The sequence below is a fragment of the Deinococcus hopiensis KR-140 genome (assembly GCF_900176165.1).
GTDB classification, from domain to species: domain Bacteria; phylum Deinococcota; class Deinococci; order Deinococcales; family Deinococcaceae; genus Deinococcus; species Deinococcus hopiensis.
The window spans coordinates 115,344-173,014 of the sequence record NZ_FWWU01000001.1; the positions used below are offsets into that span (position 1 = coordinate 115,344).

General features: G+C 59.9%; 54 protein-coding genes (2 of these 54 cut by a window edge). 39 read left to right on the plus strand and 15 right to left on the minus strand.

Translation table 11 applies throughout. The features are described from left to right. The 4 genes from B9A95_RS00525 to B9A95_RS00540 form a co-directional block, all read left to right on the plus strand. Window positions 1-66: the final stretch of a hypothetical protein gene (locus tag B9A95_RS00525; RefSeq protein ID WP_139806320.1), read on the plus strand. Its footprint begins 882 nt before the window's first position; 66 of the gene's 948 nt are visible here — the last part of the coding sequence; its start codon lies beyond the left edge, outside the window; its stop codon occupies window positions 64-66. Beyond that, the gene (locus B9A95_RS00530) at window positions 63-1,472 is read left to right on the plus strand and encodes a hypothetical protein (protein WP_084045020.1); all 1,410 of its coding nucleotides are present in this window, start codon (window positions 63-65) and stop codon (window positions 1,470-1,472) included. Before B9A95_RS00525 ends, B9A95_RS00530 begins: the two co-directional genes overlap by 4 nt. Further along, the gene (locus B9A95_RS00535; protein ID WP_084045021.1) at window positions 1,469-1,903 is read left to right on the plus strand and encodes a hypothetical protein; all 435 of its coding nucleotides are present in this window, start codon (window positions 1,469-1,471) and stop codon (window positions 1,901-1,903) included. Before B9A95_RS00530 ends, B9A95_RS00535 begins: the two co-directional genes overlap by 4 nt. A gap of 151 nt (window positions 1,904-2,054) precedes the next feature. Beyond that, the gene (locus B9A95_RS00540; protein WP_084045022.1) at window positions 2,055-2,639 is read left to right on the plus strand and encodes a hypothetical protein; all 585 of its coding nucleotides are present in this window, start codon (window positions 2,055-2,057) and stop codon (window positions 2,637-2,639) included. 557 nt (window positions 2,640-3,196) lie between these two features. On the opposite strand, the gene B9A95_RS00545 is transcribed toward B9A95_RS00540, so the two are convergent. Next, on the minus strand, window positions 3,197-3,481 hold the full coding sequence (locus tag B9A95_RS00545; protein ID WP_084045023.1) for a hypothetical protein: 285 nt from the start codon (window positions 3,479-3,481) through the stop codon (window positions 3,197-3,199). Between the two features lie 587 nt (window positions 3,482-4,068). On the opposite strand from B9A95_RS00545, the gene B9A95_RS00550 reads away from it, so the two are divergent. From B9A95_RS00550 to B9A95_RS00560, 3 genes are all read left to right on the plus strand, one after another. Then, on the plus strand, window positions 4,069-5,154 hold the full coding sequence (locus B9A95_RS00550) for an ABC transporter substrate-binding protein (RefSeq protein ID WP_084045024.1): 1,086 nt from the start codon (window positions 4,069-4,071) through the stop codon (window positions 5,152-5,154). 95 nt (window positions 5,155-5,249) lie between these two features. Then, window positions 5,250-5,780: a YqhA family protein gene (locus B9A95_RS00555; RefSeq protein WP_084045025.1), complete on the plus strand. Its 531-nt coding sequence runs from the start codon at window positions 5,250-5,252 to the stop codon at window positions 5,778-5,780. A gap of 88 nt (window positions 5,781-5,868) precedes the next feature. Next, entirely contained in the window at window positions 5,869-6,468 is a 600-nt protein-coding gene (locus tag B9A95_RS00560) for a thioredoxin-like domain-containing protein (RefSeq protein WP_084045026.1), read from the plus strand. 144 nt (window positions 6,469-6,612) lie between these two features. Here B9A95_RS00560 and B9A95_RS00565 read toward each other — a convergent pair whose 3' ends face one another. From B9A95_RS00565 to B9A95_RS00575, 3 genes are all read right to left on the minus strand, one after another. Beyond that, window positions 6,613-7,470, minus strand: coding sequence for an SDR family oxidoreductase (locus tag B9A95_RS00565; protein WP_084045027.1), 858 nt, complete (start codon window positions 7,468-7,470; stop codon window positions 6,613-6,615). A 15-nt stretch (window positions 7,471-7,485) separates the two neighbouring features. Beyond that, complete coding sequence (locus B9A95_RS00570) at window positions 7,486-7,971, minus strand: MarR family winged helix-turn-helix transcriptional regulator (RefSeq protein ID WP_084045028.1); 486 nt, start codon at window positions 7,969-7,971, stop codon at window positions 7,486-7,488. A gap of 77 nt (window positions 7,972-8,048) precedes the next feature. Next, window positions 8,049-8,639, minus strand: coding sequence for an NADPH-dependent FMN reductase (locus B9A95_RS00575; RefSeq protein WP_084045029.1), 591 nt, complete (start codon window positions 8,637-8,639; stop codon window positions 8,049-8,051). A gap of 660 nt (window positions 8,640-9,299) precedes the next feature. Between B9A95_RS00575 and B9A95_RS00580 the strand changes: the two genes are divergently transcribed. Beyond that, entirely contained in the window at window positions 9,300-9,722 is a 423-nt protein-coding gene (locus tag B9A95_RS00580) for a DoxX family protein (RefSeq protein ID WP_084045030.1), read from the plus strand. 318 nt (window positions 9,723-10,040) lie between these two features. Then, on the plus strand, window positions 10,041-10,775 hold the full coding sequence (locus tag B9A95_RS00585; RefSeq protein WP_084045031.1) for an MBL fold metallo-hydrolase: 735 nt from the start codon (window positions 10,041-10,043) through the stop codon (window positions 10,773-10,775). A 325-nt stretch (window positions 10,776-11,100) separates the two neighbouring features. On the opposite strand, the gene B9A95_RS33050 is transcribed toward B9A95_RS00585, so the two are convergent. From B9A95_RS33050 to B9A95_RS00595, 3 genes are all read right to left on the minus strand, one after another. Then, the gene (locus tag B9A95_RS33050) at window positions 11,101-11,247 is read right to left on the minus strand and encodes a hypothetical protein (RefSeq protein ID WP_170928343.1); all 147 of its coding nucleotides are present in this window, start codon (window positions 11,245-11,247) and stop codon (window positions 11,101-11,103) included. Window positions 11,248-11,390: 143 nt separating this feature from the next. Continuing rightward, the gene (locus B9A95_RS00590) at window positions 11,391-11,693 is read right to left on the minus strand and encodes a hypothetical protein (protein ID WP_084045032.1); all 303 of its coding nucleotides are present in this window, start codon (window positions 11,691-11,693) and stop codon (window positions 11,391-11,393) included. 256 nt (window positions 11,694-11,949) lie between these two features. Beyond that, a complete protein-coding gene (locus tag B9A95_RS00595) occupies window positions 11,950-12,324 on the minus strand; it encodes a DoxX family protein (RefSeq protein ID WP_084045033.1) in 375 nt (124 codons plus the stop codon). A 391-nt stretch (window positions 12,325-12,715) separates the two neighbouring features. Between B9A95_RS00595 and B9A95_RS00600 the strand changes: the two genes are divergently transcribed. The 8 genes from B9A95_RS00600 to B9A95_RS00635 all read left to right on the plus strand — a co-directional run bounded on the left by B9A95_RS00600 (window position 12,716) and on the right by B9A95_RS00635 (window position 20,611). Further along, a complete protein-coding gene (locus B9A95_RS00600; protein WP_084045034.1) occupies window positions 12,716-13,651 on the plus strand; it encodes a VOC family protein in 936 nt (311 codons plus the stop codon). A 37-nt stretch (window positions 13,652-13,688) separates the two neighbouring features. Next, window positions 13,689-14,597, plus strand: coding sequence for a VOC family protein (locus B9A95_RS00605; protein ID WP_170928344.1), 909 nt, complete (start codon window positions 13,689-13,691; stop codon window positions 14,595-14,597). 836 nt (window positions 14,598-15,433) lie between these two features. Further along, window positions 15,434-15,865, plus strand: a complete 432-nt coding sequence (locus B9A95_RS00610; protein WP_084045036.1) for a DoxX family protein — start codon at window positions 15,434-15,436, stop codon at window positions 15,863-15,865. A gap of 29 nt (window positions 15,866-15,894) precedes the next feature. Then, the gene (locus tag B9A95_RS00615) at window positions 15,895-16,827 is read left to right on the plus strand and encodes a VOC family protein (protein WP_084045037.1); all 933 of its coding nucleotides are present in this window, start codon (window positions 15,895-15,897) and stop codon (window positions 16,825-16,827) included. Between the two features lie 32 nt (window positions 16,828-16,859). Further along, complete coding sequence (locus B9A95_RS00620) at window positions 16,860-18,002, plus strand: NADP-dependent oxidoreductase (RefSeq protein ID WP_212648208.1); 1,143 nt, start codon at window positions 16,860-16,862, stop codon at window positions 18,000-18,002. Window positions 18,003-18,117: 115 nt separating this feature from the next. Beyond that, window positions 18,118-19,215, plus strand: coding sequence for an alpha/beta hydrolase (locus tag B9A95_RS00625; protein WP_084045038.1), 1,098 nt, complete (start codon window positions 18,118-18,120; stop codon window positions 19,213-19,215). A 99-nt stretch (window positions 19,216-19,314) separates the two neighbouring features. After that, on the plus strand, window positions 19,315-19,602 hold the full coding sequence (locus tag B9A95_RS00630; RefSeq protein ID WP_139806321.1) for a hypothetical protein: 288 nt from the start codon (window positions 19,315-19,317) through the stop codon (window positions 19,600-19,602). 220 nt (window positions 19,603-19,822) lie between these two features. Further along, the gene (locus B9A95_RS00635) at window positions 19,823-20,611 is read left to right on the plus strand and encodes a transposase family protein (protein WP_245808068.1); all 789 of its coding nucleotides are present in this window, start codon (window positions 19,823-19,825) and stop codon (window positions 20,609-20,611) included. Between the two features lie 48 nt (window positions 20,612-20,659). Here B9A95_RS00635 and B9A95_RS00640 read toward each other — a convergent pair whose 3' ends face one another. Continuing rightward, the gene (locus tag B9A95_RS00640; protein WP_084045041.1) at window positions 20,660-21,118 is read right to left on the minus strand and encodes a DUF3291 domain-containing protein; all 459 of its coding nucleotides are present in this window, start codon (window positions 21,116-21,118) and stop codon (window positions 20,660-20,662) included. Window positions 21,119-21,267: 149 nt separating this feature from the next. Between B9A95_RS00640 and B9A95_RS00645 the strand changes: the two genes are divergently transcribed. Next, on the plus strand, window positions 21,268-22,188 hold the full coding sequence (locus B9A95_RS00645) for a LysR family transcriptional regulator (protein WP_084045042.1): 921 nt from the start codon (window positions 21,268-21,270) through the stop codon (window positions 22,186-22,188). 184 nt (window positions 22,189-22,372) lie between these two features. Here the strand turns inward: B9A95_RS00645 and B9A95_RS00650 are convergent, their stop codons facing one another. After that, window positions 22,373-22,759, minus strand: a complete 387-nt coding sequence (locus tag B9A95_RS00650) for a transposase family protein (RefSeq protein ID WP_245808069.1) — start codon at window positions 22,757-22,759, stop codon at window positions 22,373-22,375. A 229-nt stretch (window positions 22,760-22,988) separates the two neighbouring features. Then, window positions 22,989-23,180, minus strand: coding sequence for a hypothetical protein (locus B9A95_RS34910; RefSeq protein ID WP_245808070.1), 192 nt, complete (start codon window positions 23,178-23,180; stop codon window positions 22,989-22,991). Window positions 23,181-23,288: 108 nt separating this feature from the next. Between B9A95_RS34910 and B9A95_RS34375 the strand changes: the two genes are divergently transcribed. Continuing rightward, window positions 23,289-24,298, plus strand: a protein-coding gene (locus tag B9A95_RS34375) for an IS630 family transposase (protein WP_425429899.1) whose coding sequence is annotated in 2 segments (ribosomal slippage) — window positions 23,289-23,763 and window positions 23,763-24,298 — 1,011 coding nt in all. Because the reading frame shifts where the segments join, the coding sequence is not laid out codon by codon here. 79 nt (window positions 24,299-24,377) lie between these two features. Here the strand turns inward: B9A95_RS34375 and B9A95_RS00665 are convergent. Together B9A95_RS00665 and B9A95_RS33055 are read right to left on the minus strand one after the other, a co-directional pair. Next, window positions 24,378-24,677 carry a hypothetical protein gene (locus tag B9A95_RS00665; protein ID WP_084045044.1) on the minus strand — a complete coding sequence of 100 codons (300 nt, stop codon included), beginning with the start codon at window positions 24,675-24,677 and terminating at the stop codon, window positions 24,378-24,380. 1 nt (window position 24,678) lies between these two features. After that, complete coding sequence (locus B9A95_RS33055) at window positions 24,679-26,541, minus strand: hypothetical protein (protein WP_084045045.1); 1,863 nt, start codon at window positions 26,539-26,541, stop codon at window positions 24,679-24,681. Between the two features lie 413 nt (window positions 26,542-26,954). On the opposite strand from B9A95_RS33055, the gene B9A95_RS00675 reads away from it, so the two are divergent. The 11 genes from B9A95_RS00675 to B9A95_RS00725 all read left to right on the plus strand — a co-directional run bounded on the left by B9A95_RS00675 (window position 26,955) and on the right by B9A95_RS00725 (window position 36,108). Then, window positions 26,955-27,317: a hypothetical protein gene (locus B9A95_RS00675; RefSeq protein WP_084045046.1), complete on the plus strand. Its 363-nt coding sequence runs from the start codon at window positions 26,955-26,957 to the stop codon at window positions 27,315-27,317. Then, the gene (locus B9A95_RS00680; RefSeq protein WP_084045047.1) at window positions 27,317-27,778 is read left to right on the plus strand and encodes a hypothetical protein; all 462 of its coding nucleotides are present in this window, start codon (window positions 27,317-27,319) and stop codon (window positions 27,776-27,778) included. The genes B9A95_RS00675 and B9A95_RS00680 overlap by 1 nt, the downstream gene beginning before the upstream one ends. Window positions 27,779-27,842: 64 nt before the next feature. Further along, window positions 27,843-30,284: a VirB4 family type IV secretion system protein gene (locus B9A95_RS00685; RefSeq protein ID WP_139806324.1), complete on the plus strand. Its 2,442-nt coding sequence runs from the start codon at window positions 27,843-27,845 to the stop codon at window positions 30,282-30,284. Further along, entirely contained in the window at window positions 30,281-31,348 is a 1,068-nt protein-coding gene (locus tag B9A95_RS00690; protein ID WP_139806325.1) for a hypothetical protein, read from the plus strand. The genes B9A95_RS00685 and B9A95_RS00690 overlap by 4 nt, the downstream gene beginning before the upstream one ends. A 13-nt stretch (window positions 31,349-31,361) precedes the next feature. Then, a complete protein-coding gene (locus B9A95_RS00695; RefSeq protein WP_084045050.1) occupies window positions 31,362-32,561 on the plus strand; it encodes a hypothetical protein in 1,200 nt (399 codons plus the stop codon). Between the two features lie 18 nt (window positions 32,562-32,579). Beyond that, complete coding sequence (locus B9A95_RS00700; protein WP_084045051.1) at window positions 32,580-32,888, plus strand: hypothetical protein; 309 nt, start codon at window positions 32,580-32,582, stop codon at window positions 32,886-32,888. Continuing rightward, entirely contained in the window at window positions 32,873-33,385 is a 513-nt protein-coding gene (locus tag B9A95_RS00705; RefSeq protein ID WP_139806326.1) for a hypothetical protein, read from the plus strand. Before B9A95_RS00700 ends, B9A95_RS00705 begins: the two co-directional genes overlap by 16 nt. Then, on the plus strand, window positions 33,382-33,648 hold the full coding sequence (locus B9A95_RS00710; RefSeq protein ID WP_084045053.1) for a hypothetical protein: 267 nt from the start codon (window positions 33,382-33,384) through the stop codon (window positions 33,646-33,648). The genes B9A95_RS00705 and B9A95_RS00710 overlap by 4 nt, the downstream gene beginning before the upstream one ends. Before the next feature lie 5 nt (window positions 33,649-33,653). After that, window positions 33,654-34,457: an ATP-binding protein gene (locus B9A95_RS00715; protein WP_084045054.1), complete on the plus strand. Its 804-nt coding sequence runs from the start codon at window positions 33,654-33,656 to the stop codon at window positions 34,455-34,457. Next, on the plus strand, window positions 34,457-34,798 hold the full coding sequence (locus B9A95_RS00720; RefSeq protein ID WP_084045055.1) for a hypothetical protein: 342 nt from the start codon (window positions 34,457-34,459) through the stop codon (window positions 34,796-34,798). The genes B9A95_RS00715 and B9A95_RS00720 overlap by 1 nt, the downstream gene beginning before the upstream one ends. A gap of 350 nt (window positions 34,799-35,148) precedes the next feature. After that, window positions 35,149-36,108, plus strand: coding sequence for a peptidoglycan-binding domain-containing protein (locus tag B9A95_RS00725; protein ID WP_245808071.1), 960 nt, complete (start codon window positions 35,149-35,151; stop codon window positions 36,106-36,108). 91 nt (window positions 36,109-36,199) lie between these two features. Here B9A95_RS00725 and B9A95_RS36645 read toward each other — a convergent pair whose 3' ends face one another. Further along, window positions 36,200-36,253 (minus strand): excalibur calcium-binding domain-containing protein, encoded by a 54-nt coding sequence (locus B9A95_RS36645; protein ID WP_139806331.1) that lies wholly within the window; start codon window positions 36,251-36,253, stop codon window positions 36,200-36,202. Window positions 36,254-37,475: 1,222 nt separating this feature from the next. Here B9A95_RS36645 and B9A95_RS00730 point away from each other — a divergent pair. The 8 genes from B9A95_RS00730 (at window position 37,476) to B9A95_RS00765 (ending at window position 53,956) form a co-directional block, all read left to right on the plus strand. Next, complete coding sequence (locus B9A95_RS00730; protein ID WP_084045057.1) at window positions 37,476-37,802, plus strand: hypothetical protein; 327 nt, start codon at window positions 37,476-37,478, stop codon at window positions 37,800-37,802. Window positions 37,803-38,211: 409 nt separating this feature from the next. Further along, window positions 38,212-38,385, plus strand: a complete 174-nt coding sequence (locus B9A95_RS33060) for a hypothetical protein (RefSeq protein ID WP_170928345.1) — start codon at window positions 38,212-38,214, stop codon at window positions 38,383-38,385. Window positions 38,386-38,705: 320 nt separating this feature from the next. Further along, window positions 38,706-40,418, plus strand: a complete 1,713-nt coding sequence (locus B9A95_RS00735) for an endo-1,4-beta-xylanase (RefSeq protein ID WP_212648210.1) — start codon at window positions 38,706-38,708, stop codon at window positions 40,416-40,418. A 1,675-nt stretch (window positions 40,419-42,093) separates the two neighbouring features. Next, window positions 42,094-44,862 (plus strand): AbfB domain-containing protein, encoded by a 2,769-nt coding sequence (locus B9A95_RS00750; protein ID WP_170928346.1) that lies wholly within the window; start codon window positions 42,094-42,096, stop codon window positions 44,860-44,862. An 875-nt stretch (window positions 44,863-45,737) separates the two neighbouring features. Next, window positions 45,738-50,414, plus strand: a complete 4,677-nt coding sequence (locus B9A95_RS00755) for a carbohydrate-binding protein (RefSeq protein WP_139806327.1) — start codon at window positions 45,738-45,740, stop codon at window positions 50,412-50,414. Then, window positions 50,414-50,557, plus strand: a complete 144-nt coding sequence (locus B9A95_RS33065) for a hypothetical protein (protein WP_170928347.1) — start codon at window positions 50,414-50,416, stop codon at window positions 50,555-50,557. Before B9A95_RS00755 ends, B9A95_RS33065 begins: the two co-directional genes overlap by 1 nt. A gap of 197 nt (window positions 50,558-50,754) precedes the next feature. Further along, complete coding sequence (locus tag B9A95_RS00760; protein ID WP_245808072.1) at window positions 50,755-52,629, plus strand: putative bifunctional diguanylate cyclase/phosphodiesterase; 1,875 nt, start codon at window positions 50,755-50,757, stop codon at window positions 52,627-52,629. Between the two features lie 103 nt (window positions 52,630-52,732). Next, window positions 52,733-53,956, plus strand: coding sequence for an ROK family transcriptional regulator (locus B9A95_RS00765; protein WP_084045063.1), 1,224 nt, complete (start codon window positions 52,733-52,735; stop codon window positions 53,954-53,956). A 362-nt stretch (window positions 53,957-54,318) separates the two neighbouring features. On the opposite strand, the gene B9A95_RS00770 is transcribed toward B9A95_RS00765, so the two are convergent. Further along, the gene (locus B9A95_RS00770; RefSeq protein ID WP_170928348.1) at window positions 54,319-55,449 is read right to left on the minus strand and encodes a Gfo/Idh/MocA family protein; all 1,131 of its coding nucleotides are present in this window, start codon (window positions 55,447-55,449) and stop codon (window positions 54,319-54,321) included. A 17-nt stretch (window positions 55,450-55,466) separates the two neighbouring features. Continuing rightward, on the minus strand, window positions 55,467-56,690 hold the full coding sequence (locus B9A95_RS00775) for an ROK family protein (protein ID WP_084045065.1): 1,224 nt from the start codon (window positions 56,688-56,690) through the stop codon (window positions 55,467-55,469). Window positions 56,691-57,085: 395 nt separating this feature from the next. Here B9A95_RS00775 and B9A95_RS00780 point away from each other — a divergent pair, with 395 nt between their 5' ends. Further along, window positions 57,086-57,671, plus strand: partial view of an ROK family protein gene (locus B9A95_RS00780; RefSeq protein ID WP_212648211.1) — the 5' portion only. Its footprint extends 545 nt past the window's final position; 586 of the gene's 1,131 nt are visible here — the first part of the coding sequence; it begins with the start codon at window positions 57,086-57,088; the stop codon falls past the right edge of the window.

The window sequence follows — 57,671 nt, forward strand, 5'->3', positions numbered from 1 at the left end:
CAGGAGAAGGACACGGGCACCAACCATCTTGGTCAGAAGAGGTTCCTGGGAGTCATGCTGAAATGAGGCGCACAGCCCTTCTCTGCGGCCTGCTGCTCTGTACAGCGGGTGGGAGCGCGTTTGCCAGGGCAGACGACGACACGCCGGACTATTCCAAACGCAATTCCATCTTCAACACGAGTGCGTTGGGTCCCATCCCCTACGCTTCGTTTATCAGCTCAGACGCCCTGAGCGCCTACCGGAAGTGCCTTGAAAGGAACAAGGTGAAGCCGCCCAGCGAGCGGGAAATCTGCCAGGACTACGAGTACGAGTACCGGGCACCGTACAGCATGGAGGACGAGACGGTCAGGGTAGGCAAGGACCTCCGGCAGTCCTGGCAACGCTTCGAGGACCGCTACTACTGGCGCGCACTGCTGGAGCTGAACAACCCCGCGATGTACTTCACGCACTGCCTGGTGGACTGGGGTCGCAATCAGGAGGCCAACAAGCCCGAAGTCGTCATCAACGTCGAAAAGGGCATGTACCCGAAGCAACTGGACGGGAAGATGCCCAGCCAGGCGGTCAAAGACGACCTCTTCATGGACTCGTACCTGATCCTGCCCAACGTTCCCAACAAGGATTACTGCCAGGACTACACTCTGGACTTCGTGCCCATCTCCATTCCAGGGACGTGTATCTACGCGGGTGGAGCCAAGCTGTTCTGCATCGAGGGCACCCAGGAGACGTTAAATCCTGCGGCCCCGAAGCCCCTCCACTTCGACTACAACGCTGCACTCCAGCGGGTTGCAAAGGCGACGAAGAAGGCTGAGCTGGACTACCAGAAGGAGTACCAGGAGGACGTGCTGAAGGCGGTGAAGCCCACGGGGAAGTTTTACCCGCTGCTCTGGAGCAACATGCTCAGCGGGGCGTTGATCGCGCCAACCCAGAACCTCAACCCCGATCCCCACGCGGTGCTGAACAAGGGGAATGAGGCGGGCGGGAAGCTGGGCGGCATCTTCGGGCTGACCGCTCCGGTCTATTACACGCAGGGGCTGACGAGCAACAAGGTCACGCTGCCCCTGCGCGCCCACCTGCTGCCGAACGCCAAGGACTCGTTGCAGAACCCGCCTGGGGTGTGGCAGCTCGAAGAGTTCAAGCGCACCTTCCCAGTCAGGGCTCAGCCGGTGTATGAGCGGTTTGGGTACACGAACATCTTTAGCGCATGGACGAGGATGAACAAACTGTTGCTGCCGGAGAAGGGAAGCGCCAAGCCTCTCCGGCAGATGATTTACATGGCGTCCGGCTTCAATGTTTACCTGCCGAGCCTCGTTCCCGTGCCGATGCCTGCCCCCATCCTCATCAAGGAGTACACGGCGGGCCTGCCTTACGTGGGCCTCCAGACACACTTCACCTGGAACAGTGTGGGCGAGGGGTATCCCCTGCCTCGCGTGGCCGGAACCCCGCCCACTCAGTACAAAGGAATGTTCAAATGAGACGCCTTCCCCTTGCTCTGCTGCTGGCCTTCGTTCCCGTGGCGTCTGCCGCTCCTGCGTCCGCCAATCTGGTGAACACCACTGACACCAGGGCCGTCCTGGGCCTGCTGAGGGGCAAGGTGGAGATGTACGGCACCACCTTTGGGAACGTGGAGTTTCAGCGGGGCATCTTGCAGCTCGCGCAAAACCGCAGCATTCAGGTCCGGGTCCTCACCGCGCAGGGTGTGGTGCAGAACATGCGACCCCTCAAAGCGGCAGGGGCAGCAGTGTACGCCCTGAAGGCCAACTTCACCAGCAGCATGATTGTGGTCGAGGGCGGGCCGGTGATCTTCCCCAACCGCAACGGCTTCCAGATCATGCAGGACCCGAAGCAGGTGGCCGCCGTGATGGGACTCCTGAGCCAATACTGGGGGGTGGCGAAGCGGTATTGAACGCTGTGCGCGCAGCGTGTTTCTGGGCGTACCACAGGGGTACGCCTTTCTCCTGGCCTGAAGTGGCTGGGGTGGACAGCAACCTTTCACGGAAGAAGGGGCAGCCTCTTGGCCTTCCGTTATGATACCTAGACTTAAAGGAGCCGCAGGAATGGATACCGAGAAATTGGAGAGTCTGCTCAAAGACATTGATAGACACGGCGCAATGCTAGAATTCGAGGCCAGGTCTGTTCATAGTGAAGACTTAGTAGACATAGCAATAGCAAGAAACTTCATTCGGATTATGGAAACGGAGATAGGGAAAATCGCCTATCTCGCTCATAAAGGCAGAATCATGGTTGGGCATTCCAGTGGCTACATTCCCAGTGAAGAGAGCCTAATAAATGCAGTCTTTCTTCGGCAAGTTGAGAAGGATTTGACAAAGAAGGGATATGAGACCAGCGTTAATGAGAGGCGAAATTCTGTCGTTTACTATGAAAATGGCAAGAAAGTCCTCGTTCTTGCGAAACAAGACGGATACACTAGGGTTGGCATTCGTCGGCTTTATGCAAAAGAAGTGCTGAGTAACGAGTTCAGCGAAATGCACGTCTACTGCTATGATGCGGACAAGATTGAAATGATTAGACTCAGGGACGCTTTTTACGAACCTGAGCCGGGTCGGAAGAAGTTGGCACTCGATCCCGAAAAATTCAAGTTGTTCAATTTCAGTCCGAAGGCTTTTACGCAAGAGTCGTGAGGCGTCGGCTTCTCTTGAAAGGGCGCATCCCTTTTGTGGGGAGGCGTCCTTTACTCTGGTTCTATGCGCCCTGCTGATTTGTCTGCCATTGAGATTGCTGATCTGCTGGATGCGGCCTACCCTACCGTGAGGACCGAGGATGGACCCACGACGGCCCGGACGACGAGGAGCGCAAGATGCTCGCGAACCCTGCGACACGGCCACGTATTCGCGTCCACCGCCGGGTGGTGGCTGAAGTCTTAGCCTGCCCCTGCTGACCGGCGAGGTTGTCCACCACTTGGACGGCAATTCGTTGAATGGCCCTGGAATGCCGTACAGGTTGAACGCGTCATGAACAGACAAAAGTTGCCACTCGCAGATCCGGCTGCATGATTTGACAAAGCCTGAATACCAGCCTATATTGGAGAAATCAAGGCGGCCTCCGGGTCGCCTTCTTCGTTTGTTTCTCACCCTCACGGCTTGTCCGTATTGACAGCTATCTGAGCTGTCGAGCGAGGTGGCTCGCTTCTCCAGTGGGCCCTACCGGTTATGCACGCGCCCTCAGCATTGACGTTCACTTAAAGTTCGTCGTCTTCGAACTCCTTGAGAACGCGCTGCAAGTACTTCACATTCGCGCTCAAGCGGGTGTTGAAGTCTTGCAATATTGACCCCATTTGATTTCGTTGCTCGATTGCTTCTTGACTTACAACACGGCTGTGTTCCAGAGATTGGAAAATATCTGAGGTGGAGGGATCGATAAGCCCCAATGCGGGATGCTGCTCCAGGCGCTTCATCAGGTCCTGAAATTCAATGGTCAGGCGTTCCTGCTCCCGTGCCAACACGATCAATTCCTCAAGGTTCATTCTCAAGAGTCTAGACGTTACAACCTCGGTGGTTTGCACCCGGCTGGATGAGTGTTGAGGTTTTAACTTCCCAGGCATACCCACAGCGGCTCGTAGCGGCTGGCGTACCACCTGAGGTATTCGACCCTTCCGAGTGGCCTTGACCTTCTGCCAGGCGAAGAGGGGTGAGAGAAGTTGCTCGGCTATAGCCTGGACTCCGTTACGCCGACAACTGGATCTAGGCCTTCCTGATACGTTCGTCGGTCGACTCGCAGGGTGTATCGCATCCTGCCCTCTTGCATTCTGTTGTTCAAACACCTAACATCTGACCCAAGGGCACGAGGAAGCTTCTGGTACCTATCCAAGCCCAGGAGTCTATATAGCGGAGTTGCGCGAGCTTAAGTGTTCGCAATACAGCGGTATTTTTGTTGGGACATACCCCTTCCCCTAATCTTCTCCTGCTCAACTTTAGGTGTTTAAACACCTTTAAGCATGACAAGGAGTTGTCCTGAAATCTCCCCTGACCAGCTACTCAGTTCACCGGCAAGACCTATATCCGTTGACCTAGCCGTCACCTACCATCCCTTTCCTCACTCCAGGAGACTGCAATGACCCGCACTCTGATCCACCTCACGTCCATCCTTCTACTGAGCAGCACGGCCGCCCTCGCCCAAACGGCTTCCACCCTGGAACGTGACAGCGACAACCTGACCATTCCCGAGCTGTATCAGGCCGCCCTCAAGGAAGGGGGCACCCTTCAGGTGCTGGCCGGCGGCGACGAACTCAACCAGCAGGACGGCACCGTTCAGGCCTTCAAATCGGCCTTTCCTGGTGTAGACGTCAAGATCACGGTCGACCTCAGCAAGTACCACGAGGGACGAATCGACCAGCAGCTGGCGTCCAAGAACGTATACACCGACGTGGCCCTACTCCAGACGCTCCACGACTTCGACCGCTGGAAGTCCGAGGGTGCCCTGCTCCCCTACAAGCCCGTCGGCTGGGACCATATCGCCCCGAAGTTCAAGGACCCTGACGGTGCCTACACCGGGATGCTCATCTTCAGCTTCTCAAACATCTCAAACGTGGCCGCCACCCCCGCAGATCAAGCGCCCCTTGATGCCCTGGACTACCTCGATCCGAAATGGAAGGGCAAGATCGTCCTGGTCTACCCCAACGATGACGACGCGGTGCTGTACCAGTTCTACAAGATCATTCAGAAGCACGGCTGGACGTACATGAATCGGTTGCTGGCTCAGGACGTCCGCTGGGTGCGTGGCTCTGCCACGCCCATCAAGCCGCTGCTCCAGGAACCCGGAACGGTGACCTTTACCGCCGCTTTCCCCCTTCTCCCCCAACCCAACCTGCCCCTGCGCTTCAACGTTCCGCGTACGGATTCCTTCCTGACTTGGGCGCAGACAGCCGCCATTTTCAAAGATGCCCAGCATCCCGCGACAGCGAAACTGTTCCTGTCGTTCCTGCTCAGTAAGGAATTCCAGGCAAACGCTCCCTTCTGGCCTATCCGCGATGACGTTGCCACGCCCCAGGGTTGGAAGCCTCTGGCGGAATACAACACCGACCACACGGACTTCCAGGCCTTCATGCGTGACCGCGCCACCGTCGAACGCTTCCGCTTCCAGATCGAACGCTACATCGGCCCCGCCCAGGGTCCCTCCCCTCTGATCGACGGGCGTTAATTCAGCAGGGCCGTGCGGCACGTACGCCGCGCGGCCCTCCTTCACGCGTTGATATCCGCGAAGCTCTCCTTCCCGGTACGTTAAAACGATTGAACATGACGCCCCCCGAACCCAACGCAGTGAAGCAAGCCGACCGCCTCGTCGGCCCGTTCCGTTTCGTCGCGGTGCTGGGGGTACTGTCCAGCATTACCCTCTCAACGCTCCTGTTCCTGTCTGCCGCCGTACGTGTCTTTCGTCTGGCCGCACAGGAACTCAACCATCTGGGCGAGGAGGAATCGCTGCACACCCTGGTCCTGGCGGCCGTCGAACAGGCCGACATCCTGTTGATCGCCACCGCCCTGCTGATCGTGGGGTTCGGCTTATACGGCCTGTTCGTGAATGCCATCGCCAATCTGCCCCACTGGTTACGCATCTCCAGCGTCGACGAACTCAAAAGCAAACTGCTTGGCGTGGTGGTCGTTGCCCTGGCCGTGCGCTTCTTCGCGGTGGCCTACGAGCGCTCGGACTCCAGCGACCTGCTGGTGCTCGGCGAAGCCATCGGGGTGGTCGTGCTGGCGCTGGCTGCTTTTAGCTTCGCTCACACCGCCATCCACGGCTCATCCCACCGGGACGGGCAAGAAGAGTGAGCCTGGCCCCTCAGGCGTGACGTCCCACAGAACCTAACGGGAAGTGGGCCTCCAGCTCCAACGCGCCCCATTCTCTTTGAGGTTCTCTATGAGTCCATCCAACAAAAAATCCAATCGTCAATCCTCCAAAAACAAAACCAACAGGGAGAAACTCGCTGCTGCTCAACGCCAGGCGAAGATTCGTGCGGCCGCGGTCGTTGGCGGCCTTCTCGCCGTCGTGGTGGGCGGCACGGTCGCCTGGACCGCCGTCAACCGCCTCGACGGCGTCACCAGCTACCGCTATCTGGGCTCCGTTCACCAGACGGAGCCTGTGAAGTACGCTGAATCTCCCCCGGTAGGTGGGCCGCACAACCCGACCTGGCTGAACTGTGGGGTCTACACCAAGCCCGTTGAGGACGATCTCGCCGTCCACTCTTTGGAGCACGGCGCCGTATGGATCACCTACCGGGCGGACCTCCCAGAAGCGCAACGACGCACCCTGGAGCAATTGGTGGACGGCCGGACGTATACGCTGCTCTCACCCTACCCAGGCCTCAAGGAAGCGGTGGTGATCAGCGCGTGGAACCGACAATTGCGGGCCTCAGATGCGAATGACCCACGCCTCGCGAAGTTCCTGGCGAAGTTCGAGCAAGGCACGCAGGCACCTGAGCGCGGTGCGCCTTGTAGCGGTGGGGTCACCGGCGCGTAAGCCTCCTGAAACGCGGTGTGTCCCCCGCCTTCGTGGTCGTACTGGGGGAGCGCACCGCGCATGTCGCATCAACCGAAGAGCTACGAAGAACCGCACCTTGTTCTGCAGGTGCGGTTCAATGCGCTTGTGGCGTTCGAGCTCGCGTTACGCGTCCAGGGCTGCTTTGAGCGCGTTGGCGAGGGACGTGGTGGGGCGGCCAATCAGGCGGCGCAGATCACCGCTGTTCGTGGCGAGGTCTCCCCGAGCGATGCCGGTGTCCGAGTCGGCCAGGATGCCGGCCATGCCCTCAGGAACGCCGAAGCCCACCAGGGTTCGGCTGTACTCCTCCGCGGGGAGGTTGTGGTACGTGACGGTCTTTCCGCTTTGACGACTGAGTTCTGCCGCGAGGTCTGTCATGGTGATGACTTCGTCCCCACCGAGCTCGTACGTCTTGTGCTCGTGGCCTTCGGTTGTCAGGACAGCGGCAGCAGCCTCCGCGTAATCCTGACGGGTGGCCGGTGTGAAGTGCCCGTCGCCCGCCGCACCGAGGATCGCACCCTGCTCCAGGGTCTGCGCGAGGGTGCCGGTGTAGTTCTCGGTGTACCAGCCGTTGCGCAGGAACGTGTACGGCAGGCCAGACTCCCGGATGATGACTTCCGTGGCGTTGTGGTCACCGGCCAGCAGCATCGGGGTGCGGTCGGCACCCAGAATGCTGGTGTAGGCGAGGAGACGCACACCAGCCGATTTGGCCGCTTCCACGACGTTGCGGTGCTGACCAGCGCGGTCATGGAAGTCGCTGGTCGAGACCAGGAGGAGTTTCTCAACGCCCTGAAGCGCCGCAGTGAGGCTTTCAGGCTGGTGGTAGTCGGCCTGGCGAACCTGAATCCCCTGAGCGGCAAGGTCTGCAGCTTTCTCAGGGTTGCGCACGAGGGCGACGAGGTTGCTCGCGGGAACGCCCCGTTGAAGGAGAGCTTGGAGGGTGAGGCGGCCGAGATGGCCGGTGGCGCCGGTGACAGCAATCATGGTGGACTCCTGGGGTCAGTCCGCGGCAACGGCAGAGGTAATGCGTTCGCGGATCTGGGTGAGGGTTTCGATCAGGGTGTGCAACTGCCCTGCGGTGAGGTGACCGAAGTGGGCGTGCTGCATGTCAGCGTTGGGCTTGTCGAGAGCGTCGACCAGGGCGCGGCCCTTTTCGGTGATGACCGTGGGGACGCAGCGGCGGTCGGTGGTGCTGCGCTGTCGGTGCACCAGGCCGGCGGCTTCCATACGGTCAAGCAGCCGGGTGATGTCCGGCGCACGGCTGATCATTCGCTCACCGATTTCGTTGCGGCCGAGGCCCTCGTCGCCCGCACCCCGGAGGATGCGCAGGACGTTGTACTGGCTGGGCGTAAGGCCGTGGTCGCGAAGGAAGGCAACGCTCTGATCTTCGAGGAGACTCATGGTGCGGGCAAGGTTAAGCGCGGCTTCCTCCTCCAAACTTCGGAAGGGGCGGCGTTGCTGAAGTTCGTCTTGGAGAGGGCTCATACCATAAATTATATATGTTACAACACCAATTGTCAAAACGGAAAGGGGGTGGGCCAAGCCCACCCCCTTCGTCTCCCTTATGCGCCCGCGACAGTCGCTTCGCGCGCGGTCTTCAGCGCCTTGGTCCACCAGGCGAGCTCTTCAAGCAAGGCCTGCACGCTGGGCTGGATGTGAGCCATGTCTTCCAGGGCTGCACCCTGCTGCCACGCACCGAAGAAATCTGCACCCATGATGTGCACGCCGCTCCGGATAGGCGCCATCTGAAGTTCGACGGCGATCTGGCGCAACTGCTCGATGGCGCGGGCTGCACCGACGGAGCCGTAACCGACGAACGCTGCGGGCTTCTTGTTCCACTCGGGGTAGGCGTAGTCCAGGGCGTTCTTCAGCACGCCGGTCGGCGCATGGTTGTACTCGGCGGTGATGAAGACGTAGCCGTCGAATTCGGCGAGTTTCTGCTGCCACTGAACACCAATGGGGTTCTGGGTAGGGGCCCAGGCATTGGAGGCGACCTCATCGAAGAAGGGCAGGGGAAAATCGCGCAGGTCAACAATCTCGAAGTCGAGGTCGGTGCGCTGGGAAGCGATGTTGTAGAACCACTGGGTGGGCTTGTCAGCGAAGCGGGTGGCGCGGGTGCTGCTGATGATGATCGCGATCTTGGGGTTCGTCATGATGGACTCCTGTACAGAAGGAATAGCGGGCGAAGTCGGTCGGGGGTAGAGCTGAGACAAAAGGCGTTGGAGGAAATTGGGCTTGGGGTTGGTCATGGAGACTCTATTCGTTGGAGCAGATGGGCACGTGCAGCGTCCGCTGTTCTTCCGGTGGTGTGACTTTAGGTGTTATTACTCCGAATGTCAACTCTCCCAACAGAACGAGCAAAAAGCCGCCGCCTGTGGCATGCTCCCAAAGACAGTAGGAGTGCCTCTCCAGCAAGACCTTTCAAAGAACGGCTCGCCCCCCTACAGAACACGAATTTGGCCGAACGCCTCTTCCCAATTATTCAATCTCGCTTGCTCTCTCACGTAAGAATCAGGGGGTTACGGTTGGCGCACTCTTTATGCTTACTGGACACTCACCGCTTATCACCCCTCTGCCACCCCCTTGCATTTTAATGTTTGGACACCTAATATGTAGGACATGAGCGCCCTCCGCCGTATTGGAGGACGCCATGACTCCACGAGGAGCAGGTGTAGCACCACCCAGAAGCTTGACCATAGCCTCGCATACTAAACTTCTGCTATATATGTGTTACACCACCTACGAGCATCACAGGTAAATTCCGCCACATTCTCTACCATTGTCCCACCCACGACCTCACCCAGGAGACCACCATGACCACGATCAACAGCACCCCCGTCCGTTCCAGCAAGGCCCTCAACATCACCCTCTGGGTCCTGCAAGTCCTCCTCGCCGCCGCCTTCCTGATGACCGGCCTGATGAAGCTCGCCATGCCCCTCACCCAGGTCGCCCAGAGCCTGCCCTGGGTCAACGACGTCCCCGCCGCTCTCGTGCGCTTCATCGGCCTCGCGGAGTTCGCTGGTGCCCTGGGTCTGATCCTGCCCGCGGCCACCCGCATCCGGCCCAACCTCACGCCCCTGGCGGCCCTCGGCCTGGTGGCCGTACTCGTCCTCGCCGCTGCGTTCCACGTCAGCCGCGGCGAAGCCATGATGGTGCCCATGAACCTGATCCTGGCCGCCCTCGCTGGCGTCGTGGCCTGGGGCCGCACCCGCAAGGCCCCTATCCAGTCCCGCTAAGCCCGTCAGGAGCAGGAGAACAAGAGCACGTTCCCGCTGCTACCTCTGACCGGAAACGTCCCCCACTTTTCAGAAGCTTGAAGATGGGGGACGTTTCCCGTTTCCCAGGAATGGAAAACGTGAGCGATATACCCGTGGTTCCCCTCACGCAGCTCAATCCCGCGTGGCCTTCTCTTCGCCTTCCTGAAACTTTTTCGGCTACCCACGCAATACCCTATGGCACCCTCCACGCAGAACCTTCGCCTGCGCGCCGTGACAAGTTTGCCGAATTGGCGTACGGGTGTCAGGGATTGGGGGAGCCGGTGGTAGCCTCTGCCCATGGCCGAGCCAATCAAGGTGAGTGAACACGTTTACGCCCTGCCCATCGATGCGGTCATGATGGGCACGCCGACCACCATCTTTCCAGCCCTGATCCTGGACGAGACCCATGGGGCCACGCTGGTGGACACCGGGATTCCAGGGATGGAAGGCCTGTTCCAGGCAGCGCTGCAAACCTTGAGCCTCAGCTGGACCGATGTGAAGCGGATTATCGTGACGCATCACGATCTCGACCACATCGGCTCCCTGCCGGCCATCGTCGCGGCCACGGGCGCTGAAGTGCTGGCCCTGGAGACCGAGGTGCCGTACATCCAGGGGGAGAAACCGGGTCAGAAGCAGCCTTCCCCGGAAATGATCGCCAGTATGCCTCCTGAAATGCAGGCCGTTTTCGCCAACCCACCGAAGGCCCACGTCACTCAAGTGCTGCACGATGACGAGGTGCTTGACCTTGCCGGCGGCGTGAAGGTCATCGCCACTCCTGGGCATACGGTGGGCCACCTGAGCTTGTATGTTCAGCAGGACGGCGTATTGATCACCGGAGATGCGATGACCAGTGCTGGCGGGCAGCTGAACGGACCAGCGGCACGCATGACGCCGGACATGGGCGAAGCGCACAGGAGCGTGCAGAAACTGGCCCAAGAGTCGGCGAGGGCGGTGCTGACCTACCACGGTGGACTGGTATTGGAAGATGCCGCGGCGCAACTCGTGCGGGTGGCAGCAGAGGCGAACAGCTAGGACCTGAGCTCAGACGGCTCAAGGACGGTCAGCCCAACTCCCCTGGGCTGGCCGTCCTCGTGGGAGATCAATCAACGGCAGGACCAGACGCCTGGGTCTTCTTGACTGTAGAGGCATAGGAGAGTGTGGCAGGCCTGTCACCATATAGACCACATTGACTCCAGCGGTGAGCCTGGAAGGCCAAGGACGGGTCACAACCGCGCGTCCTCACCCTGCTTGAGCGGCGTTTGCTTTGGGTCAAGCCGTTCCACCCCTTCAAGACCAGGAGGGTCAATCCACCTGAAGCGGCGGTGAGAAAGAGAGGCCTGGCCAGACTCAACTGTCCTTACGGTTCCATTCCAGCGTGCCCTTCTCGCGTTGTCAGCACGGCGCGACTTGCATCTGCCAGTGGCAGGTGGCCCAGTCCCAAGATCAGCAGTGTGGTCACCAGCCTCGCGAACAGCAGGATCAGTTCAGGATTCCTGCCGTTCATCAGGTGGCTTCCCTGGTGAGGTCCGGCCTGAGGCGTTGGGCAATCCGCTACCAATGTACGGCCAGGTGCACGCCGATAAGGAGGATCGTCAGGGTGGCTGACGCCTTGTGCACGCTCAACCAGAAGTTGTTGGGAACGACGGTTCAACTCAGCAGGGGGAGCAGCGCTCCGCTGATCATCAGACCAGATCCACCGATCGGAAGCATCGTGAAAAACAGGGCCAGGTTGAACCACTTGGCAAAGGTCGTCTGCCCGGGGCGTTTGCGGTTGGACGGCTTGAACACACGCACCACCCATTTCCAGCGCCAGATCACGTGGAAGAACAGCGGCGCGAAAATCACGAGGCCCAGCCATTCGTGAAGGGGAATGCCCGTAGTCGTAGAGGCACCCGCGAGCATGAAGGTGACGAACAACACCAGGTAGAGTCGCCCGTTTCGCCAAGTCACGTCCGTCTTTCTGGGGACGTTCCATTCACAACTTCACCCTGGTACTGAAGTGCGGGACACTTCTGGGAAAGGCGGGCTTAACGGACGAGGACATGATGATCTTCTGAGCTGGCTGGGACGAGAAAAGACGGCGCCTGTCTCCGAGCCCTGGAAGCGTCCGTCTGAGTGACTGAGGGTGACGGGCTTGGTCCCAGCCCTTCCGTCGCCTGCTCCAGGGGGAGAACGCCGGAACCCACAACCTTAGGCTCTGCGCGGGTCAGGAGGAGAAGGGAGCGATCCAGAAACGGCCGATAAACACCAGGAGAGCCAGGATGGCGAGCACGAGCGTTGGTGCGGCGGCTTCACGCCGTTTGACGTGGACGTTCGCGGCGCCGAGCATCAGCACGGCCAGGGCGAGGGCGGCAATTGGGGTGAGCCACGGCAGGATGCCTAAGGCAGCGGGAAGGAGGAGGCCCAGACCTCCAAGGACCTCGGCGAGACCGATCAAGCGGATGGAGTTGGCGTCGAAATCGTTGATCCATCCCATAGCGGGTGGCACTACAGCAGGTTTGGGTCTGGCAAGTTTGTTGAGGCCTGCTCCGAGGAAGACGAGGGCGAGGAGGGCCTGCAGGACCCAGAGGGCGATGTGCATCGAAGACTCCTTGTTGGATGATGGCTCGTTACTGCATTCAAGTTATAAGTTGTAACACCTCTTGTCAATCCACTCTTCTTATCCACTTTGGAGGGCGGGCAGCAAGGATCGACAAAGCGGCATGTCTGGGATCCCTGAGGCATCCCCCAACACTCACAGTGGCTTATTACCGCCCTGGAACCGCATTATCACCACGAGCAGGCCTGCCACGGCTTTTCTATTATGGTGGTCGCCTCTGGGGAGGCGCATGGAATTCCCTCTTGCTTTTCTATGTTCCAACATCTAATATAGGTGGCATAGGAAGCACGTAGTCGGCCACAAGGGCCAAAACACAGCCTGGGTTACCGCCCTGTAGATGTCACACCACCTAGACGCGCTGTAAGGAGTTCCCATGATTCTTCCCGCCACAATCCCCTACCTACAACTTTCCGCCGACCGTATCGGTGCCAATCCCCCGCACCACACCCTCCCCGGTACTGTCCGGCTCAGCACCGTGACTCTCCAGATCAACAACCTCGACGCGTCCGTCGACTACTACACCCGCGTCATCGGCCTCACCCTTCACGAGCAAAGCGAAGTGGATGGCCAGCGCCGCGCCCGCCTCGGTACACCCGACGGTGAGATCTTTCTGGAGCTGCGCGAAAAGCCGGGCGTGAAGTACGCTCCTCACCGCGGCCGGCTCGGCATTTACCACTTCGCCCTGCTGCTCCCGACCCGTGACGACCTCGCCCGCTTTGTCCGCAACGCGCTGGACCTCGGCGTGCACGTTGGAAGCGGCGACCACCACTACAGTGAAGCGACGTACCTCAAGGACCCTGACGGCATCAGCATCGAGGTGTACCGTGACCGCCCCCGCGAGGATTGGCAAGTCACCGAGGGTGGAGAGATCGTTGGTCGCGGCGATCCCCTCGACCTGGAAGCCCTGAAAATCTCAGCTGGCGATAGCCCCTGGACGGGCCTTCCCAACGGCACCACCATCGGCCACATGCACTTCTACATCGGTGACATCGCCGAAGGTGAGCGCTTCTACCACGCTGGGCTGGGCTTCCCCAAAGTCACCTGGTCCTTTATCGCCCCCTCGGGCCTCTTCGTCGGCGCCGGTGGCTACCACCACCACATCGGCCTGAACACCTGGGCTGCCGGTAGCCCCCCCTCCGGCGAGAACGATGCCCGCCTGCTCACCTGGGACCTGATCCTCCCCGATCAAACCACGTTGGAGCAGACCGTGCAGAGCCTGCAAACGGAAGGCTTTGAGGTGACGGCCACGCCCGAAGGCCCCGTTGCCAATGACCCCTGGGGCATCACCGTCCGTCTCCGCACCGCCTGACCTCTCCAGTATCCTTCACTTCCTCCGGGAGCACACCATGACCACGAACAGCACTGCCATCCCTTCTGACAAGGCTCAGAAGCTCACAGGACAAGAATTTGCCACCTTCGGCGCCGTTCACCTCGACGTCACGAACCTGCAACGCTCTGTGGAATTCTGGCGGTCATATATCGGCCTGCAAGTGCGCAGCGCGACCGCCGACTCAGCCGAGTTGGGCACTGCAAGCACCACGTTGGTTGTCCTGCACGCCACCGCCAAGACGCCCTTCAAGAACGGTTACAGCGGCATCTATCACCTCGCCATACACCCTTCCAATGAAGTGGAGTTCGCCCGGGTGTTGGCCCGCCTCATCACCAAGCGCTACCCCATCTCGCCCACGGACCATACGATGTCCAAAGCCCTCTACATGGAGGACCCGGACGGGATCACCGTGGAAGTCACGCTGGAAACGCCCGAGCGCATGGCCCGCCTGGAGTTCGGTCCCCGGGGCCCGGTCGCCATCGATACCGACGGCACCGTGCGCGCCGCATCGGCCGCCTTGGATGTGGAGGCGGTACTGAAGGCTTTGCCTGACCACGACTTGACCCAGCCCCTGGCTGACGGTACGAAGGTGGGGCACGTGCATCTGTATGTGTCGGACGTGGAGGCGGCCCACCGGTTCTACAAAGGCCTGGGCTTTCTGGACAATATGTATCTGCCCCAGTACGGCATGGCCGACCTCGGTGCCGGGGGCGCCTTTGGACACCGCATCGCAGTCAATGCCGGGCAGACCCGCGGTCGGCCGCAGGCACCGATCGGCACCGCCGGACTCCGGTACTACACCATCCGGTTCGACACCCAGGAGCGCCTGAAGGCGGCCCTGCAAACGGTGCCCTCCGCCCAGGAGCAGGCCGATGGATTCCTGATTGCAGACCCCGCCGGCAACAAAGTCCTTCTGACCGCTTAATTGGGGCAAGATCGGGCACCCGTCTGATCCCACTTCAGAAGAACGTGAAGTCTGCCTTCCCTGCACAACGTATGAAGGGGGAGGGCAAGGTCCGCCAGAAGGTTAGAGGAAGAGGAGACCCTGGAGGCCCCATTCAGTTCTTGTCGGCACACGGACACCGTACGGTGTCCGTGTGTTTTGCACTTGATCCCTTGACGCGCTTCGCGAACCTCTTTTCCCGGATGAACGCGACGGCGAAGCCTCCTTAAAGCGTCGAGACCCGCTTCGTCAGGTGAGCACTGTGCCTTCCCTGGAAGGCGCGCTTGGTGCCGCTTCAGATCTCCACGGATGGTCCTCCAAAAGGCGGGAGTCGGTACCCTCAGGCCTCACCTGAATCGGAAGATGGTGTCGTAACACCAGATGTTATTTAATAAGGGGGGAGCGATGCCCACGTACTCCGTCCCGCGAATCTCTATGCCACATGGGACGGTAGAGCACGATTCCTGGCGACCACCTCCTCTGGATACTCCTTGACCTGAAGCAGACACCCCCTTGCATTTCTATGTTGCAACATCTAATATATGGGACATAAGCAGCAGGCAACCGAAGGGGGGCCACTAAGGCCTCTCTTAAGTGAAGCCTAATAGGTGTTACACCACTTAGCATATCAACAAGGAGCTTCTCTGATTCTTCCTCCCACGACTCCCCTGCAACCTACGGCCCGAAGTCCAAGAACAGAAGACTTTGATGTGACCTCCACGCCTGAGGGCCCAGTCACCAATCACCTCTGGGGCCTCACCAGTCACCTCTATACCGTTTAATCCCTCGCTCCCATTCATCTGCTTCAGGAGACCACCATGACCACGATCAACAGCCAGGCCAGCACCCCCGTCCGTTCCAGCAAAGCCCTCAACATCACCCTCTGGGTCCTGCAAGTCCTCCTCGCCGCCGCCTTCCTGATGACCGGCCTGATGAAGCTCGCCATGCCCCTCACCCAGGTCGCCCAGAGCCTGCCCTGGGTCAACGACGTCCCCGCCGCCCTCGTACGCTTTATCGGTCTCGCGGAGTTCGCCGGTGCACTGGGTCTGATCCTGCCCGCTGCCACCCGTATCCGCCCCAACCTCACGCCCCTGGCGGCCCTCGGCCTGGTGGCCGTACTCGTCCTCGCCGCCGCGTTCCACGTCAGCCGCGGCGAAGCCATGATGGTCCCTATGAACCTGATCCTGGCCGCCCTCGCTGGCGTCGTGGCCTGGGGCCGCACCCGCAAGGCCCCTATCCAGTCCCGCTAAGCCCGTCCAGAACATCGAGGAAACCTGACATGACCCAGTCCGTCCAGCAACCCGCCCGCGTCACGCCCATCGACCCGAAGCTCACCCTCGGCGAAGTCGCCCTGACCGTCCGTCAGATGGACCGCACCGTACAGTTCTACACCCAAGTTCTGGGCCTGACCCTGCTCGCCCGTGACGCGGCGCGCGCGGTGCTGGGTACGGCGGACGGACACCCCCTGGTGACCCTGCGTCACGCTCCTGGTGCGCCTCTGCCTCCTGTGAACGCCACGGGCCTGTATCACCTGGCGATCGCCTTTCCCACCCGACCCGACCTCGCCCGCTGGCTGCAACATGCCTCCGCACTCGGGTTGCAACTCGGACAGTCCGACCACCTCACGCACGAAGCGTTCTACTTCGACGATCCTGAGGGCAACGGCATCGAGATTTACGTGGACTGGCCGCAGGAGCAGTGGCCCTTCAAGGACGGCAAGTTCACCGCGGACGCTGCTGTGAGAAAGGGCATCGACATCCAGGACCTGCTCGGCACCCTCGCGCCGGAGGGTGCGGGCTGGACGGGCGCACCGATCGGCACACGCATGGGACACGTTCACCTCAAGATGAGCGACCCCAGGGCGACCCGGGCCTTCTACGAGGCGGTCATGGGCTTCGACATCGGCTTCGACGACATGGGCGCGGTATTTGCCGGAGCGGGCGGGTACCACCATCATGTGGGCAACAACACTTGGCACAGCCAGGGCGGTCGCAAGCCGCTTCAGGGTGCACAAGGCCTGCACCACTACACCATTGAGCTGTCGAGTGAGGCGGAACTCGCCGCCGTCACGGGCCGGCTCAACGCTGCGGGGATCGCAGTACGTGAGGAAGCCGCAGGCCACGTCACGCACGACCCCTCGGGCAACCGGGTGCTGCTCCGCGCCGCGCCGTCCACCGCCGAGAGTGCCCTCGCGGCCCTCACAAGCTCGTAAACCTCGCCCTTCTTCCCTATCTAGGAGATCCCATGTCCAGATTGACTTTCGCACTCCTCGTTGCTGCCGCTGCCGGCGCCGCCTTGTTCCTCAACCGCCGCCGCGCGGCTGCGGACTCCCCTTCGACCGCTCCCGCAACGCCCGTCCCTGCCGAAGCCCCTTCCACCGCTTCAGCAACGCCCGTTCCCGCCACCGTCACCCCTTCGCCCGTGACCCAAAAGAAACAGACCATGCGCGCCCTGAACGTCCCCGCCGCCGGCGAACAACCCCAGCTCTCCGACGTGCCTACCCCCGTGCCCACCGAAGGCACCGTCCTGATCCGGGTCAAGGCGGCTGGTCTGAACCCCATCGACAACGCTGTCGCTGCCGGCATGCTCGCCCATTGGGGCCTGCCCTACCAGTACCCTACGGTGATCGGCCGGGACGCTGCCGGTGTGGTCGAGGCCGTCGGTGAAGGCGTGGACCACGTCAAGGTGGGCGATGAAGTGCTGGGCCACGTGCTGCTCGCCCCGCCCATTTCCGCCGGCACGCTCGCCGAGTACGCACTGCTCCCCGCTGCCGCCGTCACCAAGAAGCCTGCTGGGCTGGACTTCACCACCGCTGCTGCCCTGCCCCTGGCCGGCGCGTCCGCCGTCCAGGTGATTGACGCCATCCACCCGCAGCCTGGACAGACCGTGCTCGTGAACGGCGCTTCCGGTGGGGTGGGCTCCTTCGTCGTGCAGCTGCTCGCTGCCCGCGGCGTCAAAGTGGTTGCGACAGGGAAGGCGCGCGACACTGCTCGCCTGAAAGACCTGGGCGCAACCCAGGTCGTGGACCACACGGCTGGCCCGGTGGCCGACCAGGTGCGGGCCCTTTACCCGGACGGAGTGGACGCCCTCATCAACCTGCACGGCATGGACCCCTCCGCCGTGCCCTTGGGTGCCGTGCGCCAGGGCGGCAAGGTTTCCGGTGTGGCCGCCGTGCCTGACGAAGCCACCCTGAGCGCCGCTGGACTGACTGGTGGTTCCGTGATGGCCATGCCCGTCCGGGAAGTGCTGGCCCCGCTGGCTGAGCAGGCCGCTGCTGGCAAGCTCCAGGTGGTTGTTTCCGACGTGCTGCCCCTGGAGCGGGCAGCGGAGGGCCTGGGACGCCTCGCCACTGGTGGAGCGGGCGGGAAGCTCGTCGTCACCCTCTAAGACAAAGCACTGTCCTGACACTCAAGGTCTGGTGGGTTGGAACGGTCCAACCCACCAGGCTCGACTTGCCCGAAGCGCCAGGACTCCACCCGATCTCCATTCTGTCAGGAGTCCCATGAAGCAGTTTCTTCCGCCCCGTCAAGAAGCGAGAATGTCCACGCGCCTGATCCAGGTGGGCGCGCTGGTCCTCCTGGGTGCCCTGGCGTACCGTCACGCCCGCCGAAGTGCCCCGTCACTTCCAGTTGGCACCCCTGTCCCCCTCGATCCGAGAACGAAGATCCTGGACGCCTTGCTCAAAAAGGCTCCTGGTCCCTCCATTTCCGAAATCACCGCCGAGGAAATGATTCAGAGGTCGAGTGCGCAGCAGTCCGGACCGCTTTTCCGGCTGATCACCGGCTGGCCTCGTCGTGGGGTTCAGCACGAAGACCGGACGATTCCTGGACGTGCAGGGCCTATTCCCATCCGCATCTACACCCCAGAGCGCTCTTCCGGCGCAGCCAGACCGCTCGTGCTTTCCATTCACGGAGGTGGCTGGGCCCAGGGGAGCCTGGATATGGCGGACTGGATGAGCAGCACGGTCGCTGCGGACCTCGACGCGGTGGTGGTTTCCGTGGACTACCGGCTGGCGCCCGCCCATCCTTTCCCAGCGGCAGTGGAAGACTGCTTCGATGCCCTGACCTGGTGCGCAAGCAACAGCGCCTCCCTTGGGGCTTCAGACCGGCTCGGCGTCATGGGAGAGAGTGCGGGCGGGAACCTCGCTGCGGTTCTTGCTCTCCTCGCCAAGGAGCAGGGGGGTCCAACCATTCACCATCAGGCACTGATCTATCCGGCCACCGATATGGCCCACGATTCAGAGTCGCGCCGCAAGAATGTGGATCAGATCATTCTGAATGCTGCTGATCGGAAAGCGTTCGAACGGTTCTACATCCCCGAAGGCACAGACAGAACCGATTGGCGGCTCTCTCCACTCCTGGCACCGAGTCACGCAGGCCTTCCCCCCGCGTTGATTCTGATGGCTGGACACGACGCGCTGCGTGACGACGGCACCCGGTATGCGGAGGCCCTACGTGCCTCGGGCGTCCCGGTTGTGGTGCGCGACTACCCGGCGATGCCCCACGCCTTCATCAGCTTCCCGTACTTCAGTCGAGACGCGGCCCCCGCCATGCAGCAGGTGGTGACGGAGCAGCGCAAGTACCTGAAGACTGGCGTGTGAACCTGAAGTCACTGAGGGGCCAACTGCACCAGCCGGTGCAGTTGGCCCCTCTCGGCCGGTCAGCCACACCTCACGAGGAGCCCGCTTCCATTCGCCGCCGTGTTGCTGGACTCCTTCACTGTACCTAGGTTTGGGATCCTTCCGGCGTGTCTGTCGTTGTCGGTCACCCGCGCCGGATACGGAGACTACGGGTACCCCGTTCCTGAGTTCCTGCGCGCGTATGACGGCTCGCGCCTTCTGGGCATTTCCGTGCGGGAAGCGGCTCAGCTGGTCACCATGCATCCCGGAGAGGTGGTGCTCGCTGCCTCGATCAGCACTTACCGCCTGCGGGACCGCGTGCGCTTTCCCAGGGCGTACGTGCGCCGCCTCATCCAGGAAGCGGCGTAACTCCCCCCACCTGTCTGTTGAGCTTGCGCTTCGAGAAGATCCTTTCTCGGCTCAGGTTCGGGTTGAGGGGATCACTCTTCCCCACCGTCAGGCCATCTCCTGAAAAGCGCCTCGGCTCCCTTCAGTTATGCAGACTTCTGCCGTTATCAATAGACCTCTTACGAAAGTCGTGGGCTAAGGTGGCAGGGTGGAGCGAGACCGTCTGGCACGCATGCGGAAGATGAACCGCAAGCAGTTTCGTCGACGCACCGGGGCCTGCCCAGAAACCTTCGCCGAGATGGAAGAGGTGTTGACGCACCGCGAAGGACGGAAGAAGAAGTCGGGCCGTCCCGCCGCGCTCAGCGTGGCGGAACAATTGCTGAGGACACTGGAGTTCTGGCGCGAGTACCGGACCTTCGCGCACCTGGGTGACGACTGGGGCGTGCACGAAACCACGGTGGAACGCGTGGAAGCGGCCTTGATCGCAAATGCGCGGTTCCAGCTGCCCAAGAAGCGCGTGTTTCAGGAAGCGCAGCTCGTGTACAGCATCGTCGCGGTCGATGCTGCTGAAGTGGCTTGTGAACGACCCAAAAAAGCAGCGCGCTTGGTAAGCGACAAGAAAAAGCGGCACACCCTGAAATTTCAGCTGCTGATCTGCACCGTGACGCAGCGCATCCTGAGCACCGCCACGAGCGCAGGGGCGGTTCATGACCCGAAGCTGTTGCGTCCGTTAGGCGTCCGTTTTCCTGACCAAACGGTGATTCTCGGAGATGCTGGGGATCAGGGCTTGTGGAGAAGCCACACGCACGCCATCACCACCCATAAGGCGACGCTCGCGTCGCCTCTGTCTGCTGAGCAGCGCCAGGAGAACCGTGTGCTGGCCTATACCCGGCAGGCCACACCGCATGTGATTCGTCGCATGAAGATCTTCCGCATATTGAAGGGCGTGTGCCGACATCGGTGTCGGGTTGCGCTCCGGGTTCAGCTCATCGCGGCGCTATGCAATCTCACCCGAGCCTGCGCATCATGACTTTCGCAAGAGGCCTAATCAGGCGTGTTGAAAGACGAGCCACGACGTTCATCGCAGCGCCGTACGGGAACTATCCGGGTCAAACCCATGCGCGAAGGTAAAGGCATATGGAGTGGGACCGTGGGCGTGAAGGTGAGCAAGCCGCTCCCGGGCATCTTCTACGGTAGGCGTACTGTTCGCAGGCACCCACCACAAGGCGAGGTGGGGGGAGGCATAGCGCTGAAACCACTCACGCCGCCGTTTCAGAAAGTCCAAATGCAAGCCCGAATAGGAAAAGGCCCGGAGGGCGCTGAGCCCCTCCCAGACGCTGAGATTGACGATCAGCAACGGGTCGGTGTCGAAAACCACCTCGGTGGCATTCCCCGCATCGTCTTTCAATCGCCAGACGAACCCAGGAGCAGCGTCCGCCAGTCCATTTACCGGGTCTAGTCCCGCTTTAAACTCAGCGATTTCAGGGGCATCCAATGGGAAGTGAAGCTTGGCAACGTTAACCTGCGCGAGATGCATGGGATAGGCCTCCTTCTCGTAGAGCTTGTGTCACTCCCCTATCAGTCTCCTTGTTCTCCATGCTTGCGTCGATCGGATCTACCGATGGCCTTGCCCTTTGTCCTGTCTTTTCCGATTGGACTGGACGCCGCGTTCTTTATAGTGGGGTTATGAATCCTCGCCTGACCCTGGCTCAGCTCCGCATGTTTGTGGCGACAGCTGAGACTGGCGGGTTTGGAGCGGCCGCCGCTGAGCTGAACATGTCGCAAAGCACCATCAGCGAAGCGGTAAAGGGGCTAGAACGCACCCTCGGCACTCCTGTCTTTCGCCGTACGCCAAGTGGTATTCAGTTGACAGATGCGGGCGACGTTGCCCTGAGCTACGCGCGGACGGCCCTGGGAGCAGCGGACGACCTCGAGCGCGCCGTCAAGGATATGGCCGCCCTGCAGCTGACGGGAACGCTCAGCGTCGCCACATACCGGAGCTTGGGCATCCACCTGCTGGCCCCCATCCTGAGCTTCCTGCGTTCTGCTCATCCCCTACTCGAAGTCAGAGTCGTGGACGCCGAGTTGGACGGTGAGAGCGGGCAGCGCTTCATTCGGGAAGGTCAGGTGGATGTGGGATTGATTCAGCTGACCGAGTCGAACGATTTGCTGACCTGGCCCCTCCTCGACGATGAGTACTGGGCCGTCTTTCCCATCCAGCGTGGCAAGCGTCATATGCAGTGGTCGGAGCTGCGCGAACAGCCCCTGCTCCTGCCCCCCAATTCCAATTGCTACACCGCTCTTCGGGCGCATCTCTCGGCACACCTGGGCCAGAAGTACAGCACCCTAGAAGTCGCGGATGACGACGTCATCTTCTCCATGGTGGAACACGGGCTGGGCCTGACCGTGATGCCCCGCCTGGCCACCCTTCCCCTGCGGAGCGGACTGGTGGCCCTGCCACTTCCCAATCCGCTGTACCGCTCTATCGGCGTAGCCGTCAAGCCCGGCCGAGCAGGCTTGCCTCATATTCGGGCGTTTCTCAAAGCCATGCAGGCACACAAGGCTGCGGCCACCATGCCCACCCCTCTCCAGCTCAAATCGTCCTGAAGAGGGATGTTTAAAGTTGATCGTGGAGTCATTGCGAATTTCGCAGTTGGCTTTATTCTTGATCTCGGCATAAATCGGTATGAATCACGGTGGGACGTTCCGTGTGCTGGCCACGTTCCTCATGACTCAAGACGGGCAGAACCAGTGCGAACTTACGCCGCGATGAATAGACCTCTTGCGAAAGTCATGATTGGCAGGCCTGGGTGCGGTTGCACAGCACCGCGATGAGCTGAACTCGAAGGGCAAAGCGACGCCGCCTATGTCGGTACACGCCCTTCAACACAGGGAAGATCTTCATGCGACGGATCACATGTAGGGTGCCCTGCCGGGTATGCGCCAGGACACGGTTCTCCTGGCGCTGCTCCGTGGATAGAGGCGACGCGAGCGTCGCCTTGTGGGTGGTGATGGCGTGCCTGTGGCTTCTCCACAAACCCTGATACCCCGCGTCTCCAATGAGCGCCGTTTGGTGAGGAAAACGGACGCCTGACTGACCCAACAGCTTCAGGTCATGAACCCTACCAGCGCTCGTGGTGGTGCTGAGGATGCGTTGTGTCACGGTGCAGATCAGCAACTGAAACTTCAGGGTGTGGCGCTTTTTCTTCCCGCTGTACCAAGCGTGCTGCTTTTTTTGGACCGTTCACAGGGCACTTCGGAGGCATCAACCGCGGGCGATGCTGTACACGGGCTGCGCCTCCTGAAGCACGCGTTTCTTGGGCATCTGGAACCGCGCACTTTCGATCAGCGCCGCTTCTACGCGTTCCACTGTGCGGTGCACGCCATGCTCATGCACGCCCCAGTCGTCACCCAAGTGCGCGAAGGTCCGGTACTCGCGCCAGAACTCCAGCGTGACTGAGCAGTTGTTCCGCCACGCTGAGCGCGGCGGGGCGGCCAGACTTCTTTTTCCGTCCTTCGCGTCGCCTCAGCACCTCTTCCGTCTCGGCAAAGGCCTCCGGGTAGACCCCGGTGCGTCGACGAAATGGCTTGCGATTCATCCTTAGCGTACGTGTCAGACGGTCTCGCTCCACGCTGCCACCTTAGCCCACGACTTTCGCAAGAGGTCTATTGATACCGGCTGAAGTTGCGGACGTTAGAATGGGTGGATGACGGACCGTTGGCTGCCCTCTCGCCTGACGCGAGCTCAACTTGAAGAACGTCGACTGCACTTCCTCAAGCTGCTCGAAACTGGGCAATACAGCAGCAAGGAACTCGCGGAGCTTCTGGGTGTCTCCATGAGTACTCTGCGCACCTGGAGGCACCTCCTGCGGCACCAGGGTCCAGGTGCACTGCAGGCCACCATCACCACGGGGAGAGTGCCAGCACTCTCCGGAGAGCAGCGAGAGACCCTGAAGCGACTGCTCAACGAAGGCGCACAGGTGCATGGCTTCCCCGACGCGAGCTGGACGACCCCGCGCGTCCGGGAGGTCATCGGTCGTCACTTCGACATCTGGCATCATCGCGACCACGTGCGGAGAATCCTGCACCAGTTGGGCTTCTCCCGCCAGAAGCCCGATCAACGCGCGCTGGAACAGAATCCCGAAGCGGTGGCCACCTGGATTCAGACCGTCCTGCCCGAGATCAAAAAAAAGTAACGGCGGGAGCGACCCTGGTCTTCCTGGATGAGGTGGGGTTCAGCCTGAAAGGCACGGTGAAGCACACCTGGGCGCTGCGCGGCCACACGCCCGTGGTGTATGGCAAAGCCAGCTGGGACAAGGTGTCGACTATCGGTGCACTCACCACTGCCGGCCAGTTCCTGCAACACACGCAACACGGCGCGTTCAAGAGTCCGGACGTGATTCGCTTCCTGCAGCACGTGTTGACGCACGTTCCAGGAGAGGTCGTGGTCGTCCTCGACAACGCCGGCATCCACAAATCGAAGGCCGTCACGGCCTTCGCGACAGGTGAAGCACGGCTGTCTCTGCAATATCTCCCGCCGTACGCTCCGGAACTCAATCCCATTGAACTGGTGTGGGCCTATGTCAAGCGCAACGTCCTGGGGAACTTCTGTGCACGGACACTGAAGGAATTGAAGGCGCGCCTCAAGGTTGGATGGGCGCGCGTCCGGTATGTCCGACTCCCTGCTCGCCTCCTCCACAGCTACCTTCCGTCCTAAACTTCAGCCGAGATCAATAATAGAGCCGAAGAAGTGGGAGGAGATTCGTCTCCTCCCACTTCCTAAACATTTGTCGTCTCTAAATTTTGCTGACGCCGAGGAGCCTTTGAGAAATGCTCTTGAGGACAAGGAACACAGAGACAAACAGCGAGAGCATATAGGGCACGGCCACGAGTGTGCTTTTCAAAAGGTACGAGGGGAAGTAAAGAAAGGCCCCAACGGTCATGCAGGTGCAGATGATGATGCAGGGGGGAAGAAGCTTGTTGAAGCGAACGAGGGCATAAGCGCCGTAAAGACCCGCGATGAGTGCAATCACGAACCAGACCAGAAGTACAGCCACCATGCCGTCATACCCGAGGGAGAGCGTCGGAATCGGCACCTTACATCTCCCCGCCGAGGCCCACGATCACCGTCATGGTGGTGTTGCTGCGGACCTTGGCGACCCGGCTGATGGACTGCGTGTTCTTGGGCATGGTGAACGTGCTGCCTACTCCACCCGCCAGGATTTGCCACAGGGGCGGCAGCGCGTCACTGCTGATGGTTGCGCCGTCTCCTACGGCAATCTTGGTTCCAGACTGTCCCTTGGCATTGAGAGCGGCCATCAGGGCTTCCTGAAGCGCACTCACGCCGTTCTGCGCGGCGTCAATCGCCAGTGTCGGGGCGACCGGCTCAATGGATGCCGCCACGCCTTGCGTCAGGTTTGCCCCCTCAACGCTGTAGGCCAGGGCGTCCACGGCGTAGACCTTGCCTTTCGCGTCGATGTAACGGCGGAACACCATATCCACGCGCGCCAGTTGCCCATTGATCGTCCCCACGCCGACGAACGACCCACCATCACGGGTCACGACCACCACAGGCACTGTGCCGCCCGTGAGGGTGTTGATCGCGGTGATGAGATGCCCAGGCACTTGCTGCAAGGGCTTAAAGGGACCAGTCTCCCCGATCTTCGAGGCCTCGGTGGTGGCCGTGCTGCCGAAGGGTGTTTCTGCCGGAAGGGTATTGCCCGCTGCCGCTGGAGGAGCAGGAATGGCGGACCCTCCTCCAAACTGACCAGAGGCTGCTGCGAGCATGGCCGTGTCCGGCGTGCCCGCGCTGGGTGTACTCGCCACAGGGGTTTGTGCAGGGGTTCCATTGTTCTCAGCGACGGGTGGAGTGGGTGGTTTCTCCCGCTCGTAGATCAGGCCGCTCGTGACGGGCCGATCTGGAGCGGACTGCTGTATGGGAACCGAAGAACCGAAGGCGGCTGTAGGTGTGGCCTGCTGGATGGGAATCGAGGAGCCGAAGGCCTGTCCCTCTCCCTGTTGATTTTTGGGTACGCTGCTGAAGGCGTTCACGGCCGTTGTCTTCGCTGCTTTCGGCTTGGCAACCGCGGCGGGCTTAGGGGTTGGTTTGGGAGGAGCTACCCGCGCAGGTGCAGGCGGCTGAACAGCACGGGCCATCTGAACAGGTTGCGCGGGCCGGGCTTGCGGCGCGGGGGTGCTGAACGCTGTCATGGTGGGCGCTGGAGCGGCCACAGGCTGGGGAGCGGGTGGGGTGACGGGAGCAGGAGGAGCTGGGGGCGTGACAGGTGCGGGCGGCGGGGGTGGAGGCGACCAGGCCGTAGGTTCAGGCTCCGGGGCGGGCGCGGACATGGGGATTGAGTTCCCGAACCGCTCACTGCTGGTCTGACGCACGGGTTCCCACACGTTCGGCTCGGGTGCCTGCCGTGGAGGAGAGGCCACAGGAGCCGGGCTGGAGGTGTCAGAGGCGCTGACGGGCGGCGCTGTGGGTTGTTCGGGCTTGGTGGCGAGGCGCTGCGCGAGGAGGCCTGCGTTTGCCGCTGCGCCGTTGCCTTTCTCAGCGGCTTTCTTCCCGAAGTCCTTGAGGGCCTCAGCGGGTGTGGCTTCTGTCTTGGAAGCAGGGGTGGGCGTGGCCCCTTCCGCTGCACCTTCCCGAGCTGACTGGATTGCGCCAGCACTCGCGGTCGGAATGTTCGCCAGGGGATCAGTCGCCTTTTTCGCGCCGGGCTTGCCTGTTGCTTCTCCGGCTGAAGCTTCTGCACTCACTTCACCGGGCTTCTTGATCTGGACTTTGGCCGCAGCTTGCTTCTCTTCTTCTTTGCTCCCCAGCGAGATATCCGTGTTCTTCAATTCAGGTTGAGCGAGGAAGTACATCAGTGGTCCGAGAATCAGGCCAAGGGTCAGCAGCCCATACATGGGGGCCTTTTTCTTGTCGAAGACGAAGACGCCGTTCTCTTCGCGCATGAGGGCGCTCTGTTTAATCCTGCGGTTCCGATCTCTGCGCCTGGAGCTGCGGCCTGAAGGAAGAGAGCCGTAATCCTTGAGTCGCCTGAGTGACCTGGATAGATCGGCAGCCAGCACGGGGTCAGCCACCTGGACCTGGGCGAGGAAGGAAGGGAACTCGCTGTCCTGTGGGTCGGGCACGTCTTCCGTCGAGAACCCTGCGGCGTTCAGGCGTCCTTCATATTTTGCAAGCACCCCCTCCCAGGTGCCTTGCCTCGCCCCCAGAGATGGCGTGGGAGCGCTAATTTCTCCAGGTGGCCCTCCCGGCTTACTGACTACATCTGTCATGCTGATTAGCCTACCATGCCAAATTTATCGTGCTAATGTTCTGGTCGTGACTATGAAAGTCACGTTCTTTTCTGGAGGTAGTGTATATGACGATGAGGATTGCGGCGGCGGGCGACACCCACTTCACACGACGTTTTCAGGGAGCCGTGCAGGAGCGGGTCGTCAATGTCGCCATCATGGTGGCGTGCCTGGCCCTGGCCTCCGCTGCTTTTGCTGAAGGCATTGACCTCAGCGGCATCACCAGCCTGGTCTGCAAATTCGCAGAGCAGCTCAAGGCCACCGAACTCCTCGGCGCAGCCGGTGTGGTCATCGTTCTGGTCTTCGGCTGGAACAAGCTGATGGGTGAAGGCAACGCCTTCCAGGGCCTCAAGAACGGTGCCATTGGGGCCATCGTCATTCTGTCGGCGGGCACCATTGCTACTGCCGTCTTCGGTGCTGGCGGCTGCTAATGACCTCCCCTCAAGAGAAAGCCAACAACCCCCTGCGCCATGCCTGCTGCATGACGACGGGGCGCGTTGGCTTCATCTCTTACCTCGATGCTTCAGACCTGATCGCCGTCGGCATGGCCTTCTATCTGGCCGGGCAGATTGGCAGCCGGATCACGACGCTTCCGCCCCTACGGATTGGCCTCCTGATTGTGACCGTCCTTCTCGCCTGGACCATCAATTTTGCCATCAAGAAAAGGCTCGCGCCTTATCCGAAGTTTCCCGAATACTGCTTTAACTGGTGGTTCAATGGGATTGACTACTACACCGCGGATGTGGACCCTGATCCGGTTCCACTGATCGTCACCAAAGACATGGTGATCGGCCACTCTATGCCAAAGATCGAGAAGACCGTGAAGCAAACGGTCCGGCAGAACGTGAGGAGACAACGTGTTCGGAAAACGGGGAAGCAAATCCAAGGCTAGCCCCAGCAATGGGAAGCTTCCTTTTTCTCAGGTGCTTCCCTACTGGGATATCCATAACAACATTATGGTTCTCAAAGACGGGCGGCTCATGTACGGGTTTTACTTTGAGCCGCCCACCCACATCCATTTTACGAGCGATAACCTACAAAAGCGGAACAGCCGCCTCAAGGCGGTATTTGATCTGGCCGTTCCTGATGGGGAAACGCTGACCACGTATACGAGTCTGCGGACCGCCCATGAGGGTGATGTCGCGGATACGCGGAGTCATGCGAACAGCTGCCCTGATCCCGTCATCAAAGAACTCACGCACGCTCGCGCGGCCCTGCTGGAGTCGAAGATTGCCCGTGGGGAAGTGTCGCACTGGCGGTTTTTCGCCACGGTGACGGTCACGCCTCCCCCCGAGGACCGCTTTAGCAAGGACGCGCCGCCCAGCAGCACCGAGCTGGACGCTGCCGTGAACAACGCCCTGGCACTCCAGGCGGCGACGGTGGCCCAGATGCGTGCTTCCGGCTTCCGGGCAGAAGCGATGACGGGGCAGGACGTGTTTACCGAGGCCTTCTTTTACCTCAACCCCAGTTGGCCCGAAGCGCCCGAGTTCGTTCCCCAGGGGGAGCGGGAGATTTACAGCATGAGGCGCGGCGTGCCCGACCAGCAGAGCTTGATTCGCCAGCTCACCACGGCAGCCGGGAACAACCTGCACTCCAAGCACTTCATCGTGGGTGACCGGTTCGTGGACGTGCTCAGCCTCAGCCGCCTGCCGGAGTACACGGAGACGGGCTACCTCAAAGAGATCACGGACGAGCTGCACGGCACCTATTACGTGGTGGTGCAGGCCACCCGTGAGAACGACTACGACGTGAGCAACGAGCTGGAGAAGAAGAAGAACGACCTGTGGACCCGCGTCAAATCCCCTGGCGTAATTCCCAACGGCAAGGCCGTCAACCTGCTCGATCAGATCGAGCTGGCCCAACGGCTCGAAGGTCTGGAAAGCCGGTTTGACGCGGCTGTATCGGTGGTCCTCGTCGCGCAGACGGCCCAGGAGTTGGAGACGATGAAGCGCAAGGCGCGCGGCAACATGACCCGCCTGCGTGGGGGAATGCCAATCACCTACGGTTTTCAGGCCAACGCGCAGTACCTCGCGCTGCTCCCCTTCGGCGGGGGCCGCAGCGGGTTCGAGTTCAAGCCCTACACCAACAACGTCATTGACCTCTTCCCTCCTGTCTCCCCCTGGAAAGGCTTCGAGGAAGGCGCGATCACCTACCAGAACCGTGACAAGTCCCTGATCCGCTTCGATCTGTTCACCAAGAACACCGTAACCGCGCATTTCTGTGTTTTCGCGCCCACCGGCTCCGGTAAGACGGTTCTCGTGCAGTCGCTGCTCAACGCTGAGCTGGCGAAGTACCCCGACGCTGCCGTGATCGTGACAGACGCCAAACAGGACTTCGGCTACTTCTTCCGCTCTATTCAGGACGCGGAGATCATCACCTTTGGATATGGGTCCGACACCCGCCTGAACGTGTTCGACCTGGAGGAAGGGGCCGACGCGCCCGACGGCGAGAAGCTGGCCTCCCTGATGACCTTCATTCGGATCTTCGTCGAGCCGCCGCGGGACCTGCGCGACAAGGGCTACGAGGACGTGGCGATCACCGAAGGCATCATGGCGATCTACGTTCAGTTCAAGAACGAGCAGCGCGCCCCCCAGATGAGCGACCTCTACCGGATGCTGACGGTGATTGAGAACTACACCGATAGCGGCAGGCAGATGGAGCCGCGCGTAATCGAGGCGGCGCGCAGTGTGGCTGTCCGCCTCCGCAAAGCCCTGGGAGCCAGCCCTGTTGCTCCTTTCGTGGATTGCCAGTCCAACAAGAAGCTCACCGCGAGGAGGATCTACCTGAGCCTGTACGGCATTCCCGAGGACGACGAGCTGATGAAGCGCATTAGCCAGCACATCATCAAAAACGTCGTGTGGACGACTGCCAAGAACTATCCCCGTGGTGTCAAGAAGTTCATTTTCTTTGATGAGTTCGAGAACCAGGTGCAGACCGACGATGAGCTGGATGCCGTAAAGCGGATGTTGCGCGTCTTCCGTTCATTCGGGGTGAGCTTTGGCATGGGCACGCAGTCCGCAACGGCCAGCCAATACTTTGGGGACCTCCGGGACAGCTTCTCGCACCTGTTCATCGGGCGGTACTCGAAGGACGTGGCGAAGGACGTGGTGCGGGTCCTGAGCCTCCCCGAAGTCATGGCGGAGCTGCTGCCCACTCTCAACAACGTGGTGGGCCAATACTCCGAATTTGCCCTGTTGGTGCAGCAGTCCGGTGAGCTGAACAGCAACGAGAAGATTGGGGACATCATTCAGGTGCAGGAAAGCAAGCTCGCCCTCTGGGTGTTCAACAGTGGCAACCAGGAGGTTGCCGAGAAAGACCGCTATGTGGCCGCCGCTAATGGCAACGTCATTGAGGGCGTCCGCAAGCTGGTCACAGACAAATTCGGGAGCCACATATGAGGAGACTGCATCTGAGACGGGGGCCAGCGGTGTTTGCCATCGTCGCGCTGACGTTCTCCCTGCAAGGCAAAGCCGAGGCCGCTGGAGCCGCCAACGGCTGGAACGAGCTGGGGGAAATCCTCAAGAAGGCCTGTAGCGTCGGCGGGTCCAACATGGGGATCGGCGGGATCAAGCTCAACAACAAGGATGTGGCCGCGAAGATGCAGTGGCTCTGTCAGCTTCAGAGCATCCACGGCTACATCAACCAGAACATCCTGAACGGTGACTGGGAAGGCTTCGCAGGGTCCGTAGCAGGGGATTACGTAGGTAAATTCCTGGGCTACGCGGGTGGCGGGAGTGGCGCACTGAACAACTTCACCGAGAACCTGAACAAGGCGCTTGAGGGCGGGTACGCCGACTTTAGAAAGATGCTCTACGGGTCCTTTGGCATGGCCTTCAACAGCCGCAAAAGCCTGCACGAGGGGGAAGACCCGAGTTCGGTCGGTGGCATGACCTACAACGCCATTAAGAGCAACCCTGTCCTCGCCGCAGCGGAGCAGATGGCCCGGATGCGCGACTCGATGGAAGCGACCGCAGGCCTGGAAAAGGCTTACGAGGCGAAGAAGGTGCAGGACGAAGCCTTGCAGGCCCTGGAGGTCAACACCGCCCAGGCCATGAACAATGCCACCGCCGTCATCGGCACCGGCATCAAGGAAGGCATCACAGATCGGTACATCAAGGATGCCCGCACAGCCCTCTCTACCCGCGAAGTGGCCGAGGTGCAGGTGCAGCTCGCGGGCGAAGCCATGCGCCAGGAAGCGACCATGAACGTGGCGCTGATGAACCAGCTCGGCGAGATGGTGCAGCAGCAGGTCATGACCAACATGCAGCTGATGAAGGAGAGCGGTGCCCGCACCGAGGCCCTGATGAGCCATGAGGCCGAACTCAACGCAGCGATTGCCAATGAAGCCCTGGAGAACAAGCTGCTGGCGAGTCAGTACGCGGGCGAGATCAAGGGGGCCTACGCGAACCTGTCGAGCGTCATCAAGGACCAGGAGGTCACCCTGACTCCTGTGGGTCAGTAGGAAGGAGGGAGCGATGAAACTCTTTGTTCTTCTGATCCTCCTGGCCTTCTCAGGTCAGGCGGGCGCGATTGACTGGGCTGCCAATATCGATTTGCTGGCAGGCAGCCCCGTGCAGTGGTTGGCGACCATGAACAAGTTGATGGCCGGTTCTGGCATCTACAGCGGTGTTTACGCTGCTGCTTCTGGAGTCGCCGTCGCAGGTTTTTTCATTCGTCTCTGGGCCGAACTGGGCAAAGGAAGCAATTCGGGCATGCGGGGAGTCATCGTGCAGGGCATCGGCGTAGCGATGATGCTCTCGGCCGTGGGCCCGATTAACGCAGCCCTCGCCAGCTCCTGGACCGCAACGTATAACGGCGCAAATGCGAAGTTCGCGGGTTCCTTGAATGACGTGGTGTACGACTCCGGCAAGGCCTTCGAGAACCTGCTGCACAACGTAGCGAACGCCTCTGCTGTAGCGACCGTGGGCGCTGGAGCCGCCGTGAAGGGCCTCGGGGGTGCCGTCACGAAGACCCAACTGGCGAAAAATGTTGGGTCCAATGCCATCCGTTCGATGGGGGCCAAAATATCGTCCGCCGCCATGTTCCTGAACGGCTTTGTGGTCTTCTATGCCGCCATCATCTCCATTAGCGGCTTCATCATTCTGGCGATTGGGTATGTGCTTCCTCTGGCGATTGCCCTAACAATGTGGGGGCAGATAACCCCCCTGTGGAGCTGTGTCGGTTCCGCGCTTGGATCGATCATGATTGCCGCGTTTATGCCCATCCTGGCGTATGCAGCCATTGACAAGGCATTTATTCAGCCTGCAAAGGTTGCTCAGCATTACACGGAGCAGATTGTTGACCAGTTGACCAGCGGGAACGGCCAAGCGTCCCAGATGTCGCAAACGGCGAGTGCCGAAATTAAGGCGGCACAGGCGGAATGTGCGGCGCGGCAAAAAGTGGACGTGATGGTGAACTGCCTTGACCCGGATAAATCGGGAATTGCAGAGAAAGTGTTCCGTGGCATCCTGGGCGGTTTGTCCTCTGGCGTCAATGTTCTGGTCAAAGTGTTCGCGGATGCGATGGCAGGAATTGCAGGCATCATCATTCAAATTGTCCTGTCCATCTTCTACTTCGCGGCAGCCATCGCTTTCATCCTTGGGGCTTCTCAGTTCCTGACGACCATCCTTGGCGGTGCCGCCCAGTACGCTGGAGCCACCATCAAAGGCAAGTAACCAAAGGAGAAGAGGGAAATGCCCAAAGACGACCCTAGTGGATCGGAGAGCCTGAAGGACTTCCTGGCGGATGGGATCAGAAAGGGGATGTTTGGTGAAGAAGCGAAGGCGGGTGGCAGATCGGCACCTTCCGAATCCATTCTTGGGGCGTTTTTCGAGGGCGTGTGTGAGGGAGTAGAGGAACTGAAGAAGCAGCCTTCCATAGAGAGCAGATCCTACGAAATCGTAGGCCAGATGTATGGCGCTGCGGAAGGAAGCTTGCCTCACTACATGCTCAGTCTTGAGGAGGCCGAGAGGAGGAAGAAGAAGTGGTGGCAGTGGTTCTGACGGCCCGCAGGCTCACCTTCTCTCTCCCCCTGTTGGTAGGAATGGCAGGCGCTCAGGCGAGCGGTGAGTATCAGAGCATGATTGATGCCATTCTGGAATCAAACCAGGGTCGGGTGCTTGTTTTCGCACCAACCATCTTTGATAAGACGCTCGCCAATGCCTTACGTCAGACCCGACAGGACTACATCAGAAAAACCAATCTTAGAGTCTTGACGGTGCCCTACTACAATTATCTTCCTGATAGCACGATCCTTTCCCTGGCCCTTTCAGGTGTCCCTGTTCACGAGGCGCAAATTCCTTCCAAGGAAGGTGTAGTGATCGTTGATGGTCAAGGGTGGATAGGAAGAGATTTAGGCAAATTTGAGATGAACAGCATCAGGAGAATGAATAGCCAGGAAATCAACAAACTGTTAGATTGGTTAAAGAAAAGTGTAAAATCCGCCCACTTTATTACCCAATACGAAGCCTTCACGCGATTGAAGCAGGTGCTGAAATGACGAATATGACCTTGGAAAACACGATGTTCGGGAAGATTGCCAAGCGTTCGGGCCTCAAGCTCAACGTCTACCATATCTTCCTGGCGATCCTGAACTTTGCTGCCCTTGCCCTTGCGTTCTGGGATGCCAAAGGGATAGCCGTTCTGTTCGTCACCGTTGCCTACTCTCTCAGTCTTCACCTGAAGTATTCGCAGCGTGAGGAGCAGCGCCTGACCAATGAGCTGCTGGAGGACATTCTCAACAAAGACACGCCCCTTCGGTAACGAGAATGGAATTCACCCGAGAAGCCGTCGAAGCGAGAATCCAGAAGGACTACCAGAAGCTGCTTGCAATACTTCCCGCCGATATTCGGGAGGTATTGCAAGGCGTCATTTCAGACACTGAAGAGGTCAAGCTCCGGTTTGGCCGTGAGATGAAGATCAAGCATCATGGCACCTGGCACAAGTACCCGCATCTGGTGATCGGTCAGAGCCACCTCACGGACTTCCGCTCCCGACTGGACCACATCCGTGACGACAACCGCACCGGCATTGACGGGACCGGCCACCGCATCAGCCGGATTCCCAGTGCCGACGGCAGGGGCACGGACGGCTTTAACATCCGCGTCGCCCGCTTCTACGTGGGTGTGGGCGAGGTCCTGCGCGCTCGCCTGCACGAGGACCCAACCATGCTCATCATGGGCCTGGCCGGCAAAGGGAAAAGCACCTTGCTCCGCGACGTGACCCGCATCATCGCGGAGAAGTACGACGCCAACGTGACCATCGTGGACACCTCAAACGAAGTGGCGGGCGACGGGCGCACACCCCACCCAGGAATTGGGGAAGCCGACCGCTACTTTGTGCCAGTGAAGGCCAAGCAGCACGAGGTGATGCTGGAGGCCATTGCCAACAACTCGGCGCACATCATCGTGATTGACGAGGTGCAGACCAAGCTGGAAGCAGACACCATCCGGCACCTTTCAGCGAAGGGTGAATTTGTTGCCACCACCCACGGGGACAGCATCACGGAGATCATTGAGAACGAGCTGCTGGCCGCCCTGTTTCACCCCACCCCCTGTTTAGGTGGGGCCTGATGGTGCGGGAGATCGGCGTGTACGACCTCTATGACCTGAAGCAAGCGGTGCATGCCGTGAAGGCGGAGCATATGCCGGAGCCGCTGGAGTCCTTTACGGCGAGGGTGGTGGAAGCGGCAAAACCTCCCATGCATGCCGCGAACATGGAACACAAAGTATTCAACGACCCTTTTGGTATGGCTGGAATGATGGCATTCCCCGCCAAGGTCACCTTGGAAGATCGCGGGATGGTGCGGGATCGGACGGACCTCGAGGAGGGGTATGGGGCAACAGGGCTGCCGGCAGGAGAGCCCAGGATACCCATTAGCTGGGACGTCATTGACACAAGCACGGGGAATTGAACCAATGGCATCACGTCGGAGACAGCCTGCGGAACCCTGTACACGACGAGGGCGCCCTGGTCCAGTCGGAGAGTAGAAGCCATCAGGGGCGCACGCGAGCGACTGGGCGGTGTGTCCATGCCGTACGTAGCGACGATTCTCCGCTTTTCCAGATCAATTCACCTTTTTCTGTGCGGGCCATCATGTCTCCACTGGGCAAGAGGAACTCAGTCCGGGCCTTCTCGAACGGCCATCGGCGGCTCTCACCGGCCCCTGCTGAGTGGGGTCCGATCCACTTCCCTTCACGAACTGAACCCGCTCTGAGCACTTCCGGGTTGTGCTCCACGCTTGCATCGGGAAGCATGCCTCCTATGCGTACAGGAATCTTTGCCGCCGTCACCATCGCCCTCGTTACGCAGGCCCCTGCCGCCTTCGCCTCCCAACTCAGCTGGGAAGCCATCCGGCAAGGTGACACGGGCCGCGAGGTCTACACCCTGCAGTACCTCCTCCGGGAAGCAGGCCTCACGGTCAGCATCGACGGAATCTTCGGGACAGACACCGATGCCCGCGTGCGCGACTTTCAGCGGGCCAAAGGGCTGACGGTGGACGGCGTGGTGGGGGGCAACACCTGGGAAGCCCTGATCAAGACCGTGCGTCAGGGCGACAACAACAACGCGGTGCGGGCAGTGCAGGACCAACTGCGGAGCGGTTACGGCTACGCCAGCGTGACTGTCGATGGAATTTTCGGCTCCGGGACAGATACCGCCGTGCGCGACTTCCAGACGAAGCGTGAACTGGGTGCCGACGGCATCGTGGGCCTGAACACCTGGCACGCCCTGGTGAACGGAAGTGGCACCGTGGGGACGGGCACTGGCGGCACCACCGCTACCCTGGCCTCGCAGATTCTGAGCAATGGCCGCATCACGCTGGGCACAAGCAGCGACACCACCGGGGGGAATCCCAAGCAGAACATGGTGGACACTTCGAACGGCCTGCCCGTCAAGCGGGGGTGCGCGACCAACGCGAACTGCGGGCTGACGACCACGCTGAAACGGTCGATGCTGGAGGGGATGCTGAAGGTCGCCAACACGGGGACGATCTACATCACGTCCATCGCGGGGGGGAAGCACTCGGCCAACTCGGACCATTACGCGGGGCTGGCCTTTGATATCGGGATCTGGAACGGCACCAGCCTGTCGAGTCCGAACAGTGCGCACACGGCGGCACGCAATGCGTGCATTGCGGCGGGGTCCGACCCCAGCCAGACGTTCGACGCGTATCACGACCCCACAGGTGGGCATAAGAACCACGTCCACTGCGCCTGGAACTGAGGGGAGGAAGGAGGGCGGAGGGCCTGTTGACCCTCCGCCCTCCCCATACGGTTCAGGGGAAAAGAGCGGGTACGGACGCGTCTGCTCTCGCTCACTCGCAGGCTACGCCATCTCCATCCTGGTCCAACCCATCCCAGTATCCCAGTTATCCCCTTGGTGACGGAGCCGCCCCCGCAGCCACGTAGCTGGGGTCGTACGTTTTTGAAGACGTAGGCTGACTGGGGTCGTTGCAACAAACTCCGGTGGCTTCCCTGGCACCGCTGGAGCGGCTGGGCGCATCTGTCCCGCTCCCTGCCCCTCTCCACCATGACGGTATACGGCCCCCACCGTCACGTATTTTTCTGATGTTCAGTCGGCTTGGTCAGCCGCTTCGAGGCGGACCTCCACGTCGAGCTTGGCGTATATGGCGGTGGTGACCAAAGCGTAGCCAAGCACAACGGGAAGCTGAGACATCAGCTCAAGGAGATTAGTGGTCTATTGGGGAAGTAAGTTGGGAGATAAGTTCCCCTCCGCACCGTAGAGAGTGAAGTCCCAACGCGAAGCCAAAAGGACCCCTTCAATTCAACTCCCGAAGTACCTCTCCATCGGACCATTAGCTGTACTTCGGGGAAATTCAGAGGAGTATGCATTTGCTGTTTGGCACCGCATTTATGGGCCCGTGCACTGTTGAAACCACTTCGTGCTGTGGGACAGAGAAGGGAAGGAGCGACCGCCCTTCAATCTGGCGGAGGAATGGGAGTACGGTCCCACTCGTGAAGCCCAGAGCCAGAGGTTCAATGCGGCACCGTTTGTGCCATAAATTCTCCGTGATGCACTGAGGTTCTATCTGTGAATTTTTGAACAGAAAGTTAACACAGTTAACCAAATGACGTCTAAAAGTCGTCGGTGCCACAAACTTCTCGACTTCTTGACGCCTATACCGGGCAAAAGTCATCTTTTCGAGCCTAAAGGCCTCTTGACTTTTCATAACCTTGCCCCTTACTCTCGGATTAGTTAAAAGAGTTTAACTAACATATTCTGCGGATGGACCCTGAGTAGTGCGTCGGTGGAGTCATAGCGGAGGACTTTTAAACAGATTCAACATGGCGGCCCAGCGACTTGCACCAGGCGATTGCGGTTCGGGTGTAGCGGTGGTGGAAGCCAGGGAGTTCCTCTCGGCCTGTAGCCCCAGTTGCTCTCGAAGCGTTGCATGCTCCATAGCACTCATGTTCCTATGGAAGCACAGCTCAAGTACGTAAATAGCAGAATTCATATGTCCGGGCAGTACGGTCCTCGTCCTCAGTCAGCCGCGCCGTCCCTTCTACTTCATACGCAGCCCATTCAGCGTCCCCCCATTCCCCCGCACAGTGCGCGGCAGGAGGTGCTTCATGATGACCTTGCTCTGGATGACCCTGCTCGTGGCAGCGTTCGTAAACGGACTCGCCGAACAGCTTCCCCGCCTCGCGTGGCTGCAGCCCAACACCCTGACGCTGCACTTGACCATGGTGTGCGCGCTCTTGCTACTTACCTTCGCGCAGGACTTGATGAATGCCGTGGACGGCTGGGTCATCTTGGGCCACGCGTACCGGATCGTAGAGGTAGGTGTGTGCTCCTGGTGTGTGCTTCCCGGCGTGCTCGCCCTCGTGATGGGATGGGTGGAGGAAGCGCGAGGGAACACGAAGCAGAACACTGTGCCGGTGACCGGCCAGGGGTGAACACACGTCCACGATTACGGTGGTGAGTTCTGGGAACCCCTCGAGGAATTCGTTTAAGGAGCAAATCTCCTTCCGCTGTTGGCTTCGTCCGGCTCAGCTTCAGTGTCCAAGGGCACAGGGGAGCAAAGCGTAGATGTTGCGGCATACATTCGCCGCATTGAGGCCAAACAAGATGCCTGGTGGCTCACTGGACATAGGTGAGCGGTCTCCCGAGCTCAAGGGTGTCGAGAGGAACTTCGACCAGGTCAGGTTTCTGTTCTCTCATCTTTCAGGGGTCTGAATGCCGACACCCGTGGCAAGTGAGTCACCAGTACAGCATTTTTCAAATTGGCGTCGTTGGCTATGAGCCGCCCTCTCCGGTACACCGTGCAGTTGAGCGCTGAGCAGGAACAATTCAAGGAGTTGCTGTATGACCAACGATCCAAAACTTGCCTCCCCTGATCTGTCTCTCAGTCTCCCTCCCTACGAAGCGCCCCGCTTGAGCGTCCTGGGAGCCTGGGAGGCCGTCACGCTCGCTCAAAGTGTCAGCCTCACCGGCCTCGGCCTTCCCAATCCCATTAAAAGCAGCGCGGGAACCTGGTAATGCACAGGCAAGGTTTAGCAACCATGGGGCTGTCACTGCTGCTCTCTGCCTGTACCCCTCCTCAAACCCCCGTGGCTCTGCCATACCCACCTTCCTCCACCACTCCGACAACTCCCCGCTCACTCGGCCGGGTCGAGGTGAGCTTTACGGGTCTTGGTACTCAGGTGTACGCCTCGAACGTCCGCAGTCTGGACAGCAACATAAACGGTCAAGCCCTCACTAAAGTGGCACAGGGACTGCAACTTAAGTTCAACAGCAAAGGCAGCTTCGATGTTGGCACTGCAGGAAGTGGGACGCGTTACCTCTACGCTACGTATAACGTGCGTAACGCTGGAATGGACGGCGTCCCCTCACCTGTCGCCCGCAGCAATCTCACCTTTGTGGCGGTGGACGCGAGCAGCCCGGAAACGATTAGCGGTACGGCTGTCCGCAACTTCAAACGCTTCGACGGGTCGGGTGCGGACGTTACCCTGGCTCCAAAACTTATTCCCACTGTGGGGATGACCCTGATCAACGGCATCCCAACGGTAAACGCCTCACAGGCAGACTTCCAGGCATTGACGACGGCCGAAGCGAGTGGAATCGGGCAGCCAGCAGGTGTACGGGATGTCTTCCAGTACGGCTTTGTGGTCCGCAACCGCACGGGCAGTGGCCGCACATTAAGCGCCAATCCAGGTGTGGATCAGTACGATGGCCTCGTCACGTTCGCGGTGAGGCTGCCTTTGCAAGCAAATCCCATCAACGACCCCTATAGCTTCTCGCTGGTCTTTGAAGTTGTCGAGGACTCAGCCAATCGTGTGACACGGGTGCCGGAGGAGACGGTCAGTCAAGCGCAAAGCCGCGCCACAGCCCTGGGCGCCAGTCTGGTGGACGGCACGACCATCTGCCGCGTTCGTGTGGCAGGGCCGGTGACGTCTCCCATCACCACCCTCTATGACCTGGGTGTCACGTCGACCGCCGCAGGAGGGGGAAACGGCTGCTACGACGCGGGCGTCGCCAGCCTGCGCGCACTCGCTACGTTCCCCATCGGCGTTGGCGTCGACGGCGGCTACGAAGCCCACAGCCTACCGAGCACGCCGGCGGAACAGAAGATCGTCGAAAAGCACTTCAGCCAGGTCACGCCGGGCAACATCATGAAGATGAGCTACCTGCACCCGAACCAGAACACCTATGACTTCGCGCAGGCGGACGAACTGGTGAACTACGCGGCAGCGCACGGCATCGGCGTGCATGCGCACACGCTGATCTGGCATTCGGACTACCAGGTGCCCGCGTTCATGAAGAGCTTCAGCGGCGACAAGGCGGCCTTCCTGGCGATGCTGGACGATCATGTGAAGAACATCGCGTCGCACTACGCCGGCCGCGTGCAGAGCTGGGACGTCGTCAACGAGGCGCTGAACGACGGCGGCGGCTACCGCCAGTCGCTGTTCTACCAGCACGCGGGCCCCGACTACATCGAACGTGCGTTCAGCGCGGCGCGTGCGGCCGATCCGGACGCGCTTCTCTACTACAACGACTACAACATGGAGTCCGATGCGAACAAGCTCGCTTCGCTGACCACGATGCTCGACGGCTTCAAGGCACGCGGCGTGCCCATCGACGGCGTGGGCTTCCAGATGCACGTGTCTATGGACTACCCATCGGTGAATCAGATCGAAGCGTCGCTGAAGCAGGTCGTAGACCGCGGCCTGAAGGTCAAGATCTCGGAACTCGACATCCCGATCAACAACCCGTACGGCAGCGCCTACCAGTCCGGCGACATCAAGACGGCGTACACACTGGACCTGGGTCTGGCGCAGAAGAAGCGCTATTGCGAGGTGGTGAAGGCCTACATGGATACCGTGCCCGCCAGCCAACGCGGCGGCCTTGTGGTGTGGGGCGTGAGCGATCCGAACAGCTGGTTGATTCCGTTTCTGTTCAATAACCGGCACGACGACTGGCCACTGATGTTCGACGGCAGGTACCACGACAAGCCGGCGCTACGCGGTGTGGCGGATGCGTTGACCGGGCAGGCTTGCACGACCAGCTGGTAATCGTCTTCTCCGTCACTGCCGGAGCGACGTCCCAGCGCGAGATCGGAATCCTGCCCTCGGCCTCGCGCAGCAGGCGCACCAGCACTGCTGGTCAGCGTCGCGTTGAAGCGGTGCCGCATATGCCTCTTAACGCACTGTCCAGGCTGTCCTTATGGCTACCGCTCCCTTTTCCAGCGGAGGTGGACGCCCGGGGCGTAAAGACTCTCCCAACAGTTCCCCGGTCCTCGGATCAAACCGTAACGCCTGCCCATTACTGTCACACTCCATACCCGGTCCCGCGCCGAGTGAGCAGCCCGACCCCTAGACGCGCAATACGCTCCTCAAACACTACCGCGTCCACCTGTTTCCCTTTCAAAGCCTGCATCAAGGGCACGGCCAATCGAACCTGATTCGCCGCCCGCTCCACCCGGGTCAGCACAGCCGGATCCAACTGCACACGCTTCCCGGTCACGGACCACAGCAAGGTCAGTGAGCCCTGCGCTCACTCCTGTAACGCTGGACGGGGTTCCTTCACCAAGGCCTCCAAGCGTTCCCACAACGGGGAGACCTGCAGCGCATTCGGGCCATTGAACAGCGCGAGGGGGTGGGCATCCTCCAAGAGCACCGTCCGCGTTGCCTCGCGAATCCGCTGCGCGTGCGCCGCCAGTTGCTCCAGCGACACCACGGGAGGCGGTCGTCGAGCACCCTTTGGGGCGGTTGCAGCACCAGCTCTTGACGAAGCACCGCAGGAGCGGCACGGTCAGAGTCAGAAGGCCGCGGTGCGGGTGAGCTTGGAACGCGTGTACAGCGGGTAGACGGGCACTCGGGTGGTCATCGGCTGGGTCTTTTCGAGAGGGACTTGATGTGTCGATCGTGGAAGCGCCCGTAGACAGCGAGAGAAGCAAGGGCGAAGTCCCCACCCCGATGACCACTGCAACCAAGGCGACGGGGAACAGGGCAGGGGAGAAGGTCTTCGAAGGCCCCGGTCAATCTGACGTGAGGTACGGCACACCCTTTGCCGACACGAGCCCTCCAAGCTCGCCGAACGGTTGAGGCCCGACCACAAACCTCTTTGTCATACCCCCGAGAGCATGCCTGCAAGATGCCAGGGAGCGCAACTGCTCACCCGCTTGGCTACTGAAGTCAAATAGGCACCCAAAGACGCTCAGGACAGTGGAAGTGGCCTTGTAGGGGTGTCGTGATCTCCTTCACCACAATCCCGCGAAGGTGCATTCCCTACTCGCGGTACAAAGTCTTTTTACGACTTCAGACCCAAGTTTGAACTTGGGAGCTGACTGCCTACAGCCTACGATGTTGGGCGAACCCATCTTGAATTTTGCCAGCCATAAGCTGGCACGGCGTGGTCTTGCGCTGCCAGGCCTCATACATAGCCCAACCTTCTTGTTATTCCCGGAGGTTTTATCTATTTCACCCAGTAAGGGTTCATTGTCACGGCTCGGTTACCCCGCCCCCATCTCAAGGAAGGTCGCCAGAAACCATGCTAAAACTTAACACTCCATTCATACTACTCCTCACCGCTACCCTTGCTTTAACAGCATGTAGCGCCTCACAACTCGACTCGAACGCGCCTACTACCGAGAACCACGGTGGAGTTCAAACAAGGTCTATTTCTAATACAGCATCCCCACTTACTACTGTAACTTCACAGGCTATAAACAATGGGTTAAACATTGATTTGTCGCGACCAGGACCAGCGATCAGCCGCCATCTGTGGGGCCAATTTTTTGAGGATATTAACCAGGCTGCTGACGGGGGCTTGTATGCAGAGTTGGTCAAAAACCGGGCATTCAATGAGAATTCCACTTCTATCCCCGGTTGGAGTACGCTCGCGCAGAATGCCACTGGGAGCGTCTCATTGGACGCTACACAACATGCTGGCGCCATGGCCAGGTCCTTGCGAATGGACGTCAGTAATGTCAATGCTGGCGGTTCGTTCGGTGTGGTCAATGGTGGCTATTTTGGGCTGAAAGTTGTGAATGGCACGACATACACTGCCACTGTCTGGGCAAAGTCCACGACCAACAGCACCCTTGAAGTGCGTCTTGAAGATAGCAGCGGGACAGTGCTGGGACGGGGAACTGTCAATGGTGTAAACGGCACTTGGCAGAAATTTACGTTGCCAATTACGGCCAGCAGTGGCAGTGGTACTGGGAACCGCGTTGTCGTAGCCGCTCAAAGCGCTGGCACAGTCTGGTTGCAGATGGTATCACTCTTCCCACCTACCTACAAAGGTCGCCCGAACGGCTTGCGCACCGATCTCGCTGAAAAAGTTGCCGCCTTGAAGCCGGGCCTCTTCCGTTTTCCTGGAGGCAATTTCATAGAAGCTGCCAACCGAGCTACTCACTGGGATTGGAAAAAAACTGTTGGGGACAACATCGACCGTCCAGGACACTTTAATTCTGCCTGGGGTTATTTCTCCAGTGATGGACTAGGAATTTATGAATATCTTCAATACGCTGAAGATATCGGGGCCGAGCCCGTATTAGGTATTTACGCAGGACTGCACCTTGACGGTGGAAACGACATCCTCACTGAATCGGAATTGGCACCTTACGTGCAGGATGCTTTAGATGCACTTGAGTATGCCAATGGGCCTACCACCTCGGTTTGGGGCGCGAAAAGGGCAGCAGCAGGTCACCCAGCTCCATTCAACTTAAAATATTTGGAGATTGGTAATGAAGACTGGTTGAACAACGGTGCTTCATCTTACGTCCAATACCGCTACCGTGTATTCCACGACGCTATTAAGGCGCGTTACCCGAATGTGAAATTGATCGCCACTGTCCGCGACAGCATGAACCGCACTCCAGATATTATTGATGATCATTACTACCTGCCCACGCAAACCATGTTGGACTTTTCACATAACTATGACAACTATCCTCGAACAAATACCAAAATATTTGTTGGAGAATACGCCTCGTTGGGCGGTACGGAACCGAACAGAAGCGCTAGTCTGGCCGGCGCTATTGGCGAAGCGGGATTCATGACAGGTCTGGAGCGCAACTCGGACGTAGTTTGGGGATCAGCTTATGCGCCTCTGTTTCAGCATTTGAATAACACGCAGTGGGAACCGGACATGATCCAGTTTAATGCTGAAACATCATACGTTTCACCTAACTATTACGTCCAGCAGATGTTTTCCAGTAATACTGGCACTGAAGTGGTTCCTGCTAGCTTTACCAGTGATGTGCAGAACGTTTTCCAGTCCAGTAGCTTAAATCGACAAACTGGAAAATTATTTGTGAAGGTCGTCAATAACAATACGGTGTCTAAAACGCTTACTCTGGACTTATCAAGTGCAGCTGCTGTTCAGGCATCTGGAAGCAGCATAGTTCTCTCCTCAACCAATCGTGCGGCAACTAACACCCTTAGTCAACCAAATGCCATCGCTCCAATTGCTGGTTCCTTTACGGCCAGCAAGACTTTTAATTACACCTTCCCGGCAAATTCGGTCACGGTACTTACTATGAATGTTACTCCAGGACAGATTAAACTTCCCCTGGGCGAGACCCATTCCCTTAAGGCCTTGACATCCAACCTTTCTGGTAACTGGTACGTTCGTCATCAAAATCAGATCGGGATCATCTCTGCCCTCGATAAAACCTCCAGTCTGCTGGACAAGAAGGAGGCTACGTTTAAACTGGTGGCAGGTCTCTCTGATGCCAACTGTGTATCCTTTGAGGCTTTCAATCACCCCGGCCAGTATTTGCGACACTTTAATTACCGTATTAGACTCGACGCTAACGACAACAGCCAGCTCTTCAAGGACGACGCCACTTTCTGTCCAGAAGGAGGTAAAATCGGAAGAGGTCTGTCATTCCGGGCTAAAAATCTTGATGGATACTATCTGAGACATTACGACTTCGCACTCTATATGGCGAAAAATGGTGGAGCCAGCAGCTGGGATACTCCTAATCTTTTTGAAGAGGATACCTCCTTTGACCTAACTGCCCCGCTGCACCGCAGTTTGGTAGATGTTCCTACGGGCTTGAGTTCTTTGAAGGCCGCTACTCCAGGACTCAGCAATTATTTTCTACGGCATCGGAACAACCTGGGCTGGGTAGAGTCGATTACGAATAGTAGTGCTCCGACAGACAGGCAAGATGCTACGTTCAAAGTGGTGCAAGGGCTAGCGGACAACAGTTGCGTGTCTTTTGAATCCAGAAACTTCCCAGGTCAATACCTACGACACTATGACTTTAGACTGCGCCTGGAGACTAGCAACAATTCTGCTACCTTCGATGATGATGCCACCTTCTGCGCTGTGCCTGGGCTCTCAGGAAACGGTCTTTCGTTTCAGTCATTCAATTTTCCTGCCTACTACCTGCGTCACTATAACACTGAAGCGTGGATCGCTGAAAAAGGCAACGGAGCTGCTGGGACCACTGCCCTATTTAACGAAGATGCCAGCTTTACTATAGAAGCTCCACTGGCTCCTTAAAATATAGTTAGATTCCGCAAGGATGGTAATAACTGGAACGTAATATAATCTAAGCAAAAGAGGCGGTAGGCAAGCCTTGAAGAGTTTTACAACTTAATCTTTGTGTGGCTGAAGTGGTGTAGTAGGTAGCTTGAGAATTGAGATGCCTACTACACCACTTCTTGATAGAGGAGAATTGTCTTAGGTTGGCTGTTTTATCCTGGGATTGTGAGCGTTGGAGTTCAAGCATTATTGTAAAGTTTGAGGTTGAACGTCTACCCTATAACGGCCCTCTTCCCCCCGCATTCTGAACGCCACACGCGCTTAACGTAATTACTTGTCGCGCTTAGCTCGGCGTTGGTCTGTGTTCATAGATCAGCCCTCAACAAGAAGGGGGGAGGTGGCCAGCAGCACTACAGAGAGCAGCAGGAGAGCAATGTAGTGTTTCGCCGCCCCTGGCTGACCCCCTGTACTGTGTAGCGACGTCCCGCTTCCAAGTTGGTTGTGGAGCACTGGCAAGCGAGACCAACCGTTTAGTGAGATAGAGCGCAATGGAGCAGAGAACCTTCATCGTCGATGCTGGACTCCCTGGCTCCTCCTGAATTTTCCCACAGTAAAGTCGGGCAGACAAAAAAGTCTGAGATCCGTAGTCTTTTCACGACTTCAGATCAAAGTTTGAACTTGGGAGCTGAATGCCTACAACCTACGATGTTAGGCGAAACCCATCTTGAATTCTGTCAGCCCTGAGCTGACACAGCGTGGCTTTGTGCCGTCAAGCCACACGTGTACCCCAACCCTCTCTTTGTCCCCGGAGGTCTTATCTATTTCGTCTATTCAGGGTTCTTCGACACGACTCCGCACTCTCGCCTCAAACTCTAGGAAGGTCACCAGACACTGTGCTGAAACTCAACACGACATTCAAGTTGCTCCTCACCGCCACCCTTGCCTTAACAGCGTGTACCGCCCCACAACCCCCATTGAACGCACCCGCTGCTGAGACTCACGATCATGCCCGCGGGCCGGGCGAGGTCACCGGCGCGCCCTCCTCAACCCCGAACACTTCGCAGGACCACCCCAGGCCGCGCCTGAGCGCGCAGGCCATCACGCCACCCTCCGGTGGACCCGCTGCTTCTGAGTTCCGTACAGAAACGTTGATCTCGAACTACCTCGTTCACCCCATTGCGATGCAGATCGACAACAAAGGCATTGCCTATGTGGTTGGCCGCAAAGGTCACGTCTACAGCTACAACATTGATACAGGTGAGGCCCGTGTTCTTGGCATGCTCAACGTGTTCTCCTCCTTAGAGGACGGCCTGCTCGGCATTGCCCTGGATCCGCAATTCGATACGAACCGGGCGTTGTACCTGAGTTATTCTCCTCCAACCGCAAACTCCAGTAACCCCAATAGCGGCCTGAGCCGCGTATCGCGCTTCGTTCTGAAAGCCGACGGTACCCTCGACCTCACCTCAGAGAAAATGATCATCGAGTGGCCTACCCAACGGGCCCTCTGCTGTCACGTCGGCGGCCAGATCAAGTTCACGCCGAACGGAGACCTGTACATCTCCGCCGGAGACAACACCAATCCTTTCAGCACGGCTTTTGCACCCCTGGAAGAAGCAGCAGGCCGCGAATACTACGACGCGCAGCGCACATCCGCAAATACCAACAGCCTCAGCGGGAAGATTCTGCGCATTCGTCCCAACGCGACCGGCGGCTACACGGTCCCCGCAGGCAACCTGTTTCCCGGCAGCGCAACGGAGAGGCCTGAAATCTACACGATGGGCAACAGGAATCCGTACCGCATCACCGTGGATGTCAATCCCACAACGAACGAATCCACCCTGTACTGGGGAGAATTTGGACCGGACGCGGACAACCCGGATCCTGCCCGAGGCCCCCTGGGGCAGGATGAAGTCAACCGAACCACCACCCCCGGTAACTTCGGCTGGCCGTACGCCATCGGTCCGAATCAGGCGTACATCGATCAGTCCAACGGGCAGGCGTACAACCCTGCCAGTCCCATCAACGACTCCCCCAACAATACTGGCGACCGCGCGCTGCCCGCGGCTCGGGGCTCGTGGTTCTCACAGCGGCACACCGGGCAGATGGTTGGTTTCGTCTACCACTCCAAAGGCTCCAGCGACCCGTTACGTCTTCCAGCGTTTTTCGAGAACAAGCTCATTGGCTGGGACTTCAACAACAGGCAGTTGCACGTCTTCAACCCCGCAGAGAGTGCGCCCACCCTCGTCGGATACGAAGTCCTCAAGGCGAACACCATCGACATGGTCACCGATCCGCGCACGCAGCGAATCTACGCCATCGCGTACCCGCGCGGAGTGGTCGACAGCCAGAATGAATACGGCGAACTGTACGCCCTGAATTTTGGCACCAATGATCCGCCGGTCGTGAACGTCGCTGCGGACAAAACGACAGGGGCGTTGCCACTCACAGTGAATTTCAGCTCGGCAGGCACCAGCGACCCCCAGAACGACGCCCTGACCTACGCCTGGGACTTCGACGGGAACGGCACCACGGACTCAACTGCCAGCAGCGGCAGCTGGACGTACAACACGGCGGGTCAATACCAGGCACGCCTGACTGTCCGGGACAGCAAAGGCGCAGTGGGAGCCAACAGCGTGCGGATCAACGCTGGAGTGAATGCCCCGACGGTCAACTTCACATCACCCACTGCAAACGGAACGGTCCTCACGTACGGCACGCCCATCAGCTGGAACGTCAGCGTGACTGACGTAGAAGACGGCTCCATCGCCACGGGCAGCATTCCCTGTTCCAGCGTCCGGGTGGAGATCGAAACCGCGCACGTCACACGCCCCGGCGAGCATGTGCACGGCATGGCCACCCTGCAGGGCTGCAATGGCACCTACACCATCAACGAAGCCGATATCAACCCCACGGAAGACATCTACTTCAAACTGACAGCCTTCTACACCGACAAGTCCGGTCTGGAATCCACCGCGACCACCTGGTTCAACCCGAACAAGCACGAAGCGGAACTGTGGTACACCAGTGACGACGGAGGCGGCAGCGCGATACAGAGCGAGGCGACCAGCGACACGGGCGGTGGACAGAACATCTCCTACCTGAACAACAACAGCTGGATCATGCTCCGCAACCACAACCTCGCGGACGTTGAGTCCATTCTGTTCCGCGTTGCAACGGACTCCGTGACGAGCGGCACCATCGAAGCGCGACTCGACAGCCCCACTGGACCGTTGATCGGAACGGCTGGCGTCGCGGGCCGGGGCAGCTACAGCCCGCTCGGCTGGCAAGAGTGGGGGTTCACGACCATGCAGCTCAGCGACGCCGCCCGCACCGCCGGCACGCGGAACCTGTACTTCGTGTTCCACGGGAACGGCGCGCTCTTCAACGTGAACTGGCTTGACTTCCAGAAAGCCAACGCGAAGAAAGTCCTTGTGCTGTCGGAAACGGCCGGCTGGACGCACGATTCCATCCCCACCGGTCAAACCATGCTGCAGCAATGGGGCATCGACAACGGCTACCGCGTGCACTTCGCTCAACTGTCCGATGTCGGTGAGTACTTCACCAGTGCCAACCTCGTCAAGTACGACGGAGTTGTCTTCCTCAGCACCACCGGAGATGTCCTGAACCCCACGGAACAGACTGCGTTCGAGGGTTACATCCGCTCTGGCAAAGGCTTCGTCGGAATTCACGCGGCGTCTGATACCGAGCAAGACTGGCCCTGGTACAACGGCCTGGTCGGCGCGTACTTCAACGGTCACCCCTCCAACAACAACCAGCAGGGCACCCTCTACGTCGACACGACCCGCAAAGTCACTGCCGGGCTGCCCAACCCCTGGAATGTCACGGGCGAGTGGTATTCCTTCAGGAACGTCCAGGACGGGATCATCCCACTTATCAAAATTGATGAGAGCTCCTACAACCTGGAAGCGGCGCCCGCCATGGGAAACCACCCGATCTCCTGGTACAGACGCTACGACGGCGGCCGCAGCTGGTACACCAACCTCGGACACCAGAAGGCCATCTACAGCGACCCCAACTTCAAACGCCACCTGAGTCAGGGCCTGCAGTGGGCACTCGGTACCCTCACGGAGGACCCCGCCCCTCCCGCCCCAACGCAACGCTCGGCATTCACGCAAATTGAGGCGGAACGCCACAACGCCCAAACCGGCACTGGCATTGAAATCACCTCGGACACCGGCAGTGGGCAAAGTGTCGGTTACATCGATGCGAACGACACCATGACGTACACCGGCGTAGACTTCGGTACAGGCGCAGGCACCGTGCAGGTCCGCGTGTCCAGCGGCGGAGTCGGCGGCACCCTGGAGTTCCGCGACGGCAGCGCCACCGGTCCCCTGCTCGGCACAGTCAATGTTCCCGCCACGGGTGGCTGGCAGACCTGGCAGACGGTGAGCGCTCCGGTAAGCGGTGTGAGTGGCGTGAAGAATCTGGTCCTCGTGGCCAAGGGCGGCGCTGGCTACCTCTTCAACCTCAACTGGTTCAAGTTCAGCGAGGGTTCCGCCGTACGTTCCGCCTTCAACCAGCTGGAAGCGGAATCGCACAACAGCCAGACCGGAACGCAGCTGGAGGACACCACCGACACGGGTGGCGGGCAGAGCGTCGCCTTCATCACCGCGAACGACACCATGACGTACACCGGCGTGGACTTCGGTACAGGCGCAGCCAGTGTGCAGGTCCGCGTATCCAGTGGCGGAGCCGGCGGCACCCTGGAGTTCCATGACGGCAGCGCCACCGGCCCCCTGCTCGGCACAGTCAATATTCCTGTCACGGGTGGCTGGCAGACCTGGCAGACGATGAGCGCTCCGGTAAGCGGTGCGAGCGGTGTGAAGAACCTGGTCCTCGTGGCCAAGGGCGGCACTGGCTACCTCTTCAACCTCAACTGGTTCAAGTTCAGCCAATCCGTTAGTCGTTCCGCCTTCAGCCAGTTGGAAGCGGAGTCGTACAACAGCCAGACCGGAACGCAGCTGGAGGACACCACCGACACGGGCGGGGGGAAAGACGTCGGCTACATCGACGCGAACGACACCATGACGTACACCGGTGTGGACTTCGGTACAGGCGCAGCCAGTGTGCAGGTCCGCGTGTCCAGCGAAGGGGCCGGCGGCACCCTGGAGTTCCGCGACGGCAGTGCCACCGGTCCCCTGCTCGGCACAGTCAATGTTCCCGCCACCAGTGGCTGGCAGACCTGGCAGACGGTGAGCGCTCCGGTAAGCGGTGCGAGCGGCGTGAAGAACCTGGTCCTCGTGGCCAAGGGCGGCGCTGGCTACCTCTTCAACGTCAACTGGTTCAAGTTCATTGCCTCTGGAGTCAACGGTCTGCACCTCACCCCCAACCGCACAGTTGATGGCAGCCGCACCGGTTGGAACGCCTTGGCCCTCAACAGAACGCATCCAAACGTGGCCTACACGGAAACGCACAGCGGTCTGAACGGTACGGCCTCCAGCGCGGCAGTTTACGAAGCCTTCGTCAACCCAGTCAAAGCGCGACTTGTCGACGGGAACGACACCCTGCAGGCCTGGTTGCGGTCCATGGGGGGGCAGACAGCGGTCTGATGGTCGTGAAGAAGGAAGGGGATGTAGAACGGAGCCGCGCTCTCCAGACCAATCCCTTCCGGTTGCAGGGAACGATCTCGAACGTCCCCGTCACCACCCACCAGGCGGAAACCGGCTTCTACATCACCAGTCCCTGTACTTAGACGACGTCAAATTCTCCAAGCAATAGGCCAGTAATGTGTGAGCGTCAGCACCGGGAATAGCTCTGGGTGCCGACGCTCAATTTTGCCACTGCAGTCGTAACCGACTCCTGCCATTACGCCAAGCCTCCGCTTCCCTTCAGCGAGCAGGACGTAGACGGGCGAAACTCAAGCGCAGGTTCACAGTTGAGGAGCAACAGGTGGAAAAAAGGGACATGCAGAGCCCAGAGCCAGCGGCCGGGGCAACGCTGCTCAGCGCGCTGCACCGCTATCAGGCGCCCGATTCGTTACCGGAACTTGAGTTCGGTCGGATCGCCCGTTTCACCCGAAGCCTGCTTCGCGTTCCGCTGGTCAGCATCAGCCTCCTGGGTGCGAAACGAACCTGGCTCAACTCCACCCCAGAAGTCCATATCTGCGGCATGAACCGCTGGCAGGTCTGCTCCGCCCAAACCATCCTGCAGGACGGAGTGCTCACTGTGCAGGACCTTCGGCGCTGGAACGGCTTGCTGCGGGATCCGGTGATGGAACGTGAAGGCGCGCGGGCGTATGCAGGGACGCCCCTGGTGACTTCCGACGGGCAACGCATTGGTGTCTTCGCGGTACATGACGTGCCACCCCGTGGGTTCACTGTTGAGGAGCAGTCCATGCTCCAGGACCTGGCGGTCAGCGTGATCGATGCATTGGAGTGGAGCGTAGGTGTTGAGGAGTGGCAGAGGATGCAGCAGTACACCCGTTCCGTCACGTTCCACGACAGCCTGACCAGTCTGCCCAACCGACAGCTTGTTCTTGATCGCCTGGAGCAGGCATTGCAGCAAGCCGACCGTCAGGACTGTCCTCTGGGTGTACTGGTGCTGGGCCTCAAACGGTTCAAGACCGTGAACGACGCTTTGGGTCACGCAGCGGGAGATGAGCTCCTGCAGGCGGTCGCCGGACAGTTGAGATTGGCTGTACGTCCCGGTGACTGCGTCGCCCGCTTCGGTGGGGACGAGTTCGCCATCCTACTGCCCACGTTGCGCGATGCTCAGGAAGCGTCGCAGGTTGCCCAGAACCTGCTTGAGGCGCTGAGCGGGCCGTTTGAGGTGCAGGGCCACACCTTGAGCGTTCAGGCCAGCATCGGGATCAGCCTGTTTCCCACAGACGGAAGGGACGCACAGACGCTGATCAACACCGCGGATACGGCGCTCCACCAGGCCGAAGCAGGGGGGAACCATGCGTACTGCTTTTACACGGCGCAGATGACCAGCGCAGCCCAACAAAAGCTGTATGCGCGTTGCAGGTTGTCGCAGGCCCTCAAGCAGGCTGAACTGCAGGTTCACTATCAGCCTCAAGTCGATCTGCGTACGGGAGAAGTGGTGGGGATGGAAGCCCTGTTGCGCTGGCTCCAGCCTGACGGAAGCTGGGTTCCTCCCGAACGCTTCATTCCACTGGCAGAGGAAAGTGACCTCATCATTGAACTTGGGGAATGGACGCTGGCGCAGGCGTGCCGCCAAGTCGTCCAGTGGCGCCAAGCGGGTTGTCCGGAGTGGGACGTGTCGGTCAATGTGTCGGTGCGTCAGTGGGAGCTCCCAGCGTTTCTCAGCACTGTAGAGCGGGTGCTGCAAGACACGGGTTTACCGCCACAACGGCTGATCCTCGAAGTGACGGAGAGCGTCCTGCTCACGGAAGCGCAGCGCTCTTCTCAGCTGATGAACCACCTGAGGACGCTCGGGGTGCGCGTCGCGCTGGATGATTTCGGAACTGGATTTTCAAGCTTAAGCCAGCTGGTTCACCTCGACGTAAGTCAGCTGAAGGTGGACCGGTCTTTCGTTCAGTGCCTTCCCGATCACGCCAGGTACGCGGCGGTTACCGGAATGATCGTTTCGCTGGGCCAGTTGCTCGGAGCGCAAGTGGTCGGCGAAGGGATCGAAACAGAAGCGCAGCGGAATGCCCTTGAGATGCTCGGCTGTGATGTTGGCCAGGGCTACCTGTTCGCCCGGCCGATGCCACCTGAAGCGGTGGAACGCTGGTACCTCAGGGGGCCAAAGGCGTCCGTCACGTCACCGCCACGCCGGTATCCTCATGGCTTCTCCTCCTGAACAGGGCGCGTGACCCCACAAATTCTGTTCTTTACAGCAGCTTCGCGGCATCTGTTGTGCGAATGCTGGAGTCGTTTCCAGCTCGTGGGATACAGTAGCGCTGATGAGTACCCAGAAGATCGACCAGCGCACAGCGCGGGCGATTAACAGCGCCATGATTCTGAACGAGCTCCGCCGTGAAGGCCCGATGAGCCGGGCCCGCCTCGCGGAACGGTCTGGACTCAGCGCAGCGGCCATCTCCATCGTCGCGTCGGAACTCCTGGAGCAGGGGCTGGTCGTGCTGCGCCCCGACCTTTCTGATCAGACCTCACGCCGATCGGTGCCGCTGGACGTCAATTATGCGGGGCATTACGCCATCGGGATGAAGCTCAACGTCGACTCCATCGAGGTCGGAATCACAGACCTGAGCCTGCAGGTCCTGGCGAGTCAGGTGCTGCCGCTGCCGAACGGCACGCCGCGCGCTGTGGTGGCGACGGCGGAAGTGGCGCTGGAATACCTGATGGGGCAGGTGCATTTTAAAAAGCAGCGCCTGGTGGGCGCTGGTATGGCAATGGCGGGCATCATCGATGTGACGCGCGGGATTTGCCTCCACTCGCACCGGCATGGTTGGACGGACGTGCCGATCACCTCCATGCTGGAAGAGCGGCTGGGCGTCAGCGCCTGGGTGGACAACGACCTGAACGCGTTCGCGACGGCTGAACGTCTGCTCGGCCGCGGCAAGCAGAGCAACAACTTCATGGTCGTGACGTTCGGGAGCGGCATCGGTGGGGCCTTCGTGCTGGACGGCAAGCTGTTCCGAGGAGCGGTGGGTGGGGCCGGTGAACTGGGCCACATGATTGTGGAGCCCGAAGGGCGGCTCTGCGCGTGTGGTCGTCACGGCTGCCTGGAGGCCTACATCTCCGAACCGAACATCCTGGCGCAGTGGCAGGAGCGCCACCCAGATCAGACGCTTCCGGAGGGCGACGCCCTGCTGGAACTCGTCACGCAGCGAAACGAGAGCGTGCTGGAACTGCTCGATGAGGCCGGCCGACGATACGGGCGCGTCCTCGCGAATATCGTCACGCTGTTCAATCCAGAGCTGATGATTATCACGGGAGAAACCGTCCGTCTCGGCGAAGCCGTGTTCGGTCCGCTGCGCGAGGAGTTGGGCCGCAACGTCTTTGGGAATGCGCAATCATTCACACTCCTCGTTGACGAGCAGCCGGATCCCTTACATACCTGGCTACGCGGCGCAGCAGGCCTGGCAGTGGAGCAGTTTTTCAACGTGAATTCAATGGCCAAACCACCCATGATTTCGGCAGCAGACTGGGCAAACCGGCCCTTCTGAAGCGGACGGAAGTCTGTTTCATCTCCACGCCCGGAGCCCGTTCCTCTCCTGCTCGCCCCGCTTGGATGAAATCCTTGACGAGGGAATGCCATCCAAGTCCGTGTCATAAGGATTCCGGTCCATCCGAGATGAGATAACGGGCCAACCTGAGCGAGCAGGAAAAACGGTGGCAGAATGAAATCACCGAAGCGGAGGGGATGGAACGGATGTATCCGAGAACCATATCATACGGAATCAAAGCGATTTCTGTACATGGCTAGATGTATGACGAGGATACGGATCACATCTAGGACGACTTAAATAGATATGACTCTCATAACCATATGAGTGAGGATCATTGTTATCCCGTATCAGGTGTCTGCTTAGGGCGTTGCAGCAGGTTGCCCGAGCTTGACGGCTGCCATGGCCTCCTGGCTCTGCACGGCAGCTTCAATCACCTGAGCGGCAATATGTCCGTCCTCGAACGTGGCAAACGGGGAGGCTCCGCCACTCAGGCTTGCGTGGAACGTACGGATCACGTTGCTCATTGCGTCCGGGTACCCCTCGGGGTGTCCAGCCGGGTAGTGCATGAAGGACTGCCCAACGGGGGAGAGCAGGTTGGATTTGACGATGGTCTGCTTGGGTTGGTCGCGGAAGCCGAGGTGCAGCTCCTCGGGACGCTCCTGGTGCCAGCTTGCCGATCCGCGCGTGCCGAGCACTTCGATGAACAGGTCATTCTTGTGGCCTGCGGCGACCTGCGAGACTTCGAAATTTGCTTTGGCGGTGCCGAAATCGATCAGCAGGGTGGCGTGGTCTTCTGTGAAGACCGGGTACGTCTCGGTGGAGGCTTCGCTCACTTCAAAGGCTTTGACTTCCCCTGCGGGGTAGTACCGCTCCTCGTAGAGCGTCTCAAACGATGCGTAGACGCTGCGTGGGTTCAGGTCGGTCACGAAGCGCGCGAGGTCCACCAGGTGTGAGCCGATGTCGGCGACAGCGCGGGTTTCCTCGCGGGTGGCGTGCAGGCGCCAGGTGTAGTCGGTGGGAAACAGCAGCCAGTCTTGCAGGTAATGCCCCCGGATGAACCGGATCTCGCCGAGGGTGCCCTGCTGAATGAGCGCGCGCAATTCATGCACGAGGGGATAGCCGCGGTATGTGAAGTTCACGGCGTGCTTCACCGCACTGCGCTGTGCGAGTTGCCATTGCTGTGCCGTTTCCTGCGCGTCGATGCCGAGGGGTTTCTCGCTGAAAATGTGCTTGCCAGCCTCGATTGCGGCGGTGTTGATCACCTGATGGAGGGCGTTCGGAGTGCAGTTGTGGATGACTTGAACGTCTGGGTCGCTGACCGCTTCCTGCCAGTCGCTGTAAAGCCGCAGGCCCCGCGCTGTCGCGAACGCGCGCAACTGCTCCGTCGGATGATCGACAATCCCTGTGACGGGAATACCCAGGCGGGTGAGGCAGTCGTAATGTGCTTTCCCAATGAAGCCGAAGCCGACGATAACGGTGGAGTGGGTCATATGCGTCCTTTCAGAAGTCATGGTTGGAGGAAGTGGAGGGGTTGGGGATTCGCCGCGTCCCGAAACGCGCTGAGGAGCGCAAGCGCGAGCGCACCGCAAACGGTGGACCGTTCGTTGAGCTGGGTGTAGTCCACACTGAGGTGACGTGAGGAGATCGGCTGACTCCGCGAGTAGACGGTCTGTCGGATGGAGGCCAGCAGGAGTGGCCCCGCCAGGGCGATCTTGCCGCCAATCAACACCTTGCTTGGATTAAAGAAGTTGACGAAATTGGAGATGACATTTCCCAGCCGCACTCCGGCGCGCTGAATAATCTCGAGGGCTTCGGGGTCTCCCTCCCGGCAGGCGTGCAGGACCGCTTCGTAACGAATCTGGTCAGGACTCAAGAACCGCTGACCGAGTGAACTTCCCTTGAGCGCCGCCTGACGCTGGGCTGCCTCGACGATGAACCGTGCGCTGGCCAGACGCTCCAGACAACCGCGCCGTCCACAGTGGCACACGGGTCCTTCGGGATCGATACAGATGTGGCCGATGTCGCCCGCCGCGCCGTCGTGGCCGCGGTACAGCTGGCCGTTGGCGATGATCCCCGCGCCTATACCGTGCCCGACTTTGATGACGATCATGTTCTCGACTTCAGACTGGGGGTGTTGGCGACGCTGGATCCACAATTCGCCCAAGGCCATGATGTTGGCGTCATTGTCGAGGAAGACGCGGACGCCGAACGCACGCGAAAGGTGGGTGTGAATACCGGCGTAGGACCATTGAGGCAAGTGCTCGACGCTGAGTAGACCTCCCTCGATATTCACTGTGGCGGGCAGCCCCAGTCCAATCGCGAGCACCTCGTGCGCTTGAATCTCCTGCAGCCCCAGCACCTGCTCAATCAGCGTCGTGATGCAGGCGAGCACCGCGTCCTGATCCTGGTAAGGGCCCAACGTCTTGTTCAGAGAGTGAAGGACGGTCATGTTCGCGGTGGACAGGGCGACAGTCACCGAGGTCCATCCCAGGTCCACACCAATGAGGTAGCCGAGACCGGCGTTGAGGGTGAGGTGATGGTTCTTGCCACGCCAGTGGGGTTGGGGCCCGACCTCCTGCATAAAACCGTGGCTAAGCAGGTTGCTGACCAGCGATGAGACTTTGTTGCGGGAGAAGCCGGTGACCTGACTGAGGTACTGACGGGTGGTGTGTTCCCGCCAGAACGTCCCTTCAAGAATTTGAGATTCCTCGGTGGAGATGAAGTGCGTCATTCTTCCGTTCCTTGCTGGAGTGGTGTGGCCGCAGTATGAAGGGCGGCCAATTCCAGCTCAAAGTTCGGACTTGGGAGGAATTCGGATCAAAGTCGTCCTGATCAGGGGGTTTCGGACGGAAAAATGCAGCGAACGCCCAGCAAGTCGGAACCTACTCGGCGTTATTCGCTGGCTGAGGCTTGGAGCGGGAGACCTCTGGTCTGGACAGGTCAGGCTTTTGCCACCTCCAGGCCGAACTTAGACCTTGTAGGACTGAAGCGGCTTTCGTATGCTGCCGAAGTATCAAAGTTAAAAGAGTTGAGGTAACGATGACGATGACGGACCCGGTACGTCACCCGAATGGCTTAACCGTCTTGGAGGCTATCTTCTGGTCCAATTGCCCTTCACGGTATGATTTGGTCACCCGCACACGATTCTCGAAAAGCAAAGTAGGCAGCATCGTCGGCGATCTGATCGATGAAGAGCTGATCGAGGAAGGCAGCGTCCAGGACTCCTCCGGTGGACGCCGCCCCACAGGTCTGCAACTGCACCGCAACCTCGGCTACGCCATCGGCATAGACCTCGGCGTCACCAGCGTCACCGTGACGGTCTCCGACGTCAACTTCCAGGTCGTTGCCAGCAGCACCACCGAGACCGACGTCCGCGTCGGCCCTGGGCCTGTCCTCGCCATCATCAGCAGGAGCATCGACCAACTCCTCAAGGAGCAGACGATCCGCCGCTCCCAGATCCTCGGCATCGGTATGGGCGTCCCCGGCCCCGTCGAATTTCACACCGGGCTGCTTATCAACCCGCCCCTGATGCCCAACTGGGAAGGTTTCAACCTCCGCGAGTACTTCGCCGAGTCGCACAGCGCGCCCGTCTTTGTCGATAATGACGTCAATGTCATGGCCCTCGGTGAACTTCACCACCGGCGAAGCAACGGTGACAGTGACGGCAACGAAAACATGATCGTCGTGAATCTCGGCACGGGGATCGGAGCGG

Coding starts and splice junctions, on each gene's coding strand:
- B9A95_RS00605 (WP_170928344.1), top strand. CDS start 13,689: ATGACCACGAACAGCACTGCCATCCCTTCTGACAAGGCTCAGAAGCTC.
- B9A95_RS00585 (WP_084045031.1), top strand. CDS start 10,041: ATGGCCGAGCCAATCAAGGTGAGTGAACACGTTTACGCCCTGCCCATC.
- B9A95_RS00575 (WP_084045029.1), bottom strand. CDS start 8,639: ATGACGAACCCCAAGATCGCGATCATCATCAGCAGCACCCGCGCCACC.
- B9A95_RS00775 (WP_084045065.1), bottom strand. CDS start 56,690: ATGACGCACTTCATCTCCACCGAGGAATCTCAAATTCTTGAAGGGACG.
- B9A95_RS00770 (WP_170928348.1), bottom strand. CDS start 55,449: ATGACCCACTCCACCGTTATCGTCGGCTTCGGCTTCATTGGGAAAGCA.
- B9A95_RS00730 (WP_084045057.1), top strand. CDS start 37,476: ATGATGACCTTGCTCTGGATGACCCTGCTCGTGGCAGCGTTCGTAAAC.
- B9A95_RS00545 (WP_084045023.1), bottom strand. CDS start 3,481: ATGAACCTTGAGGAATTGATCGTGTTGGCACGGGAGCAGGAACGCCTG.
- B9A95_RS00680 (WP_084045047.1), top strand. CDS start 27,317: ATGACCTCCCCTCAAGAGAAAGCCAACAACCCCCTGCGCCATGCCTGC.
- B9A95_RS00565 (WP_084045027.1), bottom strand. CDS start 7,470: ATGATTGCTGTCACCGGCGCCACCGGCCATCTCGGCCGCCTCACCCTC.
- B9A95_RS00700 (WP_084045051.1), top strand. CDS start 32,580: ATGCCCAAAGACGACCCTAGTGGATCGGAGAGCCTGAAGGACTTCCTG.
- B9A95_RS33050 (WP_170928343.1), bottom strand. CDS start 11,247: ATGAACGGCAGGAATCCTGAACTGATCCTGCTGTTCGCGAGGCTGGTG.
- B9A95_RS00535 (WP_084045021.1), top strand. CDS start 1,469: ATGAGACGCCTTCCCCTTGCTCTGCTGCTGGCCTTCGTTCCCGTGGCG.
- B9A95_RS00615 (WP_084045037.1), top strand. CDS start 15,895: ATGACCCAGTCCGTCCAGCAACCCGCCCGCGTCACGCCCATCGACCCG.
- B9A95_RS00675 (WP_084045046.1), top strand. CDS start 26,955: ATGACGATGAGGATTGCGGCGGCGGGCGACACCCACTTCACACGACGT.
- B9A95_RS00600 (WP_084045034.1), top strand. CDS start 12,716: ATGATTCTTCCCGCCACAATCCCCTACCTACAACTTTCCGCCGACCGT.
- B9A95_RS33060 (WP_170928345.1), top strand. CDS start 38,212: ATGACCAACGATCCAAAACTTGCCTCCCCTGATCTGTCTCTCAGTCTC.
- B9A95_RS00715 (WP_084045054.1), top strand. CDS start 33,654: ATGGAATTCACCCGAGAAGCCGTCGAAGCGAGAATCCAGAAGGACTAC.
- B9A95_RS00540 (WP_084045022.1), top strand. CDS start 2,055: ATGGATACCGAGAAATTGGAGAGTCTGCTCAAAGACATTGATAGACAC.
- B9A95_RS00530 (WP_084045020.1), top strand. CDS start 63: ATGAGGCGCACAGCCCTTCTCTGCGGCCTGCTGCTCTGTACAGCGGGT.
- B9A95_RS00560 (WP_084045026.1), top strand. CDS start 5,869: ATGAGTCCATCCAACAAAAAATCCAATCGTCAATCCTCCAAAAACAAA.
- B9A95_RS00610 (WP_084045036.1), top strand. CDS start 15,434: ATGACCACGATCAACAGCCAGGCCAGCACCCCCGTCCGTTCCAGCAAA.
- B9A95_RS33065 (WP_170928347.1), top strand. CDS start 50,414: ATGGTCGTGAAGAAGGAAGGGGATGTAGAACGGAGCCGCGCTCTCCAG.
- B9A95_RS00765 (WP_084045063.1), top strand. CDS start 52,733: ATGAGTACCCAGAAGATCGACCAGCGCACAGCGCGGGCGATTAACAGC.
- B9A95_RS33055 (WP_084045045.1), bottom strand. CDS start 26,541: ATGCGCGAAGAGAACGGCGTCTTCGTCTTCGACAAGAAAAAGGCCCCC.
- B9A95_RS00625 (WP_084045038.1), top strand. CDS start 18,118: ATGAAGCAGTTTCTTCCGCCCCGTCAAGAAGCGAGAATGTCCACGCGC.
- B9A95_RS00645 (WP_084045042.1), top strand. CDS start 21,268: ATGAATCCTCGCCTGACCCTGGCTCAGCTCCGCATGTTTGTGGCGACA.
- B9A95_RS00685 (WP_139806324.1), top strand. CDS start 27,843: ATGGTTCTCAAAGACGGGCGGCTCATGTACGGGTTTTACTTTGAGCCG.
- B9A95_RS00725 (WP_245808071.1), top strand. CDS start 35,149: ATGCGTACAGGAATCTTTGCCGCCGTCACCATCGCCCTCGTTACGCAG.
- B9A95_RS00710 (WP_084045053.1), top strand. CDS start 33,382: ATGACGAATATGACCTTGGAAAACACGATGTTCGGGAAGATTGCCAAG.
- B9A95_RS00690 (WP_139806325.1), top strand. CDS start 30,281: ATGAGGAGACTGCATCTGAGACGGGGGCCAGCGGTGTTTGCCATCGTC.
- B9A95_RS00635 (WP_245808068.1), top strand. CDS start 19,823: ATGAACCGCAAGCAGTTTCGTCGACGCACCGGGGCCTGCCCAGAAACC.
- B9A95_RS00555 (WP_084045025.1), top strand. CDS start 5,250: ATGACGCCCCCCGAACCCAACGCAGTGAAGCAAGCCGACCGCCTCGTC.
- B9A95_RS34910 (WP_245808070.1), bottom strand. CDS start 23,180: ATGAATCGCAAGCCATTTCGTCGACGCACCGGGGTCTACCCGGAGGCC.
- B9A95_RS00580 (WP_084045030.1), top strand. CDS start 9,300: ATGACCACGATCAACAGCACCCCCGTCCGTTCCAGCAAGGCCCTCAAC.
- B9A95_RS00640 (WP_084045041.1), bottom strand. CDS start 21,118: ATGCATCTCGCGCAGGTTAACGTTGCCAAGCTTCACTTCCCATTGGAT.
- B9A95_RS00695 (WP_084045050.1), top strand. CDS start 31,362: ATGAAACTCTTTGTTCTTCTGATCCTCCTGGCCTTCTCAGGTCAGGCG.
- B9A95_RS00620 (WP_212648208.1), top strand. CDS start 16,860: ATGTCCAGATTGACTTTCGCACTCCTCGTTGCTGCCGCTGCCGGCGCC.
- B9A95_RS00595 (WP_084045033.1), bottom strand. CDS start 12,324: ATGCACATCGCCCTCTGGGTCCTGCAGGCCCTCCTCGCCCTCGTCTTC.
- B9A95_RS00720 (WP_084045055.1), top strand. CDS start 34,457: ATGGTGCGGGAGATCGGCGTGTACGACCTCTATGACCTGAAGCAAGCG.
- B9A95_RS00550 (WP_084045024.1), top strand. CDS start 4,069: ATGACCCGCACTCTGATCCACCTCACGTCCATCCTTCTACTGAGCAGC.
- B9A95_RS00570 (WP_084045028.1), bottom strand. CDS start 7,971: ATGAGCCCTCTCCAAGACGAACTTCAGCAACGCCGCCCCTTCCGAAGT.